Source organism: Balneola sp., assembly GCA_003712055.1.
Taxonomy (GTDB): Bacteria; Bacteroidota; Rhodothermia; order Balneolales; family Balneolaceae; genus RHLJ01.
This window is the reverse complement of sequence record RHLJ01000007.1, coordinates 173,015-230,685: the sequence shown is the minus strand read 5'-3', so window position 1 is coordinate 230,685 and position 57,671 is coordinate 173,015. Positions and strand designations below refer to the sequence as shown.

The following is a 57,671-nucleotide window of genomic DNA, read 5'->3' as shown; positions in this document are numbered from 1 at the left end:
TCAGGGTTAATTAAATTATAAAGGCGCTTGATTGTATCAAGCGCCTTTTTTTCCTTTTAAAAAAACAGATATAAATGAAGTTTCGAGTTATTGCAGTAGCACTTATTACACTTATTTCGGGAACCCAACTATTTGCTCAAGAAAAAAAGCTTACAACCTATACAGACATCCGGCTTGCTTACTTTGGAAATACAGACGAAGCAACGGGACTAGGACATGGAATGAATCAAGAATCAGCAGATTTTTTCGGTGTTCGACTAAGATCAGGAATCACATATCGTTTTAATGAAAACCATTCTTTTACTGCCCGACTTGCTACTCAATTAAGAGATGATACAGATGAAATTAAATTTACAATTAAAGCAGATGGAGGCGGGATAGCACCAGGTAGTATTTCATTTGATGAGGCTTACTATCAATTCCGAAATGAGAATTCGACTCTTAAAATTGGTCGTTTTCAGGAAAGTGTGAATGTATCCAGCAACGCCGGAAGAAGCAGTTTTCGATTTCAAAGTAATGTAATCTTCATCCATTGGTCTGATGGTATTTTCTATCAAAGAAATTTAAAAAATGGGTGGCTTGGAGAGTTCATAGGAGAATACCAACCAAAAGACGCAGTAACATTTGCATATCGCTCCGGGATGGATTTCGCAGAAAATGATCATAATTTTACCTCTTATTTGGGGCTAGAGAATAGAGAAAGAGACAACATGAATTTCATTCAAAAAGGATTCGGTTTCTTCTATGCTCCGGCAAGTTTTACCAAGAATGGAACTGACTATGACGATTTTATCGGGATTATGTCTCGAGCAGTTTACGACCTTCCAGGTATTGATCTATTACAAGGCGGATCATTTAGAGTGGCAGGAGAGTTAAGCCAGAACTTAAATGCAGACTTAAGTGAAGGCACAAGCGCCATTATTTCTGCAGGAGTTAATCGATTCGCTAACAAGCATGAACTTATGGTAGAATTTTCCCGCACTGATCGCTTTTGGTTAACAGCTTCTACTTATAATCCCAGTACAGATGAAATTGAAATTCGCTGGAGATATAGAGCTACTAATAAACTCTGGTTTGATGCTCGATGGCGTGCTCGTGTAAATGACGACGATACCATACCGTATGCTTACAGTACATTTATCAGAGCCAACTACACGTTATAATTTAGTTCATCAAGGTTACTGCAACTGCTTGGCGTAACTGCCAAGCACTTTTAATTCTTCCGCTTCATTTTGAAGCTCATTGATAGCTAATTCAGTATTGGGATTAGCAAGATTTGCTTCAATATCCACATAGAACGAATACCGAAACGGCTCATTAATTCGTGGGCGGGATTCAAGCTTACAAATATTGATCCCTCGTTTATGAAGCACATTCAGGCACTCTACCAGAGATCCTTCCTTATGTGAAGTAACCATAATGAGTGAGGTTTTGGCAGGAATCTGTGGATCAACTACCACTTTTTCTTTCGCTGCGATGATGAACCGTGTGTAGTTCTCTTTCTGATTGGCTATGTCATGAGCAATTACCTGTAATCCATAATGATCGGCAGCATGAGCTCCGGCAATCGCTGCTTGAGAAATGTCCCCATCTTCAAGCACTTTCTTGGCAGAAATGGCTGTATCCAAATATGATTCTACCGTACAGCGAGGAAGTTTTGTAAGGAAATTGGTGCATTGCTCAATAGCTTTTGGATGGGAAAGAATTCTCCGAATTTTTGAAACCTCTACTTGCTCAACAGCCAACAAACAGTGCACAACCTTTATAATCTCTTCTCCGATTATATGCACATTCGGATCTGCAATGATATCATAAGTATCATTAATCGATCCGGCAGTAGTGTTTTCTATGGGTAACACTGCATAATCCACATGCCCCTCTTTTACTGCTTTTGCTGCTTCCTGGAAAGTATCGTAGCCATAGGAATCAACATGATCAAAACGCTCACTGAAATGCCTAATAGCCGCCAGGTGGCTATATGCACCATCTGTTCCCTGGTAACTCACTCTGATGTGATTTCCATTACTTTCGTTTTGATGATCTACCAGGGAATGAGTTTGAAATCTTACGGAATTGGTAATGATTTCCCTGAAAAGATGTTCTGCATAATATCTGTCCAGACCTACTTCGGTGGCCAGGTCACGGATTTTATTGAGAAGCTTCTCTTCCCTTTCCATATCCCGGATACCTGCATTATTCTCCAGTTTATAAGAAGAAACTTCTTTTACTAATCCCTGTCGCTCAGCAAGTGCTTTCAATATAGAGCGATCTATATCATCAAGTCGCTTCCTTATGGACTCTAAATCTTCTTTCATAGTTAAAAAAACATCGTGAATGAGTGTGAAGCCGAAGGTAGTAAGAATACAAAGAAGTTTAGGAATAAATTTATCTCAATGCCTACCAAGGCCTTTTGAAAAGGGTTCAATTTATTGTATGCATAAGCCACAAAAACACGGAAGCACTAATTTCTTTGTGCTTTTGTGTTTTGGTGGTGAAACCTCCCTATAACATCAAATTCTTTGCTTTATTCATTGGATATATTTCTATTGAATTCACATTATCTTCATATAGAACGAAGAACTTTTGTCGATAAAAAAATCAATTAATCATCACTGTTACTATGAATATTATTTTATCTGTGCTGATGCTTCTTTTTGTAAGTAATACAGCCATTTCTAATAACGAGGTACCTGTTTCTTCTAACGACAAAGTAGAAATCACAATTGAAGGAACAGATCAAATGAAGTTCAACCTTTCCGAAATTAAAGTGAAAGAAGGAGACACCATTGTTCTTACTCTAAAACATGTTGGACAACTCCCTAAAGCAGCTATGGGCCATAACTGGGTTCTACTGGCACAAGGAACTGATGTAGCTACTTATGCTACTAAAGCAATTAGAGCAAGAGACACTGAGTACATCCCTGAAGGTGACGAAGCAATCGCATATACATCTTTGATTGGTGGTGGTGAAGAAACTACCATCGAATTTACAGCACCTGCTGCCGGAGAGTATACCTTCATTTGCAGCTTCCCCGGACACTATGCATTAATGCAGGGAAAGCTTATTGTTGAATAAATAAGAATATCCTTATTTCTCTTAAAGGGAATAGGTCGTACCTGTTCCCTTTTTTATTTTCAGGAAAAAATAGTCATGAATTCATACATCTTCGTTTACGGCCTGCTCAAGTCCACATATGAGAATGAACCAGCAAAGTTCATTCGTAAGAATTGCTCTTTGTTAGGAGAAGGTTATTTCCCCGGACAACTAATTGATATAGGAAGTTATCCGGGTGCTCTTTATGAAGAAGATTCAGAGATGAATGTTTATGGAGAGGTTTATAAAATCGAGAAAAATGAAGCGGAACTGGTTGCATATCTGGATCATTTCGAAGGAGTTGGAAAACAGTTTGAGCAACCCAACGAGTATGTTCGTGAAGTCATCCCTGTTCAAATGGGTGATACCGAATTAAAGGCTTCCTGCTACCTGTACAACTGGTCGATTAAGGGAAAAACAGTTGTTGAAAGTGGTCGATACGAGAATAAGGATGGAACGAGATAGTTAATGGTTATTGGGGAATTGCTTTTCCAATAACCATTAACCATTAACTATCTTTGCCAGAAACACTCTTATTCAATGCTCCTCATTCATCGCCCGGTATTCCCTTCCCGGTAGCAGCCCAGTATATCCCCCCAAATAAATGATCCAGAAATAACCAATCATCATAGGTTTTTTCCATATGACCCATTGCTGTATAGAAAGAACGACCCCCGTCAAATTCGTGATACCAGGAAATAGGGTGAAAGTCGCCCATTCCGTCACTTTTCTTTTCACCCCAGTCTGCACTTGGGTCATAAGAATCTTCATCGATGGTAAGCAAATAGTTTAGCCCTTCTACCTTTTCTTCTGTGAAGGTGTACCACTCATCGGTAAATAAGAAAGAATCGGGCAAACGCTCCATCCCTGGGAAGTTCCGGTCTTCGACGTATAATCTTGCCGTCTGATTTGCCGGGTGAATTACAAACATCCGACCTACAAGCTGGGTAAACCATTCCCATTCATATTCGGTATCTGATGCAGCATGTATACCAACAAATCCTTTTCCTGATTGAATGAACCGCTCCATAGCCGCTTGTTGCTCATCATTTAGTACATCTCCTGTTGTGCTCAAAAAGATGATTACATCGTACTGTTCAAGGTTTTCATCTGTAAACCTCCAAGCCATTTCTTCCCAATCTACCTGAAATTGATGCCGTTCTCCCAAATAACGGATTGCATCCACCCCTTCGTTAATGGAGCGATGATGCCATCCATCTGTCTTAGTAAATAATAAGGCTTTGAATTGAGGTTGGGCATAAGCAGTAATTGATAGAAGGAATGCTCCTGCTAGTGAAAGAAGAATGGTCTTTTTCATAAGTGGTACTTTTGATCGTTGATTCTCAAATAATCGTGATTCAACATTGAATATTCCACTCTATTCTCGTGATAAAAATTCCTAGAAGAAGGATTAATTCAACAGATTAAGTCATCCCGCACGCTGATGCGGGATCTGTGATGGCTCGTCAGGTATTCCACTACAGATCCCGGGGCAAGCCCGGGATGACTAAAAGCGAACGGGATAACCTTCTCAAACCGATCCTAAAATTCAATTTTCCAGCTAAGTATAGGAAGTACCAATCCCTCTTTAACCAAATTAACCTGATCAGTAAGGTGATTATAGTCAAAAGAATTGTCTTTGCTAGCTAGCAGGTTTTTAATTTGAAGTAGCCAAATACTCGAATACCTGCTCCTGTTCGTTCGGTAAGAGAGGGTTAAGTCCACTACAAGTTGTGTATCGAACTGGTTGTTGTATGGATTGGCTTCATCGAAAATTACCTCTTCATCTATTGCGGATTCTGTTTGCAATACAGAGCTATATCGTTCTCCTCCAGTAATACTTGCACGCGTATTTATTCCAAACACATTCTTTCCTTCTTTGAGGAAGTATTCTTTTCCAAACAGGACATTAGCTGCAATTCGTTGGTCAAAACGACTTTTCCTCCAGGCTCCATCCCCTCCTTTGTACCTGGAAGAATACAAGGTTCCGGTAACCAGATAGTAATATCCTCGATGTAAAAATCGCTCCAGAGTAAGCTCAATACCATAGTTTTCACCTTCTCCTTCATTCACTAATGCCTCAGCAAAACTTAAGTCTTGCACAAAATTCAGCATCGAAAAGCTGCTATCAGCAATAACTGGTACATCAAACAATTGTTGAGCAAATAGCTCCGCCTTTATGAAATGATGATCTCCAAGGTTATGACTTAACCCTGCTACAAAATGATGGGCCTTGGCGAGCTTCAAATCTTTGTTAAGCGATTCATTTTGAGACCGAACATGGTAAATCCCCAACTCTTCTATCTGGCTATGTAATCCATAGCCCAAATTGAATCCTGTTTTGCTGTTCATTTGCCAGTTCAAAGCTGCGCGCGGCTCAATCAATAATTCCTCATTTAAAGAAAACCACTGAGCATGAAGCCCTGCACTACCTGACAGTCTTGGAGAAAACTCCATTTTTAATTGAGAATACGCCTGAGCTAATTGTGCGTTTCCATCTTCCAAGACTAATTGTTGGAAGGGACTTTGATTATCAGTCTTTCCTCTTAAATCCAGATCAAAAAATAAATGTTGAAGCTCAAAACCTGTTCTTGTGGTTAGCCTTTCTCCTACCAGTTGATTGAGATACGATTTAAGAGCAATCCTTCCGGTTTTGTTCAAAATTCGTAGTTCAGGGCTGGCAATGAAGTTTTCATCTAACTGGTCAAGCTCATAATCCGTTGAGTTTCCCGAAACAGCTAGGGTAGTTTTTAGATAGCCCTTAGAATTAACGAGTAAACTATGAGAAAGACCCGCTGCTCCTACTCCCAGATTGATATCGTTATTACTAAAATCCCAGTATGCATATTCCCACTCTGACGAGTCTTCTTTAGCATCTAAACCTTGTTTATCTAAACCTCCGATTCCCCAAAACTCGAACCGACCTGCATTTTTGGTTGGGAAAGTTGTTTTGAAGGATAAGTCCTGATACTGGATAGTACCCTCAGTTGGCAGAAGCGGAAGTAACAAGGTCAGTGTTGAAAACCGGTAATTGAATAAATAAGTAGAGGGACTCCCCTTCTTAAATGGTCCACCCGAACTAGCTTCAATCCCATTTATCCCAAGCTGAAATGCATACTCTCTTCGGTTCTTATTCCCGGATCTAAAATTAATATCGAATACCCCTGAAAGTGCATTGCCATATTCTGAAGGAAATGCCCCAGTCATAAAATCCGAGTCAGCCAATAGTTGGGAGCTGAATAGAGTCAATCCACCGCCACCTGCTACCGATAACCCTGCAAAGTGACTAGGATTAGGTATTTCGATACCCTCTAGTCTCCATTGCACACTTTTGGGAGCATTACCCCGAATAGATATAGCATTGGTTTGAGTACCTCCTGAGGAGGTCACCCCGGCAAAAGCCGTAACTAATCGTGCCGGATCATCCAAACCACCAGCGTATCGCTGAGTTTCTTCAATGGTAAAAGCCTTGGAGCTTACATAGCTCATATCATTAATGGCTTTGTCCTTTTGAATGGTAGCTACTATTTCCACTCCCTCTTCTTCAAAAATTTCTGCCGTGAGCTCTACCGTAAGTATAACCTCTCTACCACTAGTAACAAGTATCTCAGAGATTACTCTCGTTTGATACCCCAAAAAAGATATTTGGAAATTGTGACGGCCGAGTGGAACATTGTTTAAAATAAATTGTCCATCAACATTGGTTGAAGTACCTATAAGTGGCTCGTGATTTAACAGTACAATATTAGCTCCTGGAAGAGTCTCCTTGGTGGTTTTATCTATTACTACCCCTGATACTGTTTGTGTTTGAAACGCCAGTACTACCTGACTAGATAAGGCAATAACAAATAGTGTAAAAAGTTTTTTGAAGTTCATCTCCGAATACGTTGGTTTTAATTCGGTGGCAAACTTATGCTACGAGAAAGGCCCAATCGTCCAAACCACTGGGTTTGGACTTCTTTTTTACCGGAAGATTTGGTTAGAAAGACCTACGGCCATTTCATTTTACCCACCCCTCAATCCCCTCCGGTGGAGGCGAAGCTCGTTGTTCAAGTGTAAGTCTAAATAAAGAAGTCCCCCTCTTGGGAGGGGACAGGGGTGGGTTCTCTATTGAAAAGTTTTAAAATTAACGTATTTGATTAATTTAAAGACCGCTTGTACTCTGATGGAGTCATCCCGGTATGCTTCTTAAAAACTGAATTGAAGGAAGATTTGGAGTTAAATCCTGCTTCCAGGCCTAGCGCTAGCATCGTCAGGTTATCCGAACCTGGTTCCATAATTCTCTTCTTTACTTCTTCTACTCTGTATGAATTTATGAAGTCATAAAAATTCTTACCTGCATAGCTATTTATAATTTCAGTAAGATTGTGAGTGGAGATACCTGCCGTTTCAGATAGGTCTTTCAGGCTTAACTCGTTATTCATATACGGCTTTTCATCTTCCATCATCTCAGTGAGCCTGGCCATCAATTCCTTCCCGGACTGCTCATCCAAGCCCGATCTGGAATAGCTTGGAGCGGGCTTAGAATCCGTAACAGATTCACTATGAGAAAGGGTAGAAAAATCCGCAAAAAATTCGGGTTGTCTTAACCCCATATATCCAATGCTGTACACATAGATAGTTATCCCAAGCAAATTGATGTTCGTATACATCACATTTTCGCCATATACCGAACTCATATAATGCAGCACAGTAGCCATAAGTGCGAGCACAACTATTCCAAATATGAACCATTGCAACCAATCGAGATTCCTTTTATCCAGTGAAGAAAAGTTATTTTTCAATTGGTTCTTATAATCGCGCACCAGTCTCAGAATGAACGCGATGTAGATTAGATTATATCCGAGTTTGATATGCGTGATAAAAGCAGATCCGTACATTAACCCTCCTTCAGCACTTATTGAGTCTATTTTCTCTTGTCCGGTCAATAGATAAAAAGGGATACTGAATATAAGTAACAGCCCAAAAGCAGATAAGTGCGACCAGTCCTTCGGGGTCATTCTGGTTTGGGCATTTATCAGCGTTTTGGAATACAGATATAGAAGCGGACCATAAAGTAAGGTAATGGGATAATCCAGGCCGATGGCGTGTGGAAAATCTTGATAAGCTCCAAAACCCAGATAGCTGGCCATAGCTAAATCAATGGAAAAAACCAGCATCAGCGCTCCCATAATACGGTTTGATAACTGATTTACTTTTTTACTTGCCAGTAATAAGGCCAATACCAGCCCATGAATGGCCCCTAGTAAAAAAATGGCGTTAAAGAGCATACCTCATTTTTTAGATGGATATAATTTAGAGATAAAATCAGGATTATTTACTTTCGCATTCAATCTGTTCTGTTCATCAAACTAATGTTATGAGTTCAAAAACCTTTAAGATCATTTATTGGGCTTCTACTGGCCTTCTCACTTTCCTTATGCTTTTCTCAGTTGCAAACTATTTCTTCAATCATGAAGCAATTGTCAATGCTTTTGAAACTCTTGGTTACCCTGTTTACCTGATATACCCGCTAGCCATTGCCAAGCTATTAGGTTTGGTTGCGATTTTAACACGTAAATCTTCAATATTAAAAGAATGGGCCTACGCAGGATTTTTCTTCGATTTTATCCTGGCCTTTTTTGCTCATATAATGGTTAATGATGGTGACTTCGCTGGGGCACTAGTTGCTATGATCATTCTTTTTACTTCTTACTTTTCAGAGAAAAAGGCTTTTCAGAGTTAAGAAACTTAATGCTGAATATATAGAACCAATGGGCTTACCCAAGTTAAACACTTTCACTGAATCTGAGCTTCAATTCTATAAAACAAAGGGCTACCTGCTACCCAGTCGAAATTTGTTTTCGGATACCAAACAAGCTCTTCTTACAGAGATATTTGAAGAACATCTGAAGAACAAAGGGAAAAAGCTTTCCGATGAATTGGATACCCCTCATTTCCGTGATCCTAGATTATTGGATCTCTTGTTATCACCTGAAGTATTAGATGTGGTGGAAGATATTATAGGACCGAACATTGGACTTTTTAGTAGTCATTTCATTTCAAAAGAACCTGGGAAAGGTCGCCGAACTCCATGGCATGAAGACAGCGCTTATTGGGAAGGTAAGTTTGATGAGCTCGATAAGATCGTCACTATTTGGCTGGCTATTGACGATTCTACTATTGAAAACGGATGTATGGGAGTAGTTCCCGGTACTCATTACAATGGGTTTTCTGAATATGAAGAAGTGGAGGATAAAGAGAACAATACCTTTACTACTGAAATCAAAAAAGGGACTTTTGATGAATCTGAGGTAGTATGGTTTGAGCTAAATAAGGGTCAATATTCCTTGCACGATGCCCGGATAATACATGGAGCTAATGCCAATACTTCTGACAAACGTCGGTGTGGTTACACCATGCGTTACTTTTCTCTGGATATGAAATTCAATCCAGAATCTGCTCCTGGCCATAAGCTCTATCACGCCCGTGGAGAGAACCTGGCTAGCAATCCATTGGTCTATCGAAATTAAAGCTTAATCGAACGGAATGAGGTTTACTAACCTACCCTAAACTTAAGCTCCTCAATCTTAATCAGGATCTCGTTTCGATCCATTTCCCTGTACCGCTCAGGAAGGAGTTCTTTAGAGGTACATTCGATAACCGCGTTCAAAGTTTGCAGCTCTACTTCTTCAGGATAGGTAGGAGGAATGAAATCAGCTAGCGCTTCATCAAGAATTCCGGGAGTCACCTTTTTCCTGCCTTCTGCTGCCGCACGGAATTTCGCCCTGGTAAGGGCAGCTTCCATATCAGCGCCGGAGAATGTTTTAAAACCTTCTTCAATAAGCGCCGGAATGTATTCTTCGGTCATTTTCAATCCTGTCTTCTTCTTCATGGCAGTGAAAAGTTCGACACGCTCCTCGTTGGTATAGGGCGGAAATAATGCCAAATGCTCTTCTGCTCTTCCCTGTCGTTTTAAATCGATAGGCATCAAATCAGGACGAGCTGTCATCAGGAACCAGATAATTCTACCACGATTGCTGGTATCACTCATAAAGGTGGCAATTTGAGAAAATACCCGGCTGGAAACCCCACTATCTCCACTGGAATTCCGGTCTCCCAGGTATGCATCAGCCTCATCAATCATTACGGCTACTGGCGCCATAGCTTTTAGGATAGAAAGAATTTTCTCAAGGTTACCTTCTGTAACCCCCTGCCACTGGCTTCTGAAATTCTTCAGTTTAACCATGGGCACTCCAACCTCAGTAGCAAAACAGGTAACCAAAAAGGTTTTTCCGGTTCCTACCGGACCACAAACCAGGTAACCCATAGGCATCACGTCCTGGCGACCTTCTTTAAGAGCTTTAACTGCTTTTCTAAGATGTGCTTTTACATGAGTATGCCCGGCAACATTATCCAGAGAGTATGGAGTTTCTACGAACTCAAGCAGGCCATAGGCTTCTGCTTCAATCAATTCTTTTTTATTCTCAGACAGTCCTTCAAAGGTGATCTTCTCTTTATTCTCTCGGGCATTCGAAAGTACACTTCGAACATTCACATAGTTTAGGCCTGCTGTTTGTTGTGCCACTATTTCCGGCGAAACATCCGAAATCTTCTTGAAATCATCATTCCGCGTTTCAAACTTTACAAACTCAAGGCGATCCTGCTCTCCCGGGATATTGATCTTGATTTCGGTAGTGTATGGATTCTGTATCAATGTCTTGTTGAGATCAGCAAGGTTCTCAGTAATTAATACGGTAGTAAAATCGGAGGCAAGAAACATCGGATCATGTGCCCATCTCGACAGATAAACCAGGGAAGTACGATCCTCATTTCCAGTAGAACTGGCATCACTCATCGGGATGATTGTTTCAGCATAATCGATGATAAGTGCTACGCTTTTCTTTTGATCCAGACGAAGCCGGAAATATTGTTCCAATAAAGAAAATACCCTTACTGGATCCTTAGGCATCTTGTTGGCATAATCTGTACCAACCAAACTATCTCTTCCAGCTATAGCCTGGTTAAAATCGGCCTGGGATTCTTTGTCCCGGAAATAAATACCTGATGCCCGATCATAAAAGATCACGTAGTCCCGAGCTCCAAAAAATTCATCAGATAGAAAAGTTTTTAACCTGTTGAATTCCGTCCCATCTTCTGTTCTTAGTGGGACTAAATCATGCACGTTACCATGAAGCAGAAACGTGTTAATGGTTCTACTTAAATACTTTCTCGCAAAATCCTGAGACCAGGCTGGGTAGTTGTCGAACATCTTTATGTTTTTAAGTTTTAGAGTAGCAGAGTGGCAAAGTAGCAAAGTGAGTACTTATGTACACTTTGCTACTTTGCCACTTAGGTACTTAACTACTCAATTAAAATAAGCTTTACCGTTTCAATTCTACTTTGAGTGGCTTTACTAATGATGAATTTTTTGTCCCCGATAAGTACCTCCTCATTCACCGTCGGAATGCGCCCCAAAGTATTTATAATGAAGCCCGCTACGGTATCATATTCAGAAGGTTCCAATGGCAGGTCAATTTCCGGGAATCGATCTTTTAGCTCTTCAATTTCTACGTTCCCGCTTATTACATAGGTATTAGGGGATAGCCTTTTCATAATGTCATCATCAACATCATGTTCATCCTGGATATCTCCTACCACTTCTTCCAGTAAGTCCTCAATGGTAACCATTCCTGCTGTTCCACCATATTCGTCTAACACAATAGCTACCGACATCTTAGTTTGCCTGAACTCGGTTAACAGATCCTTGGACTTTTTACTAGACGGAACCAGCTTCACCGGGCGAATAATCTCATTAAGTGTATTCGGGCTATTAAATAAATCGTAGGCAAATACTACCCCTATTACATCATCAATTGAATCCTGGTAAACGGGTAGCTTCGAGTGCCCTGACTTAATAAATAGTTCCAGTACTTCGTCCAGATCTGTTTTCTTATCCACAGCTTCTATTTCGATACGGGGGATCATCGAGTCTTTAACCCTTTTGGTAGATAACTCCAGAACATTATGCAGGATCTCGGAATCATCCTGGTCAATATCCTCACTCCCCCCACTCTCGCGAAGCTCTTTAAAAATCAGCTCCACATCCTGGCGACGATACAAAGATGAGGTTTGCTGAGCATCTGGTACCAGCCACTTAATAAGAATATTGGAAGAGCCATTGGCAAGTACAATCAACGGGCGAAGCAAGAAGTAAAAAATACGAAGTGGTATTGCGATTAAACTCACCATAAAATCCGCCTGAGCCCGAAAAACTGCTTTAGGAAGAATTTCCCCAAAAAGCATTATCAGCACCGATGCGATAATGGTCTGAACAAGTAAAACCTCAAAATCGCTAGGCGTATGGTTAAACCACGCCTCCGAGTACATATTTATAGGACTGATAAGAAATATTGCCATCAATGTAGCATATAATACATTGATGATATTATTACCTACCAGTGTTGTGGTTAGAAAAGTTTCCGGGTTTTCTTTGAAGAAACTTAGGGAGCTGGCTACAAAATTATTTTTTCGGGAGGCTACCTCAAGCTTGAGTTTATTGGCTGAGACAAACGCAATCTCTGACCCGGAAAAGAATCCGCTTAAAAAAATAGTCGCGATGATAAGGAGCCACTCCATATTATTTGGCTCCTGTTTTTTGAGATGAATATGTACTACCCGATGGAGGCTCGTCGCTCATTCAGATTCAATTCGTTCCTATTTACCGGAGAAATTCGGTTTTCGCTTTTCAATAAAAGCCGAAGTTCCCTCTTTAAAATCAGCAGTGGAGAACAATTCTCCAAAAAGTTTTGCTTCGGAGCCGAACCCCGAAGCCTTGCCTGCTTCTTTAGTTGCCAATATAGCATTTTTTATAGCTATAGGAGCTTGTCTGATAATCCCTTGCAGCATTTTTTTTGCAGCTTCAAGCACATCATCTTCAGCTATTTGGTTTACAATACCTAATTGAAGTGCTTCCTCAGCTTTTACAAACCGACCTGACATGATCAATTCAAGAGCTTTTGCCTTACCTACTAACTGAGGGAGCCGCTGAGTTCCTCCATATCCTGGTATTAAGCCCAGGCTTACTTCGGGTAGTCCCACAACCGTTGTTTGCGAAGCAACTCTGAGATGACAAGCTAATGCTAATTCAAATCCCCCTCCTAATGCGTAACCCTGAATGGCGGCAACTACAGGTTTAGTCACATCTTCTAATTTCTGAAAAACTCTGTGCCCTCTACTGGAAAGGGTAACTGCCTGTTCTGAGTTGAAATCTGCAAATTCTTTTATATCCGCTCCCGCTACAAAAGCCTTGTCGCCAGCACCGGTAATTATGACCGCTTTGATAGCATCATTTGAGATGACTTCATCGATAGCAGCATCAAGGTCTTCAAAAACCTGGTTATTTAATGCGTTAAGCTGCTTTGGACGGTTTATGCTTAATGTGGCTATCCCGGATTCATCAATATCCAGGATGAGCGTTTCAAAAGATAGGCTCATTTATTCTGAACTCTTTTCTTTGGATTAGTTACAGTGTCAACATCGTCCGAAAGTTCGTCCAAAATAGAATCAAAGTCGAGTTCTGATTCCCACTCAGTAGTGTATTCTGGTAGAATATCCTGATCCAGATCTTCAATAAGCTGAGAAGTTTCGTCTACTTCGGTAAGTAAATTATCCAACTGGAATCCAATTTCCTCAGGATTACTCATGGTCATTGATTGCTCGTAGATGTAGCGAACAGCATCTTCAATGGTTTCCAAGTGAGTTTCACATACCAGATATTTTTCTTTAGCTATTTTGAACTTTTGCAGGCGCTTCTGCATGATAGCTACTCTTCGGGATTTGGTACGTTTGAGTTTTTCCGACTCCAGAGTTTTTATCTCCTCAATTTCTCTGATAACTTCTTCTTTCAAATTATTCTCAAGAGAAGTATTTAGGTATACCTCATACCTTTTTATTAAATCAAGAAGAGTAAGATAATTTCCAAGTAGCTCATCAATCTTCTTTTTGATGTTATCAAGTAACCCTTGAGAGCTATATGGAAGCTTTTCAAAATTTTCTTGTACAAGCTGAGCGAGATGTTTTAATACTAAAAACCGTTTTTGGCTTGTAGAATCAAGAGCCTGAAATAAATCCTTTTCATTATTTGCAGCGTGACGCTCCTTAATTTTCTTCAATTCAACCCTTTTCCTGAAACGGGGAAGTTTTGGAACAACTCCCAGGTACATGAGCTCTACTCCGAATACTGTTGAGAGTAGAATATTGGAAACGTCAACACTAAGATTGCTAAAGAAAAGTGCCCCTAGCGTTGAAACAAGCAATACTCCTAAATTAATTGGATTTAGAAATGCTTCTCGTGTGTAATTGATATTTAATTCGTCAGCTGACATCTACTATTCTGTGGTATCCCCTTCCGATGACTCATCGTCATCTGCTAGTTCATCTTTTTTTGTACCGATGGTTTTTTCGGCATGAATTTCCTCAGCATGCTTCTCGATTTCAGAGTAAAGCATTCCCATTTCAGCTTTTACTTGTTGAAGGGTTTGCTTTGCCTTCTGCTTTTTCATTTCAGCATCAAGCTCTTCCTGCTTTAGTTTGCCTGCTGCGGTTTTCGGATCGTCCTCATCAAGACTATCCATTGCTACATCAAGCCGAGCTTCTGCACTTACCACCTTTTCTTTCACTTTGCCAAGAAACTCATCAACAGATTCAAGAAGATTGTCGGCATTCATATTATTCAAGGCCTGAGCTATTTTCCCCTTCTGTTGTGTCTGACGCAACTGTTCCTTGGCCTCTTTGATCCTTCGGTAGTGATCTTTGTATTCCTCTTTGAGGCGTTCTCGTTCCTGTTCGCTGCGGGTACTCATTTCAGAAAATTCTTAGCTCTTTTCCTTGTTGCCTACCGACTTGGTTGGCGTTTCTTCTTTTACCGGTTCTTCGTCAATAGAAATTGAACCTGAAGTTTCGCCCATTTCCAATTTAAATTGTTCTACCAATTCATGAGCTCTAATTTTTTCAGCATTAGCCTCGATTTCCATAGTTTGAGTATCAATGCTGTCTAAAGCTATCTCCATTCGAGCTTCATTCTTAGCCGTCTCTTCATTCAGACGGTTAATCATTTCGTCATGGGTTTGATCAAGTCCACCCACTTCAAATTGCTCTAAGGTATCTGCAATCTTGGATTGCCATTCGGCTCTTTCGCTGGCTCGCAATGCTTCTTTTGCTTCCTGAATCTTACGATCCTTTTCACGCATGAATACTTTTTTCACTTTCAATGCTTTTTCATAAGCACGCTCAGCAAAAGCCAACTGTTCTTTAGAGTGAATGATCGTTTCCTTCGCTTTCTCTAACTGAAGCGCATATCCCTCAGCTATATCATCTCTGTTTGCTTTAATCGCTGATTTAATTTTTGAGGTAAGCTCAGTGATTTGATTTTCGTTACGCTTTACTTCTTTTTGAAGCATAATGAGATTCGCTTTTACAGTGGCGATGTTCTCATTCATTTGAGGAATCTGGTCGTTTAATTCTCTGATGTTTTGCTCAAGGATAAGTTTTGGATTTTCCATTGAGCTTATAACTCCACCGAATAATGATCTGATAGCGCGAATAAATCGTTTAAACATGGTTCTGTATATTTTTTATGCCCTTTTTGTCTTCAGGAACTAAGTTAACTGATTATTATAGTAATTCAACATGCTAAAGCTCAAATGCCCGTGTGCCTTGGCTGTCGCAAATATGAGTGACCAAAGGTTCCGGCTTTGGCCGCTCGTTTCTGATTTCCACCGATTGGAATAACTCTTCTGTCACAATTTCAATCATGGCGGGCTTGTTCGTATACCCTGTCAAAATTGTTTCACCTTCTTCAATTTTGTCTCCTACTTTCTTATTTAAGATAATACCCGCGGTAGGATCGATCACATCTTCCTTCTCGCGCCGACCTGCGCCCAGCTCAAGAGAAGCCATTCCAATCTGATAGGAATCCATAGCATTAATGAATCCACTTTTTTGGCTTTTCAATGAAAACTCATACCCTGATTTTGGATAATTTTTGAGATTTTTGATTAAAGAACTATCTCCGCCTTGCTCTTCTACAATATCTATCCATTTCTGAAAAGCCTTACCATTTTCTATCTGTTCTTCACTTTTTTTGATCCCCTCTTCAACACTCCCAGCCTTCTCTCCGAGATATATCATAGTACCTGAAAGCAGATTAGAGAGCTTCACGATATCCTCCGGCCCTTCTCCATTGAGTGCCTCTACGCACTCTTCCACTTCCAGCCAATTCCCTATTTTAAATCCAAGCGGTTGATTCATATTTGTAAGATAGGCGATCGTTTTTTTATTAAAGCGATCTCCGATTCCTACCAATTCCTCTGCAAGTTCGATAGCCGAGTCCAAATCTTTCATAAAAGCTCCGGAACCATATTTCACATCTAGTACCAAAGCATCAATACCCTCAGCAAGCTTTTTGCTCATAATACTACCAGCAATTAGAGGAATGGACTCCACAGTGGCAGTAACATCTCGCAATGCATATAATTTTTTATCAGCCGGAGCAATTTCTTTGGTTTGACCAGCCAGAACAAGATTATGCTTTGAAATAATATCATGGTATCTCTTCAGATCCATATCGGTGTAGAAACCAGGAATAGATTCCAACTTATCAAGGGTTCCACCAGTGTGCCCCAGTCCTCTGCCAGATATCATTGGAACAGGCACTCCTGCGCTGGCAACTACGGGAGCCAATATCAAAGAAAGTTTATCTCCTACCCCACCGGTAGAATGTTTGTCAACTTTAACTCCGGGGATATCCGATAAGTCGACAACAATACCTGATTCAAGCATAGAATCAGTAAGTGCAGCCGACTCTTCCATGTTCAGCCCTTTCAGAAATGCAGCCATAAGAAAGGCGCTCATTTGATAATCCTGAATGGTGTGATCAGTATATGCATGAACGAGATAATGAATCTCATCACTTGTTAAAGACTCACCTTGCCTCTTTTTGCGAATTAGGGAAACTATGTTATACTTGGAACTCATGACCGAAAATAGGTCAAATTCGCTTTATTTTCTCATTTTAAGCCCAATTTCTTTGATCAAAGTACTTACCGATCAAAACCTCCATAAAATAAGCCTTTTTATCCCTAAAGAGGCGGAGCTTACTTTCTATAATCCACAGCATAAAACTCCGGACTTAACAGGATTTGATGCTCTTCTAATCCGAACTGTTACTAAGCTTAATGAGCATAATTTCCCGAAGTTACCTTCTACCCTCAAACTTGTAGGTACAGGATCTTCTGGAAGTGATCATGTTGATATCGAATATCTTTTGTCTAAGGGTGTCCATTTTAGTGATGCCAAAGGATGTAATGCCTCAGCTGTAGCCGAATATGTTTTAACCTCATTATTACTATGGGGTGTTGAAAAACAGGTAGAACTAAGTGACCTTTCATTTGGAATTATTGGAGCAGGTAAAACCGGAACGGCTGTTTCCAATTTGCTAGAGAAATTTGAGGCCAGTTTTTATTTATATGATCCTCCGAGAGAGAAAATAGACCCTGAGTTTACTTCATGTTCCTTAGAAGAAGTACTAAGATGTGATGTACTTAGCTTTCATGTTCCTCTAATCCATTCCGGGGAGTATTCTACTTTTCACTGGCTTGATAAAGTGAAGCTAGTTGAGAATCAATTCAAACTCATTATCAATGCTTCACGAGGAGGTGTAATCGATGAGTCGGCTCTAAAACAAGCAATAGATACTGGTACTGTTGATGATTGTGTAATCGATGTCTGGGAAAATGAACCGGATTTTGATCCCAAATTGGCTAAACAAGCCTTCATAGCCACACCCCATATTGCTGGGTATTCAGAACAAGCTAAACTAAATGCCAGCAGGTTGGTTTGTGAAAAGCTTTGCCGTTTTTTTCATCTTGATATGCCCACTAACGATCTTCTATCCCAAGCTAAGAATATAGAACTAGCGCATCTTAAGTATTCGCTTGGTCAGTTATTAAGCCGATTACATCCCATTAGGGAATATGATGCCATTCTTAGAGATTTGATGAACCGAGAAGATAAAGCCACTCTTTTCTCAAAATTAAGAACCGACCGACCTTATCGATATGAATATTCTTATATGAATCTGGATGATGAGTTTTTGGATAGGTTTAAAGAATTAGAACTTCTAGGAATTAAATCTCGTCTGCGAACGGAGTGAAGCAGTCCCAGTATTTCGATGCAATAAAACTGGGATCACTTCGCTCCACTCGTGAATGAATATCGGCATTTGCGAAAGATTGCTTTAAAGTTTGTAACCCCTCCTGAAAAAATTACTCCGCTACGCTACATTTAAGAAAAACTTGTACTAACTATGAAATACTCCAGAATTTACCTGCTCTTCGTTTTTCTATTTTCTTCAAGCCTACTATTTGCACAGGTTCAATTACCCGAATTTGCTGACAAAGCAATCGTAACAGAACATGAAGTATCTATAAACGGTCAAAAAATTCCTTATTCAGCAACTACCGGATTTCAACCGGTTTTTGGTGATGATGAACGTACTCCTATTGCTACCCTCCACTACACTTACTACAAAAGAACCGACATAAAAGACGATTCCCGAAGACCACTTATGATTTCATTCAATGGAGGTCCAGGCTCTGCTTCTGTATGGATGCATTTGGCATATACCGGTCCTAAAGTGTTGGTTATCGATGATGAAGGTTTCCCCATTCAACCCTATGGTGTAAAAGATAATCCACATTCCGTTTTGGATATTGCTGATATCGTTTTTGTTAACCCCGTAAACACAGGGTATTCTCGAATTCTGGATGAAGAAGTAGACAGAGATACATTCTTTGGGGTGAACCAGGATATCGAATATCTGGCCGATTGGATCAATCTGTTTGTGACAAGAATGAATAGATGGAGATCTCCTAAATATTTGATCGGAGAAAGCTATGGAACCACTAGAGTATCAGGCTTAGCTCTTGAACTTCAAAATAGTGAGTGGATGTATTTAAATGGAGTCATTCTGGTATCTCCTACTGAACTGGGTGTACATACCAGCGAACGAAGAAGAGACGGTCCTTTGGGCGCGTCACTGCGTCTGCCCTATTTTACAGCAGCTGCGTGGTACCACAACAAACTACCTGCTGAATTACAAGCTTTGGATTTAGAAGAAGTACTTCCGCTCGCCGAAGAATACGCGATTAACGAACTCATGCCCATACTTGTAAAAGGAGGCTTTGTTGATGATCAAGTTCGGCTGGAGGCTGCAAAACAAATGGCTCGATTCTCCGGGATTTCTGAAGAAGCCATTTTACAATATAATTTGGATGTACCTACTGCATTCTATTGGAAAGAGCTTCTTAGAGATGAAGGGAATACTGTAGGTCGGTTAGATTCGCGCTATAAAGGACTGGACAGAACCAGAGGTGGTGAAAGCCCTGATTTTAATTCTGAATTAACTTCCTGGTTGCATTCCTTCACTCCCGCGGTGAATTACTATTTCCTGAATCATCTGGACTTCCAAACAGATTTAAAATATAACATGTTTGGCCCGGTACGACCCTGGGACAGAACCGGAAATAATAGTGGGGAGAACCTTCGTCAGGCAATGGCTCAAAATCCTTACTTACATACCTTAGTCCAAAGTGGATATTACGATGGAGCTACCAAGTATTTTGATGCAATGTATACTATGTGGCAGCTTGACCCCAGTGGAGAAATGAAAGATCGCTTTTCCTTTAAGGGATATAGAAGTGGACATATGATGTATTTAAGAGCTGAAGACCTGAAGAACGCGAATGATGATATTCGGGAGTTTATTCAGAACAGCATCCCTCTGGAAGGGACTCCGGCTAAGTACTGAGGCTTGTAATAGGAAATCCAAAAAACTCATATTGAGTCATTCTGAAGCTACTGCTGAAGAATCTAAACGGATAATCGACTAGATCCTTCACAAGTATGCTCAGGATGACTGATAAAGGTTCAGAATGACCCCAAACTCCAATCTCAGACGTTACTTAAAGTCCAACCGTAACTTTAGTGAAGACATACCTTCCATTGGAGCCAAATTGAGCAATTCTCCTGGAGTAAATAAATTGATTTCCTGAAGTAAGATCATCTGGGCGTCGATCCGGATAAATATCCAGAAGGTTATTCGCTCCAACTGTAAATGATAGCTGTGGAGAATACCGGTAAATAGCTGATAAGTCCGTAATCACTTTTCCACTATACACGGGGTGAACATCCACTCCATTTACTTCATAGGTTTCTGCTTCTTTTACATCTCCGAAGTAGGCATTTCTTAATAGAAAAGTCCAATTCCTGTTAGATATGGCTGTAGCAAGATTCATTTTTGTTTGAGGAATGGCCTCTTCCAGTAAGACTCCGCTAAAACCATCGAAATAAATTTCCTCGTAATCAGCTAATAAATCACTGGTATTAATGTCTCCTACACGTTTAGTCTGAGAATAGGAGAAAGCGAAATCATTGGTCAACCTCCAGTTTCCTAAAACATTGGTTTGATGTGAAGCTACAGCTTCAATACCCATGGTTTCAGTATCAATGGCGTTGGTGAAGAACTGAATCTTATTTGCCCGTGCTCCTTCCAGAATACTAGCAATGTCATCATCTCCATTGGCAATAAAATCATCTTGTGAGAATTGATTCGTTAACACGATCCTATCTTCAATTCCTGTATAATAGCCATCTACGGAAAGTGTGATTCCCAAATCTAAAAGAAGCAAAGTAAACCCACCGCTTACACTCAGTGAAGTCTCCTCCTTGAGTTGTGGTACTCCAAGGTTTTGAACCACAGTACTTGTATTCCGGGCAGTCAACACCTGCTGGCCAATTCCTTCTGAATCGAATTGTGTACTAATGCTACTAAAGTTTAGCTGGTGTAAAGAAGGTGCTCGGAAACCTGTACTGGTCGATGCTCTTACACTTATTGCTTCGTTAAAACTTAACCTACTCGCCAGCTTGAAATTTAGAGTGGACCCGAAATCGCTATAATTCTCATATCTAAGAGCTGTTCCAACAAGAAAATTATCAGTGAAATCAAATTCAAAATCTACATAACCTGCAAAACTCTGACGGTAATCATCTACTGCGTTTGAAGGGCTAAAACCAGGAAATGCCTGAGCACCTCCTACTCTTGGCCGACCAAAAAAGTCGACTACTTTTAAGGAATCTGCAAGCTGATTGAAGTCGGCAACTACATTTCCATCTATATCATAAGTTGCCCATGATGCTTCCTCTCCTTCTAATATTCGATAGTTTTCTATTCTGTATTCTGCTCCGAAAGCCACATTTAATCCTGCGAAAGTATCCGGCCAGTTCCTGGTCACATCGAAATTAGAAGTAGTTTGCTGAAAGAAGGTATTCCAGGAATCAAATAAATTTGGTGAAGCTCCCTGCAAAGTTGCGTTCAAGGAATTTGCTGCCCAAAATTTAAAAGTATTTGCTCCAATCGTAGTACTTAAATCGGTATCCCAACCAGCAATATTCTGTCTGATTCCTACTGCAAAAGAACGATCTTTAACGAAGGTGTGGCCCTCAGGACGGAAACCATTTATTTCAAGAGGAGTATATGCGCGCTCCTGGGTAGGTCGTCGATAGAAAGCAAAACCCACACTTCGACGATTACTTATCCCGGCAAAGGAGTACAAAGTGGATTCTCCAATTGGAAGTTCAAAATTTGCAAATAGCTTTCCCTCCCGGTATTCAGGTTGACCAATATTCATTCGGAAGTCTCCCCTGTCAAGACCTCGGGCTTCTAATTCGGCGTCTGAATAATCTACCGGATTCCCATCGCTATCGCTCAATAGAGCCTGTACGGTGGCAATATCTGAAGCAGCGGCAATAGAGTTTTTTAAGTCGGTACTAAAATGTGTTACCCCTGCTGCATATTGTTGAATGGAGGCTAGATCTGTTTGTAAAGTCTGAAGGTTTGCACCATCCTGATATGCCACCCACTCAATAGCATTGTACCCATTAAAAATCTCACCCGTAAACTCTCCTGATCGGCTGGTTCTATTCCTGGTGTTTATAGAGCCCGTCACATTTATAAAACCACCCTGATCGCCTATTGCAAGGCCTCGGTTTATATTCAACTGAAAATCTTCACCATCTACGCCGCCATCAAAATTATTCCCATTAGCACTGGTCTGAGCACCTGTTTGAACGGATATATCCAAATTATCTGTCTCTTTTTTTAGGACGATATTGATTACTCCCGCAATTGCATCCGAACCATATTGTGCAGCAGCACCATCTCTTAAAACTTCAATTCGTTCGATTGCAGCGGCAGGAATAGCATTTAAATCTGTACCAACACTGCCCCTCCCGGGAGTTCCATTTACATTCAATAATGCAGAGGTGTGTCTTCTTTTCCCGTTTATGAGAATCAACATTTGATCCGGGCCTAAGCCTCTCAACGATGCAGGATCAATATGATCAGTCCCATCTGCTACAATCTGCGGGCTTGAAGAAAAAGAGGGTAATACATAGTTCATCAACTGGTTCAGATTAACCTGTGGACTCTCTGCCAATAACTCTGATACATCCAAAACATCAATAGGAACAGCCGTTTCCAGTACCGTTCTGCTTTTATTTCTAGAACCAACTACCAGTACTTCTCCTAAATCAAGTTGTTCATCCAGTGTCATATTTATTGTAGGATTATCTTCGACTAATGCCTCTTTAGCTTTAAAGCCGACAAAAGAAAAAATCAGGATATCACCCCTTGAAGCATTGATGTTATAGTAGCCCTCAGAATCAGTGAGGGTGCCTCTTAGTGTTCCTTTAATGGTTACACTTGCACTTGAGAGTGGTTCCCCAACTCCATCTACTACTCTTCCAGATATAGTAATAGGTTGTGCAAATAGAGAAAAAGAAATAAGGCTTAAGAAGCCTATAGTAAGCAGAGCTTTTTTCATGGCAATCCGAAAATTGAATTGTTAATTAGCCCTGACCAGACAGCGCAAAATTCAATAATTCTTAAGGATATTACAAGTATAAGAATCTAGAATACTTAACTTTTTCAATTATTTAATTGAAAAAAGCTGTTTTGATGTACGAGTTGTTTGATCAATTATATCATCAATACTTATTAAAAAGATTTCTGAAAGCTTTTTGGCAATAAAACTCAAAAAGGCAGGCTCATTTCTTTTCCCTCGTTTTGGGGTTGGAGACAAATAAGGAGCATCTGTTTCCAGGATCATTTTTTCTAAAGGGAGTTGAGCTACCGTCTTATCAACCCCTCCATTTTTGAAGGTAACCACACCTCCAATTCCTAAATGCAGCCCTAAATCAATCGCCCTTTTACCTTCATCAACAGTTCCATTAAAACAGTGCCATATTCCCGATAGACTTCCGTTTTGCTGTTCCTCAATAATATCCAGTAAATCAGAAGTACTATCCCTATTATGAAGAATGATTGGTTTACTCACCTCTTTAGCTACCTGGCAATGGATACGCAAACTCTGCTTTTGCTCTTCTACAAAATCAGTGCTCCAATAGTAATCAAGACCTGTTTCCCCTACTCCATAAAAATCCTCCTTTGAAAAGTATTCCAAAAGCTTCCTTTCAAAATCACTTTCAAGTTCTTTCACATCCACAGGATGAAGCCCTGCCATCTTATAAAAGTTGATCCCAGTATAATTCAGCTTTTCCATCTGAGTAATTGATCCAAAATCGATAGCCGGCATAAATATGGCTTCTACCCCTGCTTCTTTGGCTCGCTGCATTACTTCATCTCTGTCATCATCAAACTGTTCTAAGTAAATATGCGAATGCGTATCAATCATGGCTATGAAAATGAACTAGTTCATCAATTGGATTTTTTTGGATCATATCAATCTGAATTCCTGCTTCTCCGAATATCTCTCGAAATATGTTTGAAAAATGAAATGCAGTACTGCCATTTACTTTTATGGGGAAAATCTTCAAATCTTCGGAAAAGTATCCATCCAGTTCTTCAAAAAATAATCGAATAGATCGCTCAGCTATATTATGCAAAAAATCATGTTCACTAAGTTCTTTAACTATAAACATGGTATGAGATGCAATTCTTTTTGCGCTTTTTTGATCCTTAAGCTTACTCAATAATTCATCCTTATTCCCCCCTCCACTGGTCTGTATAATTTCCACAAACGTAGAAGGAGCCTTTCCTTTTAGGTAAGCTTGTAATACCATGCCTCCTATATGACTTCCGCTTCCAAAATCACCACCCGGAAAAGGATCGGATGGCATTTGATCGACAAGTTTTCCGTTCCTCATCACACCAGCACTTGAACCTGTCCCTGAAATCAAAAGAATGCCTTCGGTCAATCCAAAAAGACCGAGGCCAGCTCCTTCGATATCGGTTTTCACATGTACTTCATCTCCTAAGAAAAAAGATCTTAAAATATTTGAAACTCTATTTGCTCTATGCTCATTTCCGCAGCCTGCACCATAAAAATAAATGGAATCATAGTCCTCATCAGGTAGAGCGGGGATGAGTTTCTCCCTGATAATCCTGCTAAACTCTTCATCAGAGATAAGCGCCGGGTTTGTTCCCTCTGTATAAATTCTCTTTTTCTCACCACCTATAATGGATACCCAAATAGTTTTTGTAGCTCCCGAATCGACAATGAGTTTCTTCACAAGTTTTTGTTCTAAGATAACTATAATTCTGGCTATCATTCAGGGAAGGAGTCGCCATGAAAATTACATATACAAGTTATCTTAAAATTGATGAATTAACTGGGCTACAGGAACTTAAATCGAAGCCTGAGGAACACGATGAAATGTTATTCATCATTATTCATCAAACCTATGAACTTTGGTTCAAACAAATTTTACATGAGTTCGGAAAGTTGAGACACGAACTCAAAAGCGGTAATACCTGGAATTCGGTAAAAACATTACGCCGTATTCTTACCATTATGAAAACACTGGTTTCTCAGGTTGATATTCTAGAAACAATGACTCCGCTTGAATTCAACAGTTTCAGAACTTTTCTTGGCCAATCCAGTGGATTTCAGTCGCTTCAATTCCGAGAAGTTGAAATACTTTGTGGATTAAGACTTCCTCTTATGCTTGAAGCTCACAAAGAAAATGAGAAGCATGTTCAAATTCTTACCACCAGAATGAATGAGGATACATTGTGGGAGAGTTTTGGAATGTATCTAACAAAAAAAGGATTCCCTATTCAGCCTAAACGAGAAAATGAAGTGGGACTAATGTACAATCCGTCCGAAAAAATTCAGGAAGTGTTGGTTAAGGTAATGCAAACCCAACCTGAGCTTGCATTACTCTGCGAGCTTTTTGTGGATTTTGATGAAGGCCTCCAGGAATGGAGATACCGACATGTAAAAATGGTTGAGCGTACTATTGGGCGTAAAAAAGGAACTGGTGGTTCAGAAGGAGTGGCTTACCTTCAAAAAACCATCAACCATGCCATTTTCCCAGACCTTTGGGCAATTAGATCGAAGTTTTAATTAATAACTCTCTTAATTGTCACTCTTAGTGAAAACGAAGAATCAACATAAAATCCGGGTTACCTAAAGTTGTGTTGATCCTTCGGCAGTAGCCTCAGGATGACTAGAATACGAATATGTCAGAAATAGACCAGTTAGCAAACCGATTAGCCCCACACTACTCAGCCTTTGATGTGTCAAACCGCTTATTGTTCACCGGGCACTCACACCAGGCCTGGCCTGATGTAGCCAGAGAAGGACAAACCGAATACTTTGATGCGTGTGCCAAGGAGGTAGATAAAAAATGGGACAAAGCATTTGAAAAAACAGAGATCCTTAGAAACTATCTCAGAGGATATTATGACGACCCGGATGGTTTGTATTGCAGAGAGGAAAGCACTCACTTTTTGATGGTAAGTTTGCTGAGCAGCTTTGATTTAAAATCTAAACCGAAGATCATAACAACCGATGGCGAATTCCATTCTATGTTTCGTCAACTTCGAAGATTAGAAGAAGAAGGTCTTCAAGTTGTGTCTATACCAACTGTTCCTGATGATGATTTTGCACAAAGGATTATTGAAGAGATTGATGTAAATACCTCTGCTATTATGCTTTCGAGGGTATATTTTGAAACGAGCCTTATCAATAGCCATCTTTCTGAAATAGCTGCGGCGGCCAGAGTCCAGGAAATCCCAGTAATTATAGATGATTATCATGGCACAAATGTAGTTCCGTTATCTATCAGAGAAGTAGGTCTGGAAGATTGCTTTATTCTTATTGGAGGTTATAAATACCTACAATGGGGAGAAGCAAATTGCTTTCTCCGCTTTCCAAAAGATTGCGAGTTACGCCCGTTAATTACAGGTTGGTTTGCTTCATTTAGTACACTGGATCATCCACGAAATAACGATCCTGTTCAATACGACTCTTCTGACCAGCGATTTGCTAGTGCCACTTATGATCCTTCTTCTCAATTCAGAGCTGCCAAAGTTGTTGAGTTCTTCCAGGAACATGGGTTAACCTCCAAAGTACTTCGAAATCAATATGAAGCGCAGGTAGGAATGCTTCGCTCACTTTTCTTAGAAAAAGACTTTAACCCAGATCATATCCGACTCACTCACAGTGAACCACTCTCGTCTAATGGAGGCTTTCTTTCATTAACCTCTCCTTACGCCCGAGATTTACGAGCTGATTTATTATCTCGGGGTATTTTTACAGATGCGAGAAATGAAATATTACGATTTGGACCAGCGCCATATACCACTGAGGCTCAAATCAAAGACGCAATTGAGGAATTAAATACTTCGTTGGAAAATATTTTGTAAGGAATGGGTGATTTAGTTTGTCTTACTAATAGCAAACGATAAATAATCAATTTCCAAACTCCAATTTTCATGAGTATAACTTATAAATACGACCTTGAGAATCGGACATTCATATTTGCAAGAGATGTTAGAGCTTTTCTTAGAACTATTCCCAGGGATGTGATTAATTTTGAGGACATAAAACAGCTGACCAGATCTTCTGGCTCAGTTGGCGCCAATTACCTCGAAGCTAATGAAGGTTTAAGCACCAAAGACTTCTATTATCGCTTAAAAATTTGCAAGAAAGAAGCCAAAGAAAGTGCTTATTGGTTATCTCTGCTCTTCTTAAATAATGATCAAGTTTTGGATAATGAACGAAATTTATTGATTAGAGAAGCCAATGAATTTGTTAGAATCTTTTCCTCAATTGTCAGCAGGCATGCTGGCAAATGATCATTGGAAATTGAAAATTCGACTTTGCTATTACATAAATTGAACATATATTTATTGCGCAATGAGTGTGACACGTTCTGGCACTCTGTACACTTACCTTTGTGCAAAATAAAATCAAAAAACATTGAATCATGGCTGACGAAAATAAATTAAAAGCACTAGACATTGCTGTTGGGCAAATCGAAAAGCAGCATGGAAAAGGAACCATTATGAAACTCGGAGATGATGCTGCACAGGATGTGGAGGTTATTTCAACCGGCTCTATTATGGTTGATTATGCACTAGGTGTACAGGGAGTTCCTAGAGGAAGAATCACTGAGATTTATGGGCCTGAAGCTAGTGGTAAAACCACTCTTGCTCTTCAGGTTATTGCACAAGCTCAAAAGAAAGGGGGCTATGCCGCTTTTATTGATGCTGAACATGCTTTCGATCCAAGATACGCACGTGCCCTCGGAATAAACACGGAAGAGTTATTGGTCTCACAACCTGATAGCGGTGAGCAAGCTCTTGAAATCACAGAAACACTCATACGCTCAGGAGCACTGGATGTAATTGTAGTAGACTCAGTAGCGGCTCTTGTTCCACGTGCTGAACTTGAAGGTGAAATGGGAGATTCTCATATGGGTCTTCAAGCCCGCTTGATGTCTCAGGCACTTAGAAAGATTACTGGGATCGTCAATAAAACCTCAACCGCTTGTATTTTTATCAATCAGGTACGTGAGAAAATTGGGGTGATGTTTGGAAATCCTGAAACAACAACTGGTGGTAGAGCTTTAAAGTTTTATTCCTCTGTAAGGCTTGATATCCGAAGAATCGGAGCACTCAAAAAAGCTGATGAAGTAATCGGTAACCGAACTAAAGTTAAAGTAGCCAAAAATAAAGTAGCCCCTCCTTTCAAGGTAGTCGAGTTTAATATCATGTACGGAAAAGGTGTTTCCCGAATTGCTGAAATACTTGATTTAGCTGTTGATTACGATATCATTCAAAAAAGGGGAAGCTGGTTCAGATATGAAGGCGAACCTATTGGGCAGGGAGCCGATTCAGCAATGCAGTTCCTTGAGGAAGATTCAGCGCTTTGTGACAAAATTGAAAAGCTAGTAAGAGACCGCCTCCGTGGCATTGAGCCAGTTGAAGAGGAATCAACTCCAGAGCCTGAACAAAAAACTGCTTCTGTTGAAGCATAGTCAAGAGAGAACATCGATAGAAGTTGCGGCGGCACTATTGCCCGCTGCAATTTCGTCGATCCATGTTCAAAAAAAGAACAAAAACAGATTCTCAATCTTTGTAGATGAAGAGTTTCTAGTTGGAGTTTCTGATTCTACTCTTATCTCTTTGAACCTAAAAAAGGGTGATGTTCTAACCACTTCAAAACTGGAAAGAATCTTTAGCCTTGAAGACCAATGGGCCTTAAAAACCTATTTCCTCCGTTTACTCTCTCGAAGAGACCATTCAAAAAAAGAACTAAAAAATAAAGCGCTTCAAAAAGGATATCGCTCAGCTCAAATAGAGGGAATATTGAATGAACTCAGTGAAAAGGGTTATATCAATAATTTAGAGTTCGCAATGAGCTTTACACGAGATAAATTTCGATTCAATCGTTGGGGAGTTAATAAAATTAGGGTTGAGCTTCGGAAAAAGGGAGTTTCGGAAAAAGAAATTTCTACCGCCTTATCTCAAGTTGATACGGTATGTCAATCTGAATCCATACAGGAGCTCATCAACAAACATAAAGCACGTTTTTTACGAGTTATTCCTGAGAAACGAAAAAAGAAAGTCTACGATTTCTTATTGAGAAAGGGGTACGATTCAAGTATAATCTCTTCGAATCTGACTTCATTATTAGATAGCATAGAAAATGAGAAACATCACGCTTGAACGAGTAGTACGTTTTGGTATATGGGCCATTGCCCTGAGTGTGATTGGTCTGATTTTGTACAACTATGCTAATTTGGTAGGCTACCTCGTCCTGGCAATGATTCTGAGTTATATACTCGACCCTGTTGTAAATCGACTACAAAGAATGGGGCTCAATCGTACTCTGGGTATTACATTAACTCTTTCTGCAGTTATTACACTTATGATTTACATATCAACTAATGTAATTCCTCTATTTGTAGCTGAGATGATCGAGTTAACTAATAATCTAAACTTAGAGAATATTCAGGCAGTTGCTGTTAGCATTGAAACTCAGCTTGCTACTCAGTATGAGTTTATACCGGATGGATTTCTTGAGGAAAATGTATCCGCAGTACTGGCCGAGCTATTTGATTTAGGTAAGCTATCTACGGTTTTAAGTGATGCTGTTGGAGTTTTTACAAATATCTTCTCAGCTGTGCTAGTAGTACCCTTTGCAGCATTCTTCTTCCTTAAAGACGGAACCAAAATCAGAAGAGACCTGCTGACCTTGGTACCCAATAAGTATTTTGAAACCATCCTTACTTTAATAGATAAAATTGAAAAACGATTGGGTTTGTATTTCAGAAGCGTGCTAACACAAAGTGTGTTGGTTGCTTTTTCCTCTTGGTCCACCCTTAGCATTGCGGGACTGGATAATTCACTATCAGTGGGTATTTCTGTTGGTATTGCCAATACCATCCCTTATTTCGGACCTATAATTGGATATATCCTCTCCATTATTGTATCTATTATCGAAACTGGTGATTTATCACTCGTGTTGGTATGTGTGGTAGCCATATTTATAGTACAGATGTTGGATAACCTGGTTTTCCAGCCATTTCTTTTTTCCCGCTCAGCCGATATACACCCGGTTGCCATATTATTCATAATCTTAGTTGGAGCAGAAACTGCTGGTGTTCTGGGCATGCTAATAGCTATACCTATAGCCACAGCCGTTAAAATTACCTTCAATCAAATTAGTTGGAGTTTTAACAATTACCAGGTTTTCAGAATGGAAGCACCTCCATAGAAAAGTTTTCTAATTGAGAACTCTAATTCCTATCGCAGATTAAGTTTTTTATCTTTAGCCCTCTTTTGTAATTCAAAACTGACTGCTCTTTGGCTAATATTGTTGTTTTTGCCTCTGGCTCAGGCTCTAACTTTCAATCCATTATTAATTCTACCCAATCTGGTGAACTTGAAGCTCATATAGCCGGTCTTATCTCTAACAAGCAAGGGACTGGTGCAATTAAAAAAGCTGATGAGCATTCTATTCCTCATGCCGTTATCTCGGAAAATGATTTTAGCTCCTACCAGGAATATACCCAGCAACTAATCAGTCAATTGGAAAATTGGAAGACGGATTTAATCGTACTTGCCGGTTATTTGAGAAAAATCCCTGAAGAATTAATACAACAATATTCTAATCGGATTTTAAATATCCATCCCTCATTACTTCCAAAATATGGTGGGAAAGGTTTTTACGGATTGAAAGTTCATAAAGCAGTTATTGAAGCAGGAGATCAAGTAACTGGCTGTACTATCCATATTGTTTCTGAAGAATATGACGAAGGCCCAATTCTAGAACAGGTAGAAGTACCAGTAATGGATAGCGACACACCCGAATCACTTGCTAAACGAGTGTTGGAACAGGAACACCTTTTTTACCCGAAAGTAATTTCTAACTATTTAAAACAACTAACCGATTAATGGCTCTTAAACCTCTTTCTTCTCTTCCAACAACCCCATTAACCATAAAAAGAGCTCTCCTTTCTGTATCTGATAAAACAGGATTATTGGAATTGACAAGAGCACTGGACAGCGCAGGTGTGGAAATTATCTCTACTGGTGGAACAGCAAAAGCGATCTCGGATACAGGTATTGCTGTTAAAGATGCTTCGGAAGTAACAGGATTTCCCGAATGCCTGGACGGGAGAGTAAAAACGCTTCATCCCAATATTCATGGAGGCATACTCGCAAGAACAAGTTATACACCCGATAATGAAGAGCTTGAGAAATTAGGTATTAAACCGATCGAATTAGTGGTAGTAAACCTCTACCCTTTTAAAGAAACTATATCAGGGGGAGATATTACAGAAGCAAAGGCTACTGAGTTTATAGATATAGGTGGACCTACTATGATCCGCGCATCGGCAAAGAACTTTGCTCATGTATGTATTCTTTCATCTCCCGGGCAATATGAAGACTTCATTTCTGAGCTAAATCAAGGAACCGGGATTAGCTTTGAATCCAGAAAAAAGCTTGCAAAGGATGCATTTGCGCATACAGCCGATTATGATTCAGCTATATCGAACTATTTTGATCAAATTGTTGGAGATGAACCCTCCCATCAGTTCAATGTTTCGGTACCATTATCTCAGGAGCTAAGATATGGTGAAAACCCACATCAGAAAGCTGCTTTGTATGGAAATCAGAATGATATCATAGACTGTTTCCATGGTAAGCAGTTGAGTTATAATAACTACCTGGATGTTGATGCGGCCCTTAATATCATTTCTGACTTCAACTCTGATAAACCTGCTTGTGCTATCATAAAACATACGATCCCATGTGGAGTAGGTATCTCGGAAAATTTAAATGATTCCTATAAAAAAGCATTCAGTACGGATACTGTTTCTCCTTTTGGCGGAATCGTAGTCGTGAATCAAGAACTTGATTTCGACACTGCACAATCGATTGATAGTATTTTTACCGAAATCATTATTGCTCCTTCGTTTTCTAGGGAAGCACTTCAATTACTCACTCAAAAGAAAAACCGCCGTTTGATAACTATCAAAGGTGATCTTGCGAAAAATGAACTTTCTACTTTCCGAAGTATTTTTGGTGGGCTCTTAAAACAAGATGCGGATTTGGAACCTTTTGATGAATCCGAATTTAAAGTAGTGACTGATCGTAAACCAAGTGAATCCGAAATGGAAGATCTTCTTTTTGCATGGAAAGTCGTTCGTCATATTAAATCGAATGCCATCGTTTATGCAAAAGATGGGAAAACACTTGGTATTGGGTCTGGGCAAACCAGCAGAGTTGATTCTTCTGAGATCGCAGTAGCAAAAGCTATCAAAGAGGGACTAAGTTTACAGGGTTCATCTATTGCTTCTGATGCCTTCTTCCCTTTTGCTGATGGTGTAGAAGCTGCTGCGAAAGCGGGAGCAACTGCAGTAATTCAACCCGGAGGAAGTATCAGAGATGAAGAAGTAATTACTCGTGCAAACGAACTTGGAATGACAATGATATTCACTGGAAAAAGACACTTTAAGCACTAAAAATCATTTTTTTAATGATTCGGAAATAGAATATCAATATTGTATTTTCCAGCCAAATTATCAGCAGCAACATCAACGCTATAACTACTAAAAATGTCGGATCGATTTGGGATTCCATCCCCTAAATCAGCTAAAAAACCTCCAAAAAAAGGACTTCTAGATTTTCTCTACACTGACATCGCCATTGATTTGGGCACAGCCAATACGCTAATCTACTCTCGTGGTGAAGGGATTGTTTTAAATGAGCCTTCTATTGTAGCTCTAAATCAACAAGATACTCCAGTTGCTACCGGGCATGAAGCTCGGTTAATGCATGAAAAAACCCATCGCAAGATACGCACTGTCCGCCCGCTTCGAGATGGAGTGATAGCAGATTTTGAAGTAGCCGAACAGATGATTAAGGGAATGATACACAAGGTAAAAAAGAAGTGGTATTCAACTACTCGTCAAATGGTGATTTGTGTACCTAGTGGGATTACTGAAGTAGAGCGAAGAGCAGTAAGGGACAGTGCTGAGCATGCTGGTGCTAAGGAAGTACATCTTGTTGATGAACCGATGGCTGCTGCAATTGGTATCGGTCTGGATGTGCATGAACCTGTAGGAAATATGATTGTTGATATCGGTGGTGGAACTACAGAAATCGCTGTTATTGCATTATCGGGAATTGTATATGCTCAATCTGTTCGTCTTGGTGGTGATGAATTAAATGAAGATATCATAAATTATTTCCGTCGCAATCATAACCTCTTAATTGGTGAACGAACAGCAGAGAAGATCAAATGTGAAATTGGATCAGCAGCACCTTTAGATGAGGAATTGGAGATGATTACCAAAGGTAGAGATTTGGTAAATGGTGTACCAAGAACTCGACATATCACTTCTAAAGATGCGCGAGAAGCCATGGCAGAATCTGTAAATACTATTGTCGAATCTATCACTAAATCCTTGGAGCAAACTCCTCCTGAACTTTCAGCAGATATCCTTGACCGGGGTATAATGTTGACCGGGGGTGGAGCATTGCTTAAAAATTTAGACAAACTGATAATGGAAACAACTGATCTTCCGGTACATATTGCTGAAGATCCGTTGACTGCTGTTGTTCGTGGAACCGGAGCAATCCTAGAAAACTTGGAGTACTATCGACCGGTAATAGACTAACGGAAAACGCTGAATGCGGTTTAGAATTTTTAAAGTTGAACATGCTTCTGACTATATAATCACTGCCCTTCTCTTAGTATGTGCACTTACAATAGCAATCAACCGACATCAGGGAGGGATTAATACCCTCAGGCAAGCCAGTATCACTTTTATTAGCCTACTTGAGGAACCACTTTCCAATATTCGAATTTACAGACAGGCTCTAAATACGAATACCTACCTTCAACGGCAGAACATTCTCCTTCAGGATGAATTAAGCAGGCTCAGAGCCATAGAGGAAGAAAACAAAGAGCTCAGAGAATTACTTAATTTCCAAGAGAGAGGAACTTACGATATGGTTCCTGTAAGCCTGGTAAGCAAAGAGCTTAACGGTTCAAACAACAGCTTCACAATAGATGCAGGATCGAGACATGGAATAGAAGCTGGTATGCCAATCATCACTTCAGACGGGCTTATTGGAAAGGTCATACTTACAAGCAGATTTTACTCGCAAGGCATGCCCTACTTCAATAACCTTTTTAAAGTAAGTGCTGTAGTTTCTGAGACAAAATCTATGGGAATAGTAAGCTGGACCGGAGATAATAAGACAGAACTAGTGATGGATTTTGTCCCTAAAACTATACCTGTTGATTCTGGTTTTGTGATTGAAACTTCCGGATTTGGGAACGAATTCCCTCCAGGTATTCCTATTGGTTATGTTGTTCGTACTGAGACCGAACCTGGTAAGGATACACAACGAATTTTTTTAAGGCCCTATACTTCATTATTCAATGTGGCTGAGGGATTTGTAGTCCGCTTTGAACAGGACTCGGTCATACAAAATCTAAATGAAGATTATAACGAGTTGTTCCGATGAATAGCGAGCTATTAAAAGATTTTGGACTTGGAATCGTATTTGTGATTTCGCAAATATTGTTCTTTCAACACTTAAATATCTTAGGTACTACTGTAGATCCTATCATTTTCTTTCTTCTCTGGTTAATACCTAGATACGAGCGATCGAGCCTACTATTTATGGCAGCAGCACTTGGTTTAATTCAGGATGCTTTTTTCGACTTTTGGGGAATGTTTATGTTCTCAAAAACCCTGCTCGTTTTTTTGTTATATAACTTTGTAAGAAAGAGAGCTGAAATTCAGCTTCTGCTTTGGCAGATCTTCCTTTTTATTTGGGTTGCAGCAATTGTACATAATCTAATTTTCTTTGGCTTGAATAGCTTCTTTGAAGCCTATGCAGTGAATTACTACCCATTTCTACAAATTGTTGGAGGTGCAATTTATACCGCTCTTGTAGGTTCTCTGATATATGTTTTTAGAGTGAAGTAGGTATGTATAAAGGACAACCAAATAGAACCCGAACCTCTATTCGAGCCCTCCAGATTATTATGGGAGGGCTTTGCCTGATTGTACTTGGAAGAGTTTTCTACTTACAGGTTATTCATTATGAAACCTATGCCGTTCTGGGACAAGAAAATTCTATCAGACAGGAATATGTAAGTCCTGCCAGGGGGTTAATTTATGATCGAAATGGGAAACTGCTGGTTGATAACGAACCTATCTTTTCGATAACAGTAACACCTGCAAATTTCGACAGGGATAAAATTCCTTTGTTGGCTGAATTACTTGAAATCGAAGATAGCCTGGTTACTTCAAGAGTAGATGAAGCCCGGCGTTACTCCTGGTATAGAACCTCTCCTCTACTAACTGATGTTGATTTTGAAACCTTCTCTAGAATCCAGGAAAACATTTGGCAACTTCCTGGAATTGGACATCAAATAGAGAGTAAGCGAAATTATGCCCCTAACATCACCGCATCTCATATTTTTGGGTACTTGAGAGAGGCTGACAGAAGTGACTATGAAAATTCTTCTGACCTAAGACTGGGTGACAAAATTGGAAAAAGTGGTCTTGAATTGATTTACCAGGATTCTCTTCGAGGGGAGCTTGGTATAGAATTCCTAAAGGTTAATGCTTTTGGGCAATCTTTGGGTAAGTATGAAGGAGAGCGAACAGACAAAAACCCTCAACAAGGGTTCAACCTGATCACTACAATTGATGCAGATCTCCAATCATTTATTGAAGAATTGATGGTTGACAAGGTTGGTGCAGTTGTAGCTATGAAACCTCATACCGGAGAAATTCTTGCCCTGGTGAGCTCTCCTAGCTATGATGTAACTCGGTTAGCGGGAAGACTCGATAGAGAATACTGGGCTCATATAAACTCGGACACCACAAGACCCTTATTCAATAGAGCGATATCCAGTAGACAACCTCCTGGGTCTACATTTAAGCCACTTATGGGCATGATCGGTATGCACCTTGGATATGTTACCCCTGAAACAGTAGTTAAAAATACCGGGGGATACATGAGGGGGCGTTTATACAGAGATATCGCCCCGTTAGGAGACTATAACCTGGAAACGGCTATCGCTTATTCAAGTAACACCTATTTCTATCAATTAATGGATCGAATAAGCACTCAGGGTGATTTAAATAATTGGAACAAGCTGGTCAAAGATTTTGGATTGGGTGCTCAGACCTCGGTTGATCTACCAAGTGCTACCACAGGTATTGTTCCCGATAGTGCTTATTTCAATCGACGATTTGGAAGAAGACAATGGGGACTCGGAGATTTAATTAACCTTGGAATTGGCCAAGGAGTACTGTCCGTTTCTCCGCTTCAAGTAGCTCAAATGACGAGCTCAATTGCTAATGGTGGCTATAAGATTCAACCACATCTGGTTAGCGAGGTACAACAAGGAGAAATTTCAGAATATATTTCACCTGGCAAATATGAAAAGATAGACTGGATAGAACCAGAATACATTGAAGTTGTTAAAAGAGGAATGCGGCGTGTAGTTGAAGAAGGTAGCGGACGCTTTTATGCTAAAAACGATGACATTCCTACAGCAGGAAAAACTGGTACCGCTCAAAACCCTCATGGGTTTAGTCATGGGTGGTTCACCTCATTCGCTCCCTATGACAATCCGGAAATAGTAGTAACTGTATTTTTGGAGAATGCAGGCTTTGCTTCTATTTCTGCTGCACCGATAGCATCTTTAGTAATTGAAAAATATCTACAAGCAGAAATACAACGAAATAGTGTTTACAACTATGTATTAAACTGGGAGCCTAAAGAGGATAACTCACAAGGGGTGATCGAACAATGAGTAATGTTCGCGATTTTAATTGGTCCATTGCATTCGCCTGGTTAATTCTAACTATTGTAGGCCTTATAGCAATTTTTAGTGCAACTCAAGGGCCGGTGTCCGAGTTCTTACCTTCTTATATACAATCCAATTTCTATAAACAATTGGGCTTTGTGGTTATCTCGGTCATTATGATGATAGCTATTCAGTTTGTATCTCCAAGGTCATTTTTACAACTATCCTATATTTTTTATTTAGTTGGCATCATTCTCATGGTGCTTACCTTGCTATTCGGTTCGGAAATAAATGGTGCTAAAAGTTGGTTTAGAATCGGACCCTTTGGATTTCAGAGTAGCGAGTTCATGAAAATCGCTACTATACTTGCAGTAGCTAATTACCTTACCAGTAGAAGGAATATCTCTGCGGAAAATATTCGATTCGCCCTTGTCGCAGTATTAATAATCCTTTTACCTACAGCCTTGGTAATTGCTCAAAACGATTTTGGAACTGCAATTGTATTCCTGGCATTAATTCCAGTCATGTTATTTTGGTCAGGATTGCCATATGGGGTTTCGATATTTATCATATCTCCTGCAATAATTCTTTACTTGACGGTGCTAAATTGGCAACTAGGCCTGGTATCAGCAGTACTACTTACAGGATTAATCTTTTTTATCCAGCGCAGAACTTGGCTCACTATTACCTCTTTTGTAACAGGGATTCTTACTGTAATAGGAGTTCAACTCGCACTGACCAGTGTATTACAGCCTCACCAAATTGCTAGAATTCTTGCTTTCACAAACCCATCCTATGATCCTACCGGAGCAGGTTGGAATGTAATACAAGCTAAAACTGCCATCGGATCAGGAGGAATAACCGGAAAAGGTTTCCTCGAAGGCACACAAACACAACTTCGCTTTTTACCTGAGCAGTGGACAGATTTTGTATTCTGTGTGATAGGGGAAGAATTTGGCCTACTTGGAGCTGGCCTTGTAGTAATTACGTTCTTATTTCTTTTCGTTCGTCTTCTAGGACTGGCAGGCAACCATAAACACCCTTTTGCACAACTAGTAACTGTGAGTGTAACCTCAGTATTCTTTATTCATTTCTTCATTAATGTTGGAAGTGCAACTGCACTACTTCCGGTTATTGGTATTCCACTCCCGTTCATCAGCTATGGTGGCTCTGCTTTTCTTACTAATACAATCATGCTTGCAATCTGCTTGAATATGGACTTCCATAAAAGGGAATTCAGTATTTACCGATAACTTATTTGTACTTTTTATCAGTACCAAGATTGAAGCTCAAACGATGATGACGAGTATATCCATATTTTCTTAACGCCTCTCTATGATGTTTGGTTGGATAACCTACATTACTGTCCCATCCAAACTCCGGGAAGTCTTTATTTAGCGCTTCCATAAGGTTATCACGGTATACTTTTGCCAAGATAGACGCTGCCCCAATGCTTATAGATTTATCGTCTCCTTTTACGACACAGGTAAAGGGTATTAATGAAGCAGAATACCGATTCCCATCAACCAACAAATAATCAGGAGCTGCTCCCTCTTTGTTCGCACAGCTTTCCATTGTTGCGATTGAAGCCCATAGAATATTAAGACGATCAATATCTGCAATACTCCCCTCCTCTACCGACCAGAATAGTGCTCTTTTCTTTATCTCATCAGCAAGGCGCTCTCGCTCAGATTTATCAATTTTCTTGCTATCTCTTATCTCAGGGAATTCTGTTCCACTCTCAAAAATAACACCTGCTGCAACTACAGGTCCTGCAAGGCAACCCCTTCCTACTTCATCAAGCCCCATAATTCGTTCAAAACCCTCACTCCAAAGCTGCTTTTCATATTTCGTCCTGTCCATACCAAAAATATACTCCTTTCCCGTTCTTTAATGGAACTGTTTTAGAGAAACTTCTATTCTGAATACAAATTAAGTTGTATGAATTTTAGGTATTTCAATTGGGATGAACGTCTTCAAAAAAAATCAGGGAAAACTCCTTTTGATACACTTTGGGACTTATTCCAACAACTATTGACTATTTCCAGTGGAGACGTAGCTCAAGCTTTAAGATGGCTCACCGAACTGGATCAAGAGTATAACATCACCGATCAATTTGAGGAGGGATATTCGATCGGAGATTTTATCGAAGAAATGAAGCAAAGAGGATACCTGGACGACGGAGACCAGCCAGATTCCTTGACCATGACCAAAAAAGCCGAGCGGAGTCTAAGACAAAAGTCATTGGAAGAAGTCTTTAAAAACCTTGAAAAAGGTGGCTTTGGAAATCATAAAACTCAGTATTCCGGAAAAGGAATGGAAAGGCAACCTGAGACAAGACAGTGGAACCTGGGTGATGACGTTGGTCAAATTGATAGTTCTTCAACCATGCTAAATATGCTTCGCCATAGTTCGCTTGATCATTTCGATTTGCATGAAGACGATCTTGAGGTTCATGAATCTGATCACTATACCTCGGTAGCCACAGTATTACTTATTGACTTAAGCCATTCGATGATCTTATATGGTGAAGACAGAATAACACCTGCTAAAAAAGTAGCTATGGCATTGTCTGAGCTAATAATGACCAATTACGCAAAAGATTCACTAGATATTGTAGCCTTTGGTAATGAAGCCTGGCAAATCTCGGTTGAAGATTTGCCTTACCTGAAAGTTGGTCCCTATCACACAAATACTAAACAAGGCCTTGAAGTTGCACGGCACATTCTTCAGCGTAGAAAATATTCCAATAAGCAAATTTTTATGATTACCGATGGAAAACCTTCCTGTATGTTTGAAAATGGAAGACTATATAAAAATAGTTTTGGGCTTGATCGGAAAATTGTAAATAAAGTGCTTGATGAAGCTGTGAAGTGTCGAAGAGATAAGATCTCCATCACAACCTTTATGATTGCCCGTGATCCTTACCTGCAAAGCTTTGTTAGAGAAATGACCAATGCTAATAAAGGAAAGGCTTACTTCGCTTCGCTAAATGATCTAGGCGGGTATATTTTTGAAGATTATATTCAAAACAGGAAAAAGAACGTGAAATAAAAAAGCCCTCTTTATGACTAAAGTGGGCTTTAATTTTTTGGCTAGGCAGATCAATTAGAACATTCCAAGTTCTTCCATTACCTGTTCTGTAATATCGTACTTAGCTTGATACTCATCTGATGCATACAGAATTACAAGATCACCGGTACTCGTGGTTGTATTAAGTACATAAATTAATTCCATTCTGGTTGCAACTGCATCAATAGCAGATCCAATCTGTTCAAGTAGTGGACCAACTAATTCGTTTCTTTTCTCCTGAAGCTCCAGATCGGCAGTCTGTTGTGCTGCAAGAAGATCGTTTTGCATTTGGCCCAATCTTGCTTCTTCCTGTGCCTGGGCTTCTGCTGAAATTACTCCGATCTTTTGTTGGTAAGCTGCTACTTCTGTTTCAAAAATCTGCTGTCTTTGTATCAATTCTTGCTGCTTTCGAGCAGTGAAATTTTGTAGGCGTTGCTGTACCGCTTTCATTTCGGGCATATTTGCCAGTATAGCCTGTGGATTAACGTACCCGATTTTAAGCTCATCTTGCGCATTAACAGTAGAGGCTGCAAGGAGCACTACCAAAAGGGTTGTGAGGGTTGTACTAATTCGTCGTATCATTTTTTTCATGCGTTGGTCTAAAATTATTTATTGAGCCTGTAGTTTGGCTAACACTAGTGATGTAATATTTAATCGCTCTTCTTTGGAGAAGAAGATGATTGCATCTCCATATGAAGTCATCTGGTTCAAAACAAGATCCAGTCCCATTTCTTCTGCTGTCACTTTTATAGCAGTATCCATTCTTTCAATAATCGGAGTCATCATTTGAGCGCGTTTCTGTCTTATTTCATTTAAATAAGTTTCTCTATCCTGTTCAAGTGCTTCATTTCGATCCAAGAATTCCTGCTCTTTTTCTGCTCTAGCTTGTTCTGAAAGAACTGTCTTTCCTTCTTCATAAGTAGCAAAATCTTGTTGTAGTTGAGTTGTTCTCGCGAGTAAATCTGCGTCACGTGTCTCAACTAATTTCTGTATTTCCTGCTCAATGATCTGTACTTCTTCAATCTGTGCCAATACTTCAGCGGGGTTCATAAACCCGATTTTAATTTGGGCCTGTGCGCTAACAGTAAACAGTAATGCAACAAGTACAGCAACTATGTGTTTTCCCATAACTTTTAACTTTGTGGAAATTATCGTTTCTCTATGTAAGATGTTTATTCTATTTCTATTCCTAACTCTAGAAGAATAGCCTCATTTAAATTCCATTCTCCACGAGCGTATACCATATACAGATCACCTGAGCGATCAAATACATAGTCAAATCCCTGTTTTTGGGCTACCGTCCTTAAAGCCGTAAAAATTTGGCGTTGAATAGGTTCCAATAAATCCCTTTGATTTTGAAAATATTCGCCTTCCGGACCAAATTTCTGATTCAAGAACGTATCCCGAGCCAGTTTCTTTTGCTGGATTTCATTTCTTTTTTGTTGCCTTATCTCTTCTGTATAAAGAATTTCTTTAGCTTTATAATCCTCCTCTAATGCAAGAATTTCTGCATCCAACTCATTCAGTTCCTGCTCCCAGCCATCACTGAGTAACTGTAATCTCTGCTCGATTCCCTGATATTCAGGTATTTGAGCAAGTATTACCTCAGATTCAAAATACCCGATTTTCTGATTTTGAGCTTCTGAGTTTGCTGTACTGATAAAAAACAGCGCTAAGAATATTATGAGTACCTTTAGCTTCATTAGAATGGAGATCCGATATTGAATAAGAATTCCCAGTTTCCTGGCGTAATGGAAGTCCCTTCTACCCCATCAAGTCTATAGCCATAACTCAAGTCTACTAATCCAAGAACAGGCAAGAATAGACGTGATCCGAATCCAATTGATCGCTTCAATTTGAAGGGATCAAAGTCAGAAAACTCAAGGTAAGAGTTTCCGGCATCATAAAATATATATGGAATTACCTGTAGTTGTTCGGTGCTTACTGCCGGATACCTCATTTCAAATGAGTATTTCGCATAAACCCTTCCTCCAACTTGGTTTCCATCAACAACAGGGGCAATACTTTCTCCAATTCCACCAGGATACCCCCTTAGATCTATATTGTCATACACAAAGCTCTGACGCTGCTGAAGTTGTGTTCCCCCAACCAAAAACTTTTGAAAATCACTTCGCTTGTCATCTGTCAAATATCCTATAAATCCATAATCAGCCTGACTTGTTAGTACAAGTTTGCCAGCTACAGGAACATGATGTTGAAAATTAGTAGTGATTTTATAGAATTCAGAAAATCCCGGTAACGGAGGAGCAATTTCACCGGTAAGTGTAAACTTTGATCCAGAGTTCGGAGAAATAAAGTTATCTAAAGAGTTCCGCTCAAGCACTTGCTTTATGGAAATAAGACTCGAAGTACCTTCGGCTAAGAAAGAAAGAGAGTTGGTTACATCATACAGCTGATATCCAAGTACCGTACGGGTAGAAAAATAGTCATCCGGGAATTTCAACCGCTTTCCAAGTGAAACGCTTGCTGAAAATAGGCGATCCCGGGCGTCACTACCCGAATATCGAATGAAGTTATAGGAAAAATTGACTCCAAGTGAAGTAGGTTTCCCGTTCAACCATGGCTCAACAAATCCGAAGCTATAGCTTTGGTATCCGGTACCGGTTACCTGAACACCCAATGATAAATTTTGTCCATCTCCTGAAGGGAAAGGCGTAAAATCTCCTTCAATGGCCCTTTTCAAGGAAAAATTATTAAAATTCAACCTGGCGGAGATAATTGCTCCAATTGACTGACCACCATAACCACCTGAGAATTCAAAATTACTGGTACTCTGAGACTCATCCAGGCTAAAGGATATATCTACTTCTTTATTTTGAGGAATTGGTAAAACGTCAGGAGTAATATTCTGAGGATCAAAATAACCAAGTGTACTTAACTCCCTGATAGAACGCACAATCGCATCCCTACTATACTTATTTCCTGGAACCGTTCGTAATGTCCGGCGAACTACGTCGTCATGAGTATTAGTATTTCCCGAAAAGGAAACCGATCTAATAGTTGCAATTTCGTCTTCATATAAATCGAAATGCAAATCTAAAGAATCTTCGCCTACTTTAGTTATCGTTGGAAATAAGTTAAAGAAGAGATAACCAATATTTTGGTAAAGGCTATTTATGTCAGTAGAGCTTCTGTTAAAGGTAGTATTCGCTTCGTATTTAGATTCATCGAAGATATCTCCCTTTTCAAAACCTAGAGCGATTGTTAATTGCTCGTCGGTATATACTGTATTCCCATCCCAGCTCACATTCCTGACTTTATATTGAGGGCCTTCTTGTAAATCGAAGCGGACTTTTATCCCCTTTTTACTACCGTCATAATCGAATACCCATACTGAATCTGCAACTATGCGAACATCCGAATAACCATTGTTTCGATAGAAGGTCAGTAGTTTTTCTCTACCCTCTTCAAAATCTTCCTGCTTAAAAGTCTTTTTAGATAAAAACTTCCACCATCTATCTTCCTTAAGTGGTTTTACCGTTTTTGTAAGTTTTCTCTCAGAAAAAGCTTCAACTTCAGGGAATTGAATGTCTTTTATCTCAAGCTTCTTACCCCTTTTAACATCAAAAATTAATATTGATCTATTCTCAACCTTATCAGAGGGTTCAACACGCGCTTCAACTTCGGTAAACCAAAGACCTTTCTCTCGATAAAACTTGTCTATTGCTCGTTTTGCCTGTTCAATATTTGATTCTGTTATCGCTGTACCTGGAAGTAACAAAATCTGCTTTTTAAGGTCTCTTCTTTCTGTTCGTTTAACCCCTTCAATTTTATATTCGAGCATGCGGGGTTGCTCAGTAACCTCGATTACTAACCGGACACCAGTGGTTGTTTTCTCCGATATAAAAACTTTCACATCAGAAAAAAGACCTACTCTAAATAATCGTTTTATCGCATCGGGAATATCTTCACCCGGATAAGTGATTGTAGTTCCGGGCTGCAGAAGACTTGCGTTTATAATGAACTGCTCTCTGGTAGTTTCATTTCCCCTAATCTCAAGACCAAGAACAGTGTACTCTTGTGGAATCTCAAGCGTAGGATCGGTTATTTGAAAATCCTGAGCTTGAAGGTTTTGGTTAGCTACTGCTGAAAAAGAGAAAAGTAAAAAGGTAAAAAGTAATTGTTTTAAGAAAGTATGCACGTGGTAATTAGCCAATAAAGTTCATCAATTTTTGAGTAAACGGGATGAGCTACCCTTTTCGTCTTTTGCAATGTCTAATTTCCCAAAACGCCGATCTCGTTTTTGGTAGGAAGTGATTGCTTCGTAAAGCTCGTTACGTCGAAAATCAGGCCAATAGTGTTGTGTTATGTATAATTCGGAATACGCAAGTTGCCATAGTAAAAAATTACTAATCCGATATTCGCCACTAGTGCGGATAATCAAATCAGGATCCGGAATACTTGCAGTTGAAAGGTGATCACTAATCATTTGGTCATTAATCAGTTCGGGATCTAATCGCCCTTCATTTACATGAGCAGCTATTTTCTTAACTGCCTGAGTGATATCCCATCTACCTGAGTAACTAAGTGCTAAGCACAATTGAAGCCTGTTGTTGTTTTTGGTTAATTCAATGGCTTCCTGAAGCTCTTTCTGGCAGTCTTGAGGAAATCTATCCATCTGCCCAATTGTTACAAGCTGGATATCATTTTCGTGCAAGTTGTCTGCTTCTTTCCTTAGTGAGGAAACTAATAAACGCATTAGCCCCCTTACTTCAACCGATGGCCTTCCCCAATTTTCAGTAGAAAATGCATAAAGGGTAAGATATTGGACTCCTAATTGCGCACATGCTTCAGTAATATCTCTTACAGAATCGACCCCGACTTTATGGCCATGAAGCCTAACACTTCCGTTACTTTTAGCCCACCTGCCATTACCATCCATGATGATGGCAATATGCTCCGGAATTTCTCCATTTTCCTTTAAAAGGAGTTGTCTGGCTTTGTCTTCCTGGGACTGTTCTTTTTTAGTAAGAGTGAGCTCTTTCAACTAGATTTTGTCTGATTTTCAAGCTTCTTAAATTAGAGCTTTACTCGTCTTTAAGCAAGGAAAACTGGCTCTATTAAGTATTAAGCTTTCGTTGAAGATCTATCATTTCTAATAGTGCTAGTGCAGCCTCTCCTCCTTTGTTCCCCTTTTCTCCTGCACGCTCTATAGCTTGTTGTACATCATCAGTAGTAAGGACACCAAATGCCACTGGTTTTTGGTACCTAAGATTTAGTTCTAGTACTCCTTGTGTTACCGCATCACAAACATATTCGAAATGTGGAGTTCCTCCGCGTATGACTACGCCCAATGCTATTACTCCGTCAAAAGTACCTTTATCTAATAATGATTGAACAGTTAAGGGTATTTCAAAAGAACCAGGACAGCGAGCTACAAGTATATCTTCATCCTTTATCCCATTCCCCTTTAGTGCTGCTAGAGCACCCTCAAGCATCCTTTCAGTAATACTTGAATTCCACCTTGATACTACTATTCCAACTTTTGCACCTTCCGGCCTTGTTGTTCCTTCAATAAGATTCATCGATAGTTAGTTTTTTAGTTCTACAATTTGCTTTCTCTGCTCACACATTCTATTCATCTTATCAACATGCTTTAGAGCAACTGATACCACGCCTAAATGTCTTTTTGCCATTTCCTTTCCGCCATGATAATCACTGCCTCCTGTAATAAGCAATGCGTTCTTTTCGCATATAGCGGTGTACTTTTTTTGAAGTGTAAAATTATGGCTTGGGTGAATACATTCTATGCCATCAATACCCAACTTGATAAATTCTTCGATTTCCTTTTCAGAGTAAAATTTAGCTGGGTGTGCCAGCACTGCAGCACCGCCTATGCTTCGAATAGTTTCAATAACTCTAGATACCTCAGGGTAGTTTTGGTTGATTTCACCAAGTTTTTCAGTACTTAAATACCTATCAAATGCATCATGATGATTTCTGGCATATCCTTTATTAACTAAAACCTTGGCCAGGTGAGGGCGGCCTATATTGGCTCCGTTCGCCTCCGCTCTTACTTCATCATAATCCACAATTAGCCCGATACCATTTAGTCTTTGAATAATTCCTTTAATTCGATTCCTCCGTTCAATTCGCTGCGAAATAAAAAAATCGGCGAAGAATTGGGTATCTGTATTAAAAAAATAGGCCAGGATGTGAGATTCACGATTTTTATAAGAACTGGTTATTTCAACCCCTGGAATTAATTGTATACCTAGTTCATCGGCTCTTTCTTTAGCAGCAAAATACCCTTCATAAGTATCATGATCGGTAATAGATAGCGCAGAAAGCTTCTTTTCTACTGCGATTTCTACTGCCTCAACCGGATCTAACTTCCCATCAGAAAAAGTTGTGTGAATGTGTAGATCTGCTTTTGGGAGCATTACCCTTCACCGTTCAAAATACCCGAAATATTTTTTGGGCTTGAAAGCACATTTAATGCTTCCATTATTTGATCATCAAGAAGCAGGGCTGCGTCTTTTTCTGCGTTTTGACCTTTAAATCGGGAAATCAGCTCGAGATAAAGAATTTTCTTTATTCTCGACTCAGCTTCCTCAAACTCGGTAGCCTTCTGATCGTCAATAATATTTTGAATAGCATCGATATTTGACCTGATCTCTGTTTCTTGGTGTTTCCCTTTGAGCTCGGCCAATAGTAGTTCTGAATCAGTTATGTAGTCGAATTCTTGATCAACTAAAAACTCTTTGAAATCCTCAAAAACTGATGCTGGTAATTCAGGCTCATTGAAAGACGGATTTTCAGCTTCATATTTTGTTGCAAAATCAAAGTAGTGTCCTTGTTGGAGCAACGATACTTCTAGTAAACCGGGAATTTCACCAGTGGATATTACATCAGGTTCAATGCCTCTTCCTTCTTTTACTTCGCGACCATTTCTTGTCCTAAAGATGCGATTCGCAGTTTCAGCTCGCGAAATGGAAGAATTTCTGGATTGATGAGTATAATCAACAGATTGAATACTCCTTCCACTAGGAGTAAAATACCGTGATATAGTAATCTTCATTGAAGTATTGTAAGGCATTGGTTTTACTATCTGCACCAATCCTTTACCAAAACTTGTTTCTCCCAATATCACTGCCCGATCTAAATCCTGAAGTGCCCCCGAAACCACTTCTGATGCACTCGCACTGCCTCCATTCATGAGAACAACAATAGGTTTATCAAAAAGTACAGGCTCGCTTGTATTATATGCTTGATTATATTCCGCTATTCTTCCTCTGGTTTCTACTACGGTAAGTCCTGGCTCAACAAATTTATCAACGATAGCGACTGCTTCTTGTAGAATTCCCCCGGGATTATCTCTTAAATCCAGAATTAACCCTTGCAGTTCTCTTTCCGATGAGACCTGGTTTAAAGCTTCACGAATTTCACTTGCCGAATTCATTCCAAATTGAGCGAGACGTATATATCCAACCTCTCCGTCATTACCTAAATTCGTAAAATGTGTAACGTTGGGTACTTCAATGCTTTCTCGGGTTATCTCGAATTCAATAGGCTGGTCTACACCGAAACGGGTGATTACAAGTGTAACACTGGATCCTATCTCTCCCATTGTAAGGTTTTGAACTTCTTCGGGTAATAGTCCTTCGGTAGAAACACCATCAATAGATAGAATGACATCTCCTGCTCTAATACCTTTTCGTTCAGAGGGTCCACCCTCGGTAGGAGCTACAATTACTACTTCTCCATCCCTAAAGCCAGCTTCGATACCAATCCCAGCATAGTTGCTTCTAGAAAAAATCTCAGCTTGTTCGTTTTGGGATTCGTTATAGAACACAGTGTATGGATCAAGTGTCTCAAGCATAGCCTGCATTCCGTTACGCATCAGCAGCTCAGGATTTACCTGATCAACGTATTCAAGAGCTATGTTCTCATAAGCTTTACTGAATATGGAGAAGTTTTTTTTGATGAGGAAATAGACATCCTGCTCTTGAAACCCATAGGTATTAGCAGGTATTAACATAGCTAGCAAAAGCCATAAACTTCTTCTCATCAAATTTCTCATATGTCCTATTTTATCCGGAGGGATTGACCTACATAAATCCTCGAACCGGAAATATTATTTAATCTTCGGATTTGTGAGGTACTCACTCCATGTGATTCAGCGATTTCGCTAAGTGTGTCGTTTTGCTTAACGACGTAAGTAACCGATCCATTGTCATTGGTTGTAGTAGAAGAAGCCAAGAAGATATTTTCTCCTCTTTTTTGCTTGGTCTCTAAATCCTGCTTCTCTCTGAATGAGAGTTTATCTATTTGCGTATAGTGGTCTTTCCTGGAATTAGGTACATAGATAGACAGGTTTTGACCTACCCGAATAGTATTTCCAATATTGTTCCAGGTTCGAATATTCCAGGCTCTCACATCATACCATTCTGCAATATGACCAACAGTATCTCCGGTTTTTACTTTATAAGTAAGTTTCGTTGAATTTGCAGGAACACTACTGCTTGTGCTGGTAGACCTTGTGGTTGTAGTACCACTTCTTTGGTTGGTTGGCCTATTTACAGATAGTTGTGAAGTACTTCCGTTTGGTAGCGGAACTGCCAATACCTGCCCCGGATAAATGATGTTCGATAGATTCTCATTGGTTGCATAAATACCACTTACAGTGGTTCCGTACTTTCTTGCTATTAATCCAATAGATTCTCCGCTTCTAACAGTATGCATGGTTATACTTTGATTGGCATTCTCTTTTGGAATGTCATCATAAGAAGCTAGGAACTCCGCTTTTTTACCTGTTGGGATTTTTAATGCATATTTATTTCCCGGAGGGGTCGCCCATCTTAATAATTCCGGGTTGTAATCTTTCAGTTCCTGAGTAGTGATTCCAATAATTTTAGCCATCTCCTCAAGAGGCATCAACCCATCAACTTCGACTACATCATATGAGTACGGATCTTTGCCGTAATTCTTTTGGAAGCCAAATTCCTCAGGACTCATATTAATCATTGTTGTAGCTATGAAACCAGGAACATATCCACGAGTTTCTCTTGGCAGATATGGATATGCAGCCCAATAATCTTTCTCTCCACCAGCTCTTCGAATTGCTCTGTTCAATCCACGGGGACTAATGTTGTAATTTGCCATAGCCAGATGCCAGTCTCCCCAAATATTATGTAAGTCTTTAAGGTGACGTGCAGCAGCTCTTGTAGCTTTTTCGGGATCTCTCCGCTCATCTACCCACCAGTTAATTTCTAATCCATAAACCCTGCCCGTAGCCGCAATAAATTGCCACATACCAACTGCTGAGGCCCAGCTTCTCGCTGTGGGGTTAATTCCACTTTCTATAAATGACAGATAAACAAGCTCTGGTGGCAAACCTTCTTCAGCAAAAATCTCATCCATCATTGGTTTATATACTTCAGCTCGTTCTCTCCAGGTTTCCATAACCTCCGGTCTTCTGAGTGTATAGTAAACCAGGTGCCGATTGACCTGAGCATTCTGTACCAGAGGAACTGCTGTATTTTGAATGGAAACATCATTCGGAAACTCAAAATTATCAGATAGCAGAGTTTCGTCCTCCAAAAAATCCTCCTGAATTGCGAAAATCTCACCCTGAGGCTCACTTTCTGAATCTGTTATTCCATAGAACTGACGGTATTCTGAAACTACAATTCTGGATAATTCACTAAACCTGCGATCGGAGCGAATTTCAGGGTAATCGTCCAATAGACCCTGAGAAGCCTCTACAGCATCATTAATATATTTTTCAGTTAAAACGGCATCTTCAGCCACCTGTGCATCAAGTGCCATGATGTACATTTTATAAATATCGGATACCCTGCTGATAACATCTTTTTGAAATCCATCTAGTGGAGCTAGAGTTGGGGTCTCGTTTAATCCGTCCTGGGTTTGAAAGCCTTCCATCGAATTAGAGTAAGGTAAAAGCCTCTGGGGCATCTCCTTATTTTTAACGGAAGCTGTTGAGTCCTGCGCCCAACTTAGTGTGGTGCCTAACATGAGAATAGAAAAACTAATAACGATTAGCTGCTTTTTCATAAAGGTTCTGTAGATTAATAAGGGTTCAAGTTAATGATTATCAGCTTTAATGTGAATGAAAGTCCATTTTAAGAATGGAACCAAGATTATAAAACAAAACACTCTTTAGACGTTCTTATCAGCAGATAGTTTTCCATGATTTTGTAAAATCTTCTCCTGACCTGTCCATTGCTGAACAATAGGCCATCTTCTACCAGATCCAAATGCTTTTGCTGAAATTTTTAGGCCCGGAGCAGCCTGGTACCGTTTATGTTCATTTCGATCTACTAAATGAAGAGTCCGATCCACAACTTCTTCCTTAAAACCCTTTACAATGATTTCCTCTCTTGATAGCTGATCCTCCAGGTAATATTTCAAAACAGCATCTAATGTTCCGTATTCCGGTAAAGAATCTGAATCTTTTTGATCAAATCTTAACTCAGCGCTGGGTTCTTTTTCGATGATAGTATTAGGTATTACTTCACGCTGATAATATTCTTCGTTCAACCATTTACACATGGCATACACTTCCGTTTTGTAAAGATCTGAGATCACACCGAGTCCTCCGGCCATATCTCCATACAGGGTGCAATATCCAACGGCTGTTTCCGATTTATTACCTGTGTTCAAAAGCATATGTCCAAATTTATTGGATATAGCCATCAACAAATCACCGCGTGTACGGCTTTGCAGGTTCTCCTCAGCTACATTAAAAGAGGTGCCTTCAAATAATGGATTAAGTTGAGTTCTGTACGCATCAAATATGGGATGTATTGGAATGGTTTCCAGCTCTATCCCCAGGTTTGAGGCTAGTTGTTCGGAATCGGAGACACTTCCTTCACTTGAAAATTTCGATGGCATAGTCACTGCCAATACATTTTCAGCACCCACTGCTTCAGCAGCGATGGCACAAACGAGTGCTGAATCAATACCACCGCTCAATCCCAGAGTAACCTTTTCACCAAGTTTTGATTTTCTAAGGTAATCTCTAACACCCAGAACTAACCCATGAAACATGGTCTCTATAGGATTTGGGATTGTACGTTCGCATTCTGCGTACTTTCCAGCGTCCAGTGTTTGGGTTTTCGGATTATATTCTACATCTACAAAGGTGGATTTGAAACGCTCATCTCTTGTAACTATAAATCCGGTTTCATCCAGGGCCAGGGAATCTCCATCAAAAATTAATTCCGTATTTGCTCCTACCTGGTTTACATAAAAAAGAGGCAAGCCTAATTCACGGGCGTGTTTCTGGAGCATTCCTACCCTGCTTTCCGGTTTCCTTTTTGTGAACGGAGATGCCGAAATGTTGATAATTGCCCTGGCTCCTTTTTGAGCTAATATCTCAGCAGGATTGACCGCATAGGTATGATATTGTATCTCATTGTCGTTGAACCAAATATCCTCACATACAGTGATTCCAAAAGGAATTCCGTGAATTAAAATTGGCTCAAATTCAGTACCAGGCTCAAAATATCTTAAATCATCGAATACATCGTAGGTAGGTAGGAGTGCTTTATGAGTACGAGCAATTTCGCTGCCATTTTGAGCAACAATAGCCGAATTAAAGCACGGGCGACCAACCCCAGTCAGGTTTTCAGTTAGAGAACCGAAAATGACTGCTGTTTTTTTGGTCCTGGAAATAATCTCCTGTGTTATCTCATAACACAGCTCTCTGAAAACCTTTCGCTCAAGCAAATCCATAGGTGGGTAGCCGCAGGTCACCAATTCGGGAATAAGCAAGATATCGATCTGATCTGCTTCGGCCTTTTTAATGGCATCAAGCACGAGGGCTTGATTGCCAATCAGATCTCCAATGGTTGGATTAATTTGTTCCAGGCGAATTTTCATGCCCAAAGATACGGCAATTCGAGAAAGAAGGTGAAAATTCTCAGCTGATTCTTGTTATCCTGACATTTATGGAGTCGCTATTATTTTTATAATGGCCGTATGCGTCATTTGCATAGCAAATCAGCTCTCCATGATCACCTGGTGAATAGTTAGGCTCCAACGCACCTATCGGGAAATCAGAATTCTTTTCGCCTTTTATCTTCCCCATTAGAGTAAACCATTTAGCACCACGATATCTCTTTTTCCAGGAAAATAGATTTAGAAAAATATTTGAAAACCCATCCGCGCTTACCGTTTGACTAAAGAGTTTTCCATCGGTCCATTTTTGATCCTTGGGGTCTACTTCAATTCTATAAACCCCATGCTTAGAAAGCCAGAAGCAACTTCGGTTATCTACTTTTTGAGAATCGACAATAAAAGTACCCGACTCATGTATCTTTAATTCCTTCATATTTACCTCCCGGAAGTATTTTACTTTAACAGTTTACGACATCTCAGATCTTCCAGAATGGTATCAATAAGAAAATTCGCTCCTTCTTTGGCTATTTTCTTTTTAATAAACCCCTTAAAGACTAAGACTCCTTTTAATAAAAAGCTTAGCCTGCTTCTAGGGATCATATCTACAAGAATATCGAGAACCCTTTTCACTCGCTCGTAAATGTCACCGTATCGTTCATGTAACTCTTTAGCATCGTATTTTGGCATATCCTTCACAGAATATTTATAGCGATCCATACTGCTATAGGTTTCTCCGGCCGGAGGTTCTTCTTCTTTGAAGATCAGATTTACATCCGGAATAATAGGGAGATACATATTAGTCTCCTTTGTCTCTTTGTCAGTGATAACAATCTTAAACCGTTCGATCATCTCCTCATCAAATTCTCCATTACTTTTTTTCCAAGCTTCGTGAATAGGATGTACCGTATTATTTTCCGGATCGAATGGCATACTCAGAAATGCTCGCATAAAATTGCGGGCGTTATCCCTTCCCAAAAAGAAGTCATGATTTCTAAATTTTATATCCAGAAAACCACCAAAAGCTCCGATACTTGCTGTAGCTAAGGGATAATCGATTTTCTCATATTTTTCTTGCTGATCCTCGATCACCTTTTCATACTTAACCGGGTATACCACCCCCCTATAAAATTGATCATCCAACAAGTACTTTAATTCATGGCGTTTAATTTTTGCCTGATCCCAAAGGGTACCTACAATACTTGGTGCTACGCCAAACAGATCTTTTTCTTCTGAATAAGGTTTTCTGAGTTCCGGACGATCCGGGAAAGGATCAATCATGATTAATCCATATTTCTGATAATCATTATCATCCAGCACCTTCATGTCCTTTCTTTCTGCCACACCAGGATTCGCCCTTGCTCTAAGAATGTTTTCTACTTCACCAAAAGGTTCATTATTAATAGCACCGCCATCTACAGTAAGACTTGAATATGGATCAGGAAAATTAGTCCATAGTATATTTTGGAACATACTTGGGTTCGCTTCCCAAAGCTTTTGGTCGACTACCCGGCTAATAGTTCTTTTAATGTAGTTTTCGTTGAACAGGGAAGTATCAAATTTCCGATACATCAAACCTATTGGAAATGCTCCCGTTGCCATCGCAATCATTTGGATCTGTTTTTTTACATGATCGTCGTAGGGATTCAGATAGATGTATTCATCGGGATTAGTTGGAGTACCATTATTCAGTTTTAAATGCGACAATAAAAAGTGTTCATAGGTTGCGTGCCTGGGGGCGCTACGGAGTTTTTTATTGGTATTGTTACCAAATGGTATTTCCAAAGGAACTCCCCTTAGCATGGCATGAGCAATTACCATTTCCAAATCTCTGGAAAAATAATCCGGAAGATTGTCTGTAGGATCCGTTTCTGAGTCTCCCTCTAAGACGAACGCTTTCTTTGCGATCTCTTCGATAAATGAAGAATTCAATATTGAATGGATCTTGCCATCAGACAAATCGCCTGTATCAAGTCCTCGCTGAAATGTGGTGACTTTACCTTTATCACCAAGACCTACCCAACTATCATAGAATACATTACCGGTCTCCTCTCTTTCCTTGCTAAGGTCGATTTCCTGAACCGGATTGAACTTTCCCTTTATAGCATGGAGACCTGTCATGGCTGTAGTCATTCCCCCACCTGAGTTACCACCAATAACCTCGATCATAACTTTATGTGGTGGCACCATTTTTTTCTGCTCTTCTGTGAGGTCTACTTCAATCCATTCCCCATCGCTGGATTTTACCTTTCTCTTACCTTTTTTTGCCGCTTCCCATTGATCCAGTACTTCAAAGAAGTAATCCATCACTCCACCGATGTAGCATCCTGCAGAAGAGGCTCCAGCCATAGTTATTCCCAACTGGAAAGTATCTTTTGATAATTCGTTCTCAGACATAATCTCGCTCCTTATTAATTAGCCTTATCTCCCAGTTTCCAAATCAAATCCCCATCAGATAAGAAGACCAGGTCTCCATCATTGTTTGTGATATAAATGGCAGCTTTCGTTGTTACTTGTTCCCATTTTTTTGTGGAGGAATTAAAAGCCTCAAGTGTGGTTTTTATACCAGAACGCTCCGATACATATGGAAGTAAATTTTCAATTGTACTCATTCTTGGATGTAGGTGACCTTCAGCTTCATCTTCTTCTGATCCATTTGTCCCAATAGTTTCTCCACCACTCGAAATAGCAGCAATATCTGGAGTTACAGCTTCTAAAAACTTTTCTGTAGTTGAAGTCTCAGACCCATGATGTGCTACTTTCAGCCAATCTGTATCTAGCAATGGAGCAGTAGATGGATCTGTTAGCAGTTTGCTTTCCAGCTCTTCCTCACTATCTCCAGTAAAAAGAAAGGAAGAACTTCTATAGTCCATTCTTATCACAATGGAATAGTCATTGATATGCATTCCTTCTTCATCAAAGCCCTGAGGTCGTAAAATTGTCACTTTAACATCACTCCTACTGCAAAAATCGATTTCAGGAAGTTCGATATCTGTTAATTGCTTACGATTTATCTCGTTTTCAATGATCATTGCTTCAAGTGATTCATAAGTAGCTGATTTATCATTCTCTTTTCCGCTATCCAGATATAAATCCACTTCATAATTCATTAACAACCAATCCATACCAGCTATATGGTCCGAATGTGGGTGAGAGGAGACAACTAATTCAATAGGGTCATTTATGCTTTGATGACTTCGTATATAATTTTTGAATTCTTTTACCGAGCCTGGGTACCTAATTCCCATATTTAGTTCCCCGGAATCAATCACCATTTGATGCTTTCCATCCGGGCATACTATATATATAGCATCCGCCTGACCTACATTAATCATATGTACCTGAAGAAAACCGGTTGCTGGACCGTCTTCACTCTCTGTATCTCCAGGCATTGCTTCTTCCTTATATCTTACATGAGTTTTGTAGATATACCCTACCCCGCCATTTGGGAGCTCAATTTTCCAGTAGCCCGTTCCATATAATCGCTCTTCTCCAGCTATCTTTAAGGCTACACCTCCCTGGATTCTGGTAATTATTTGAGAGCTACTCAAAGAATCGGCTCTTACTGGTGCTTTCTTTGAAGTCACCAAATGACCTGCGAATACATCCCCTAATCCAAATACGCAAAAGAGAAGTATTAGCCCAACAACTTTATAGAGTCTAGTTACTTTCATCTCTGTTTTTCTCCCTCTCTTTTTGTGCTGTGCTTTTAAAATCCAGTACATCAACAAATAGTTTTATAGATGCTTTACTACCTCCTGCTACAATTAGCCCTGTAAGAGCATACCCAAATACCTGTGGCTCATTATATGTTTTAAAGAGAATCGTGATTGCATCAAATTCCCAAAAAACTACTACTGCTATCGATACAATTATAGAGACTATCTCTTTTGTCCCTTTTTTCTTTTTCTTAGTCCCTTCCTGCTGAGATTCAGCATCAGCTTTATCCTGCTTTTTATTTGAGTTTTTATCCGTTGGTGGAGTAGGATCAGGTAGATTTTCCGGATCATACCATTTTAAAAATAATTCGGACTGAAAGAGTGGTGATAAAGCCCGCTCTACGAAAAAAGAGAATACCACAATAGTTATGAGTACCTCTATTAACAAGTTAAAATCAACTGAGAATTCAAAGATTGCCGGATCCATAATTCTTACCCTTTTAAGTTATTAGTTAGCATACATACCCGACTCATAGGTATACTACTCCCCCGAGTCTGTTTAGTAAGAGCGATTCCAAAGGAAGTCCTTACAGAATTCCTTTAATTAATTTTGGGGATTAGCTTTTAAGAAGAACTACATAATTATGTAGTCTTATGAATTGGCAATAATATTACTGAGAAAAGGTGCTGAAATTACTTCAACAGCACCATTTTTCTTGTTAATGATGAACCCCCTGCAGTCAATTGATAAATGTAAACACCACTTGAAAGTGAGGATGCATCAAATGAAACCGATTGTTCACCAGCCGTCTGTCTTTCACTTACCAACGTTGCTACTCTTCTACCCATAAGATCGAATACTTCCAGATTAACCTGTGAAGCATTTTCCAGGTTATAAGAAATGGTAGTAGTAGGATTAAAAGGATTCGGGTAATTTTGATCCAGCCTCAACGTATATGCTCTTTCAGAAGGCTCATCTTCATTTGAAGTGATTACTCCCCACTTAAATCGAACCCATACTGGAAAGTGATCTGAAGTTTCACTTAAAAAGCTTCCGATATAAAATGGATTCTCTACCCGCTCAGTTCCTTCAAAATATTCATCGGACAACTGTGAATTGAATACAATGTGGTCAATCATTGAAAACCTTGAAAAAGAAGTATAACCTGCCTGCTCTAATGATTTAGTCACTATGGTGTATTCAGTGTCGTCGTCAAAGTTTTTATAAGGTGAGTCCTCGCCTTCACTGGTCGATTCAAGGATTTCATCGTTAAAATCTCCCAGAACGATGACGTTATCTCCTTGATGAGTATTATCTAAATAACTTTTCAATTGACCGGATGCATTTAATCTCTGGCTATAATCAGATGGTTCCCCAAAAGCTTTAGCGTGAATATTATACGCGTAGATTTCCCTTCCCTCACCATTGATATTGGCCGTGAACTGAAGCAAGAAAGGATACCTTCCGTTTGCCCAATCTGATTGAACCATACCGGATGTAATTAGCTCGGAATCCTGAAATTGAATAGAGTTCGTATTGTATAAGTAAGCCGTTCTTTGAGTTTGGCTAAAATCCGCAATTACCCCATCATAATCCTGTAAATCGGAGACCAAAGAATTAAAAAGCGTTACATCCGAAATTTCCTGTAATGCATAGATATCTGCATCCAAAGTTGTAACTAAGGTTTTAACATTTTCAAATTGGGTGTTAACATCGGCAGGGCCATTACCTTCGTCTCCAAACCACTCGATGTTCCATGTTACTACATCCAGTGTAAAGTCCTTAGAAATACTATCTCCCGGAAATGTAACTTCTTCGACACCAACATCGGCGGTGAAACGAGGAAGGATTTGATAAACTCCCGCAAACTTACCTACTGCGGCCACAATATTGGTAGCTTCAGTCGGTGCCTGAGCTCCTACCAGATTGGTATTATTGTCAATTCGAAGTTCAGCATCTGCGAAACCGTCTGATACTCCATAGTTTTGATTCCCTTGAAAAGCGCCGGAATGATCAATCGTTGCATTCTGGATGACTACTAACTGACCTTCATAATTACCGGAATTAACCTGCTCAAGATTTACTGGTCTTGGAGATACTTCCCTTTTTTCAGTGTCAATAATTTCGAAGAGTACATTGCTGTCGTCATCTGTATCAGAAATTTGAAGTAAGAAGTCTTCATCATTTCCAGCAATAGGTCTGAAAACAGTAAGTGGACCGGTAACAGTAACAGAATCTCCTATTTCAGCAGTAGTATGAAG

Annotated in this window: 52 protein-coding genes (2 of these 52 running past the window's edge); 22 read left to right on the top strand and 30 right to left on the bottom strand. The window is 39.8% G+C overall.

Annotation, left to right across the window (positions count from 1 at the left end):
• Both ED557_15590 and ED557_15585 read left to right on the top strand, forming a co-directional pair.
• Nucleotides 1-10, top strand: the end of a protein-coding gene (locus tag ED557_15590; GenBank protein ID RNC79494.1) for a phosphoribosyl-AMP cyclohydrolase. It extends 602 nt beyond the left edge of the window; the window shows 10 of its 612 coding nt (coding positions 603-612); its start codon lies off the left edge, out of view; its stop codon occupies nucleotides 8-10.
• Nucleotides 11-74: 64 nt separating this feature from the next.
• Complete coding sequence (locus ED557_15585) at nucleotides 75-1,163, top strand: hypothetical protein (GenBank protein RNC79493.1); 1,089 nt, start codon at nucleotides 75-77, stop codon at nucleotides 1,161-1,163.
• A 15-nt stretch (nucleotides 1,164-1,178) separates the two neighbouring features.
• Here the strand turns inward: ED557_15585 and pheA are convergent, their stop codons facing one another.
• Nucleotides 1,179-2,315: a prephenate dehydratase gene (pheA, locus tag ED557_15580; GenBank protein RNC79492.1), complete on the bottom strand. Its 1,137-nt coding sequence runs from the start codon at nucleotides 2,313-2,315 to the stop codon at nucleotides 1,179-1,181.
• 305 nt (nucleotides 2,316-2,620) lie between these two features.
• On the opposite strand from pheA, the gene azu reads away from it, so the two are divergent.
• Nucleotides 2,621-3,076 (top strand): azurin, encoded by a 456-nt coding sequence (gene azu / locus ED557_15575; GenBank protein RNC79491.1) that lies wholly within the window; start codon nucleotides 2,621-2,623, stop codon nucleotides 3,074-3,076.
• A gap of 75 nt (nucleotides 3,077-3,151) precedes the next feature.
• Complete coding sequence (locus tag ED557_15570; protein ID RNC79490.1) at nucleotides 3,152-3,559, top strand: gamma-glutamylcyclotransferase; 408 nt, start codon at nucleotides 3,152-3,154, stop codon at nucleotides 3,557-3,559.
• Nucleotides 3,560-3,641: 82 nt separating this feature from the next.
• On the opposite strand, the gene ED557_15565 is transcribed toward ED557_15570, so the two are convergent.
• The 3 genes from ED557_15565 to ED557_15555 all read right to left on the bottom strand — a co-directional run bounded on the left by ED557_15565 (nucleotide 3,642) and on the right by ED557_15555 (nucleotide 8,364).
• Nucleotides 3,642-4,412 carry a ThuA domain-containing protein gene (locus ED557_15565; GenBank protein RNC79489.1) on the bottom strand — a complete coding sequence of 257 codons (771 nt, stop codon included), beginning with the start codon at nucleotides 4,410-4,412 and terminating at the stop codon, nucleotides 3,642-3,644.
• Nucleotides 4,413-4,636: 224 nt separating this feature from the next.
• A complete protein-coding gene (locus ED557_15560; GenBank protein ID RNC79488.1) occupies nucleotides 4,637-6,970 on the bottom strand; it encodes a TonB-dependent receptor in 2,334 nt (777 codons plus the stop codon).
• Nucleotides 6,971-7,233: 263 nt separating this feature from the next.
• Nucleotides 7,234-8,364: an AraC family transcriptional regulator gene (locus tag ED557_15555; protein RNC79487.1), complete on the bottom strand. Its 1,131-nt coding sequence runs from the start codon at nucleotides 8,362-8,364 to the stop codon at nucleotides 7,234-7,236.
• An 89-nt stretch (nucleotides 8,365-8,453) separates the two neighbouring features.
• Here ED557_15555 and ED557_15550 point away from each other — a divergent pair, with 89 nt between their 5' ends.
• Nucleotides 8,454-8,819 (top strand): DoxX family protein, encoded by a 366-nt coding sequence (locus ED557_15550; protein ID RNC79486.1) that lies wholly within the window; start codon nucleotides 8,454-8,456, stop codon nucleotides 8,817-8,819.
• A 28-nt stretch (nucleotides 8,820-8,847) separates the two neighbouring features.
• On the top strand, nucleotides 8,848-9,606 hold the full coding sequence (locus ED557_15545) for a phytanoyl-CoA dioxygenase family protein (protein ID RNC79485.1): 759 nt from the start codon (nucleotides 8,848-8,850) through the stop codon (nucleotides 9,604-9,606).
• 26 nt (nucleotides 9,607-9,632) lie between these two features.
• Here the strand turns inward: ED557_15545 and ED557_15540 are convergent, their stop codons facing one another.
• The 7 genes from ED557_15540 to ED557_15510 form a co-directional block, all read right to left on the bottom strand.
• A complete protein-coding gene (locus ED557_15540) occupies nucleotides 9,633-11,345 on the bottom strand; it encodes an ATP-binding protein (protein RNC79484.1) in 1,713 nt (570 codons plus the stop codon).
• 92 nt (nucleotides 11,346-11,437) lie between these two features.
• Nucleotides 11,438-12,712 carry an HlyC/CorC family transporter gene (locus ED557_15535; GenBank protein ID RNC79483.1) on the bottom strand — a complete coding sequence of 425 codons (1,275 nt, stop codon included), beginning with the start codon at nucleotides 12,710-12,712 and terminating at the stop codon, nucleotides 11,438-11,440.
• A 78-nt stretch (nucleotides 12,713-12,790) separates the two neighbouring features.
• The gene (locus ED557_15530) at nucleotides 12,791-13,570 is read right to left on the bottom strand and encodes an enoyl-CoA hydratase (GenBank protein ID RNC79482.1); all 780 of its coding nucleotides are present in this window, start codon (nucleotides 13,568-13,570) and stop codon (nucleotides 12,791-12,793) included.
• Entirely contained in the window at nucleotides 13,567-14,460 is an 894-nt protein-coding gene (locus ED557_15525) for a hypothetical protein (GenBank protein ID RNC79481.1), read from the bottom strand. Before ED557_15525 ends, ED557_15530 begins: the two co-directional genes overlap by 4 nt.
• Nucleotides 14,461-14,463: 3 nt before the next feature.
• On the bottom strand, nucleotides 14,464-14,937 hold the full coding sequence (locus tag ED557_15520; GenBank protein RNC79480.1) for a hypothetical protein: 474 nt from the start codon (nucleotides 14,935-14,937) through the stop codon (nucleotides 14,464-14,466).
• A 12-nt stretch (nucleotides 14,938-14,949) separates the two neighbouring features.
• The gene (locus tag ED557_15515) at nucleotides 14,950-15,693 is read right to left on the bottom strand and encodes a PspA/IM30 family protein (GenBank protein ID RNC79479.1); all 744 of its coding nucleotides are present in this window, start codon (nucleotides 15,691-15,693) and stop codon (nucleotides 14,950-14,952) included.
• A 73-nt stretch (nucleotides 15,694-15,766) separates the two neighbouring features.
• A complete protein-coding gene (locus ED557_15510; GenBank protein RNC79478.1) occupies nucleotides 15,767-17,110 on the bottom strand; it encodes a thymidine phosphorylase in 1,344 nt (447 codons plus the stop codon).
• Between ED557_15510 and ED557_15505 the strand changes: the two genes are divergently transcribed.
• Both ED557_15505 and ED557_15500 read left to right on the top strand, forming a co-directional pair.
• Nucleotides 17,091-18,287, top strand: a complete 1,197-nt coding sequence (locus ED557_15505; GenBank protein RNC79477.1) for a 4-phosphoerythronate dehydrogenase — start codon at nucleotides 17,091-17,093, stop codon at nucleotides 18,285-18,287. The two genes, ED557_15510 and ED557_15505, sit on opposite strands and share 20 nt — an antisense overlap.
• Before the next feature lie 153 nt (nucleotides 18,288-18,440).
• The gene (locus ED557_15500) at nucleotides 18,441-19,943 is read left to right on the top strand and encodes a carboxypeptidase (GenBank protein ID RNC79476.1); all 1,503 of its coding nucleotides are present in this window, start codon (nucleotides 18,441-18,443) and stop codon (nucleotides 19,941-19,943) included.
• A 154-nt stretch (nucleotides 19,944-20,097) separates the two neighbouring features.
• Here the strand turns inward: ED557_15500 and ED557_15495 are convergent, their stop codons facing one another.
• The 3 genes from ED557_15495 to ED557_15485 form a co-directional block, all read right to left on the bottom strand.
• Nucleotides 20,098-23,016: a TonB-dependent receptor gene (locus tag ED557_15495; protein ID RNC79475.1), complete on the bottom strand. Its 2,919-nt coding sequence runs from the start codon at nucleotides 23,014-23,016 to the stop codon at nucleotides 20,098-20,100.
• Between the two features lie 108 nt (nucleotides 23,017-23,124).
• Entirely contained in the window at nucleotides 23,125-23,886 is a 762-nt protein-coding gene (locus ED557_15490; protein RNC79474.1) for a TatD family deoxyribonuclease, read from the bottom strand.
• Nucleotides 23,879-24,763 carry a hypothetical protein gene (locus tag ED557_15485; protein ID RNC79473.1) on the bottom strand — a complete coding sequence of 295 codons (885 nt, stop codon included), beginning with the start codon at nucleotides 24,761-24,763 and terminating at the stop codon, nucleotides 23,879-23,881. Before ED557_15485 ends, ED557_15490 begins: the two co-directional genes overlap by 8 nt.
• Nucleotides 24,764-24,780: 17 nt before the next feature.
• Between ED557_15485 and ED557_15480 the strand changes: the two genes are divergently transcribed.
• From ED557_15480 to rodA, 13 genes are all read left to right on the top strand, one after another.
• Entirely contained in the window at nucleotides 24,781-25,560 is a 780-nt protein-coding gene (locus ED557_15480) for a tryptophan 2,3-dioxygenase (protein RNC79472.1), read from the top strand.
• Nucleotides 25,561-25,676: 116 nt separating this feature from the next.
• Nucleotides 25,677-26,864 (top strand): hypothetical protein, encoded by a 1,188-nt coding sequence (locus tag ED557_15475; protein ID RNC79471.1) that lies wholly within the window; start codon nucleotides 25,677-25,679, stop codon nucleotides 26,862-26,864.
• A gap of 63 nt (nucleotides 26,865-26,927) precedes the next feature.
• Nucleotides 26,928-27,296, top strand: a complete 369-nt coding sequence (locus tag ED557_15470; GenBank protein RNC79470.1) for a four helix bundle protein — start codon at nucleotides 26,928-26,930, stop codon at nucleotides 27,294-27,296.
• 131 nt (nucleotides 27,297-27,427) lie between these two features.
• Nucleotides 27,428-28,480, top strand: coding sequence for a recombinase RecA (gene recA / locus ED557_15465; protein ID RNC79469.1), 1,053 nt, complete (start codon nucleotides 27,428-27,430; stop codon nucleotides 28,478-28,480).
• A complete protein-coding gene (locus ED557_15460; protein RNC79468.1) occupies nucleotides 28,410-29,171 on the top strand; it encodes a regulatory protein RecX in 762 nt (253 codons plus the stop codon). Before recA ends, ED557_15460 begins: the two co-directional genes overlap by 71 nt.
• A complete protein-coding gene (locus ED557_15455; protein ID RNC79467.1) occupies nucleotides 29,152-30,222 on the top strand; it encodes an AI-2E family transporter in 1,071 nt (356 codons plus the stop codon). The genes ED557_15460 and ED557_15455 overlap by 20 nt, the downstream gene beginning before the upstream one ends.
• Before the next feature lie 89 nt (nucleotides 30,223-30,311).
• Nucleotides 30,312-30,902 carry a phosphoribosylglycinamide formyltransferase gene (locus ED557_15450; GenBank protein ID RNC79466.1) on the top strand — a complete coding sequence of 197 codons (591 nt, stop codon included), beginning with the start codon at nucleotides 30,312-30,314 and terminating at the stop codon, nucleotides 30,900-30,902.
• A complete protein-coding gene (gene purH, locus ED557_15445; GenBank protein RNC79465.1) occupies nucleotides 30,902-32,476 on the top strand; it encodes a bifunctional phosphoribosylaminoimidazolecarboxamide formyltransferase/IMP cyclohydrolase PurH in 1,575 nt (524 codons plus the stop codon). Before ED557_15450 ends, purH begins: the two co-directional genes overlap by 1 nt.
• 93 nt (nucleotides 32,477-32,569) lie before the next feature.
• On the top strand, nucleotides 32,570-33,634 hold the full coding sequence (locus ED557_15440; protein RNC79464.1) for a rod shape-determining protein: 1,065 nt from the start codon (nucleotides 32,570-32,572) through the stop codon (nucleotides 33,632-33,634).
• A gap of 13 nt (nucleotides 33,635-33,647) precedes the next feature.
• Entirely contained in the window at nucleotides 33,648-34,490 is an 843-nt protein-coding gene (locus ED557_15435) for a rod shape-determining protein MreC (protein RNC79463.1), read from the top strand.
• A complete protein-coding gene (locus ED557_15430; protein RNC79462.1) occupies nucleotides 34,487-34,957 on the top strand; it encodes a rod shape-determining protein MreD in 471 nt (156 codons plus the stop codon). Before ED557_15435 ends, ED557_15430 begins: the two co-directional genes overlap by 4 nt.
• A gap of 59 nt (nucleotides 34,958-35,016) precedes the next feature.
• On the top strand, nucleotides 35,017-36,801 hold the full coding sequence (mrdA, locus tag ED557_15425) for a penicillin-binding protein 2 (GenBank protein ID RNC79523.1): 1,785 nt from the start codon (nucleotides 35,017-35,019) through the stop codon (nucleotides 36,799-36,801).
• Nucleotides 36,798-38,048, top strand: a complete 1,251-nt coding sequence (gene rodA / locus ED557_15420) for a rod shape-determining protein RodA (GenBank protein ID RNC79461.1) — start codon at nucleotides 36,798-36,800, stop codon at nucleotides 38,046-38,048. The genes mrdA and rodA overlap by 4 nt, the downstream gene beginning before the upstream one ends.
• A 1-nt stretch (nucleotide 38,049) precedes the next feature.
• On the opposite strand, the gene ED557_15415 is transcribed toward rodA, so the two are convergent.
• Nucleotides 38,050-38,658, bottom strand: coding sequence for a ribonuclease HII (locus ED557_15415; GenBank protein RNC79460.1), 609 nt, complete (start codon nucleotides 38,656-38,658; stop codon nucleotides 38,050-38,052).
• 78 nt (nucleotides 38,659-38,736) lie between these two features.
• Between ED557_15415 and ED557_15410 the strand changes: the two genes are divergently transcribed.
• Nucleotides 38,737-39,849, top strand: coding sequence for a hypothetical protein (locus ED557_15410; protein RNC79459.1), 1,113 nt, complete (start codon nucleotides 38,737-38,739; stop codon nucleotides 39,847-39,849).
• A gap of 54 nt (nucleotides 39,850-39,903) precedes the next feature.
• Here ED557_15410 and ED557_15405 read toward each other — a convergent pair whose 3' ends face one another.
• From ED557_15405 to ED557_15335, 15 genes are all read right to left on the bottom strand, one after another.
• A complete protein-coding gene (locus tag ED557_15405; GenBank protein ID RNC79522.1) occupies nucleotides 39,904-40,449 on the bottom strand; it encodes an OmpH family outer membrane protein in 546 nt (181 codons plus the stop codon).
• Nucleotides 40,450-40,476: 27 nt separating this feature from the next.
• A complete protein-coding gene (locus tag ED557_15400) occupies nucleotides 40,477-40,995 on the bottom strand; it encodes an OmpH family outer membrane protein (GenBank protein RNC79458.1) in 519 nt (172 codons plus the stop codon).
• Nucleotides 40,996-41,039: 44 nt separating this feature from the next.
• Nucleotides 41,040-41,570 carry an OmpH family outer membrane protein gene (locus ED557_15395; GenBank protein ID RNC79457.1) on the bottom strand — a complete coding sequence of 177 codons (531 nt, stop codon included), beginning with the start codon at nucleotides 41,568-41,570 and terminating at the stop codon, nucleotides 41,040-41,042.
• The gene (gene bamA / locus ED557_15390; protein ID RNC79521.1) at nucleotides 41,570-44,029 is read right to left on the bottom strand and encodes an outer membrane protein assembly factor BamA; all 2,460 of its coding nucleotides are present in this window, start codon (nucleotides 44,027-44,029) and stop codon (nucleotides 41,570-41,572) included. The genes ED557_15395 and bamA overlap by 1 nt, the downstream gene beginning before the upstream one ends.
• 24 nt (nucleotides 44,030-44,053) lie before the next feature.
• Entirely contained in the window at nucleotides 44,054-44,875 is an 822-nt protein-coding gene (locus ED557_15385; protein RNC79456.1) for an isoprenyl transferase, read from the bottom strand.
• A gap of 73 nt (nucleotides 44,876-44,948) precedes the next feature.
• A complete protein-coding gene (locus ED557_15380) occupies nucleotides 44,949-45,413 on the bottom strand; it encodes a 6,7-dimethyl-8-ribityllumazine synthase (protein RNC79455.1) in 465 nt (154 codons plus the stop codon).
• Between the two features lie 6 nt (nucleotides 45,414-45,419).
• On the bottom strand, nucleotides 45,420-46,271 hold the full coding sequence (locus ED557_15375; protein RNC79454.1) for a PHP domain-containing protein: 852 nt from the start codon (nucleotides 46,269-46,271) through the stop codon (nucleotides 45,420-45,422).
• Entirely contained in the window at nucleotides 46,271-47,911 is a 1,641-nt protein-coding gene (locus ED557_15370; protein RNC79453.1) for a S41 family peptidase, read from the bottom strand. The genes ED557_15375 and ED557_15370 overlap by 1 nt, the downstream gene beginning before the upstream one ends.
• A gap of 5 nt (nucleotides 47,912-47,916) precedes the next feature.
• Nucleotides 47,917-49,905 (bottom strand): LysM peptidoglycan-binding domain-containing protein, encoded by a 1,989-nt coding sequence (locus tag ED557_15365; GenBank protein RNC79452.1) that lies wholly within the window; start codon nucleotides 49,903-49,905, stop codon nucleotides 47,917-47,919.
• 105 nt (nucleotides 49,906-50,010) lie between these two features.
• Nucleotides 50,011-51,735: an NAD+ synthase gene (locus ED557_15360; protein ID RNC79451.1), complete on the bottom strand. Its 1,725-nt coding sequence runs from the start codon at nucleotides 51,733-51,735 to the stop codon at nucleotides 50,011-50,013.
• Nucleotides 51,736-51,775: 40 nt separating this feature from the next.
• Nucleotides 51,776-52,186, bottom strand: a complete 411-nt coding sequence (locus ED557_15355; protein ID RNC79450.1) for a hypothetical protein — start codon at nucleotides 52,184-52,186, stop codon at nucleotides 51,776-51,778.
• Nucleotides 52,187-52,206: 20 nt separating this feature from the next.
• Entirely contained in the window at nucleotides 52,207-54,147 is a 1,941-nt protein-coding gene (locus ED557_15350; GenBank protein RNC79449.1) for a hypothetical protein, read from the bottom strand.
• 14 nt (nucleotides 54,148-54,161) lie between these two features.
• Nucleotides 54,162-55,475 carry an MBL fold metallo-hydrolase gene (locus ED557_15345; GenBank protein RNC79448.1) on the bottom strand — a complete coding sequence of 438 codons (1,314 nt, stop codon included), beginning with the start codon at nucleotides 55,473-55,475 and terminating at the stop codon, nucleotides 54,162-54,164.
• The gene (locus tag ED557_15340; GenBank protein ID RNC79447.1) at nucleotides 55,411-55,896 is read right to left on the bottom strand and encodes a hypothetical protein; all 486 of its coding nucleotides are present in this window, start codon (nucleotides 55,894-55,896) and stop codon (nucleotides 55,411-55,413) included. The genes ED557_15345 and ED557_15340 overlap by 65 nt, the downstream gene beginning before the upstream one ends.
• A gap of 206 nt (nucleotides 55,897-56,102) precedes the next feature.
• Nucleotides 56,103-57,671, bottom strand: partial view of a T9SS C-terminal target domain-containing protein gene (locus ED557_15335; protein RNC79446.1) — the 3' portion only. Its footprint extends 1,014 nt past the window's final position; the window shows 1,569 of its 2,583 coding nt (coding positions 1,015-2,583); its start codon lies beyond the right edge, outside the window — the gene reads right to left on this strand; it ends in the stop codon at nucleotides 56,103-56,105.

Coding starts and splice junctions, on each gene's coding strand:
- ED557_15585 (RNC79493.1), top strand. CDS start 75: ATGAAGTTTCGAGTTATTGCAGTAGCACTTATTACACTTATTTCGGGA.
- pheA (RNC79492.1), bottom strand. CDS start 2,315: ATGAAAGAAGATTTAGAGTCCATAAGGAAGCGACTTGATGATATAGAT.
- azu (RNC79491.1), top strand. CDS start 2,621: ATGAATATTATTTTATCTGTGCTGATGCTTCTTTTTGTAAGTAATACA.
- ED557_15570 (RNC79490.1), top strand. CDS start 3,152: ATGAATTCATACATCTTCGTTTACGGCCTGCTCAAGTCCACATATGAG.
- ED557_15565 (RNC79489.1), bottom strand. CDS start 4,412: ATGAAAAAGACCATTCTTCTTTCACTAGCAGGAGCATTCCTTCTATCA.
- ED557_15560 (RNC79488.1), bottom strand. CDS start 6,970: ATGAACTTCAAAAAACTTTTTACACTATTTGTTATTGCCTTATCTAGT.
- ED557_15555 (RNC79487.1), bottom strand. CDS start 8,364: ATGCTCTTTAACGCCATTTTTTTACTAGGGGCCATTCATGGGCTGGTA.
- ED557_15550 (RNC79486.1), top strand. CDS start 8,454: ATGAGTTCAAAAACCTTTAAGATCATTTATTGGGCTTCTACTGGCCTT.
- ED557_15545 (RNC79485.1), top strand. CDS start 8,848: ATGGGCTTACCCAAGTTAAACACTTTCACTGAATCTGAGCTTCAATTC.
- ED557_15540 (RNC79484.1), bottom strand. CDS start 11,345: ATGTTCGACAACTACCCAGCCTGGTCTCAGGATTTTGCGAGAAAGTAT.
- ED557_15535 (RNC79483.1), bottom strand. CDS start 12,712: ATGGAGTGGCTCCTTATCATCGCGACTATTTTTTTAAGCGGATTCTTT.
- ED557_15530 (RNC79482.1), bottom strand. CDS start 13,570: ATGAGCCTATCTTTTGAAACGCTCATCCTGGATATTGATGAATCCGGG.
- ED557_15525 (RNC79481.1), bottom strand. CDS start 14,460: ATGTCAGCTGACGAATTAAATATCAATTACACACGAGAAGCATTTCTA.
- ED557_15520 (RNC79480.1), bottom strand. CDS start 14,937: ATGAGTACCCGCAGCGAACAGGAACGAGAACGCCTCAAAGAGGAATAC.
- ED557_15515 (RNC79479.1), bottom strand. CDS start 15,693: ATGTTTAAACGATTTATTCGCGCTATCAGATCATTATTCGGTGGAGTT.
- ED557_15505 (RNC79477.1), top strand. CDS start 17,091: ATGTTATACTTGGAACTCATGACCGAAAATAGGTCAAATTCGCTTTAT.
- ED557_15510 (RNC79478.1), bottom strand. CDS start 17,110: ATGAGTTCCAAGTATAACATAGTTTCCCTAATTCGCAAAAAGAGGCAA.
- ED557_15500 (RNC79476.1), top strand. CDS start 18,441: ATGAAATACTCCAGAATTTACCTGCTCTTCGTTTTTCTATTTTCTTCA.
- ED557_15495 (RNC79475.1), bottom strand. CDS start 23,016: ATGAAAAAAGCTCTGCTTACTATAGGCTTCTTAAGCCTTATTTCTTTT.
- ED557_15490 (RNC79474.1), bottom strand. CDS start 23,886: ATGATTGATACGCATTCGCATATTTACTTAGAACAGTTTGATGATGAC.
- ED557_15485 (RNC79473.1), bottom strand. CDS start 24,763: ATGATAGCCAGAATTATAGTTATCTTAGAACAAAAACTTGTGAAGAAA.
- ED557_15480 (RNC79472.1), top strand. CDS start 24,781: ATGAAAATTACATATACAAGTTATCTTAAAATTGATGAATTAACTGGG.
- ED557_15475 (RNC79471.1), top strand. CDS start 25,677: ATGTCAGAAATAGACCAGTTAGCAAACCGATTAGCCCCACACTACTCA.
- recA (RNC79469.1), top strand. CDS start 27,428: ATGGCTGACGAAAATAAATTAAAAGCACTAGACATTGCTGTTGGGCAA.
- ED557_15455 (RNC79467.1), top strand. CDS start 29,152: ATGAGAAACATCACGCTTGAACGAGTAGTACGTTTTGGTATATGGGCC.
- purH (RNC79465.1), top strand. CDS start 30,902: ATGGCTCTTAAACCTCTTTCTTCTCTTCCAACAACCCCATTAACCATA.
- ED557_15440 (RNC79464.1), top strand. CDS start 32,570: ATGTCGGATCGATTTGGGATTCCATCCCCTAAATCAGCTAAAAAACCT.
- ED557_15435 (RNC79463.1), top strand. CDS start 33,648: ATGCGGTTTAGAATTTTTAAAGTTGAACATGCTTCTGACTATATAATC.
- ED557_15430 (RNC79462.1), top strand. CDS start 34,487: ATGAATAGCGAGCTATTAAAAGATTTTGGACTTGGAATCGTATTTGTG.
- mrdA (RNC79523.1), top strand. CDS start 35,017: ATGGGAGGGCTTTGCCTGATTGTACTTGGAAGAGTTTTCTACTTACAG.
- rodA (RNC79461.1), top strand. CDS start 36,798: ATGAGTAATGTTCGCGATTTTAATTGGTCCATTGCATTCGCCTGGTTA.
- ED557_15415 (RNC79460.1), bottom strand. CDS start 38,658: ATGGACAGGACGAAATATGAAAAGCAGCTTTGGAGTGAGGGTTTTGAA.
- ED557_15410 (RNC79459.1), top strand. CDS start 38,737: ATGAATTTTAGGTATTTCAATTGGGATGAACGTCTTCAAAAAAAATCA.
- ED557_15405 (RNC79522.1), bottom strand. CDS start 40,449: ATGATACGACGAATTAGTACAACCCTCACAACCCTTTTGGTAGTGCTC.
- ED557_15400 (RNC79458.1), bottom strand. CDS start 40,995: ATGGGAAAACACATAGTTGCTGTACTTGTTGCATTACTGTTTACTGTT.
- ED557_15395 (RNC79457.1), bottom strand. CDS start 41,570: ATGAAGCTAAAGGTACTCATAATATTCTTAGCGCTGTTTTTTATCAGT.
- ED557_15380 (RNC79455.1), bottom strand. CDS start 45,413: ATGAATCTTATTGAAGGAACAACAAGGCCGGAAGGTGCAAAAGTTGGA.
- ED557_15375 (RNC79454.1), bottom strand. CDS start 46,271: ATGCTCCCAAAAGCAGATCTACACATTCACACAACTTTTTCTGATGGG.
- ED557_15370 (RNC79453.1), bottom strand. CDS start 47,911: ATGAGAAATTTGATGAGAAGAAGTTTATGGCTTTTGCTAGCTATGTTA.
- ED557_15365 (RNC79452.1), bottom strand. CDS start 49,905: ATGAAAAAGCAGCTAATCGTTATTAGTTTTTCTATTCTCATGTTAGGC.
- ED557_15360 (RNC79451.1), bottom strand. CDS start 51,735: ATGAAAATTCGCCTGGAACAAATTAATCCAACCATTGGAGATCTGATT.
- ED557_15355 (RNC79450.1), bottom strand. CDS start 52,186: ATGAAGGAATTAAAGATACATGAGTCGGGTACTTTTATTGTCGATTCT.
- ED557_15350 (RNC79449.1), bottom strand. CDS start 54,147: ATGTCTGAGAACGAATTATCAAAAGATACTTTCCAGTTGGGAATAACT.
- ED557_15345 (RNC79448.1), bottom strand. CDS start 55,475: ATGTACTGGATTTTAAAAGCACAGCACAAAAAGAGAGGGAGAAAAACA.
- ED557_15340 (RNC79447.1), bottom strand. CDS start 55,896: ATGGATCCGGCAATCTTTGAATTCTCAGTTGATTTTAACTTGTTAATA.